Origin of the sequence: Rathayibacter sp. AY1B4, assembly GCF_002932815.1 — a bacterium.
In the GTDB taxonomy this organism is placed as follows: domain Bacteria; phylum Actinomycetota; class Actinomycetes; order Actinomycetales; family Microbacteriaceae; genus Rathayibacter.
Genome location: NZ_PSWN01000003.1, coordinates 170,818 through 228,488, shown reverse-complemented (window position 1 = coordinate 228,488; position 57,671 = coordinate 170,818). Strand labels below are relative to the sequence as shown.

Genomic DNA, 57,671 nt, shown 5'->3' with positions numbered 1-57,671 from the left:
GTTCCTCGCTCTGCCGACCCCCGCCTCCGGCCGGAAGACCATCGTCTTCTCGGCCGATTCGATGCGCCGCACCCGTGCGCACCTGCAGCTCGTCACCAACCGCGAGGAGACCGCGTGACCACCCTCCGCATCGCCGTGCTCGCTCCCGACGTCCTGGACAGCAACGGCGACGCGGCGAACGCCCGGGTCCTCGCGGCTCGGGCGCGCTGGTCGGGCGTCGAGGCGGAGGTGGTGCCGCTGGCGACCGCCTCCGACGCCGAGGTCCGTCCGGACGTCCTGGTCGCCGGGACGGGAGCGGACGAGGACCTCCCGGGCGTCCTGGCCCTCCTCCACGAGATCGCGCCGACGCTGCGGGCCTGGGTCGACCAGGGCACCCAGGTGGTCGCGGTCGGGGCCGGCTGGGAGATGCTGGCCGGTTCGATCAGCACGGCCGCGGGTGGCGCCCGGGGGATCGGACTGTTCCCCGGAGACTCGGTCACGGGCGAGCGCGCGACCGACGACCTCCTCGTCGAGACGCCGGGCGGTGTCCTCGTCGGCTTCGAGAACCACGAGCGCCGGATGACCGGGATCCCGCTCGAGCACGCGGTCGGCCGAGTGCTGCACGGCACCGGCGACGGCGCCGGCCACGAGGGCTACGCGGTAGGAGGCCTTCTGGGTACGCACCTTCACGGCCCCGTCCTCGCGAAGAACCCCTCGCTCGCGGACACGATCCTGCGGCGCGCCCTCGGCGACGCCTACTCCCCGTCGGACGAGCGTCTCCGCCTGGTCGATGAAACGGCACGAGCCGCTCGCGAAGTGATCGCGAAGCGGCTCGGTGTCGGGCGGTAGGGCGCTGACGCGCCGTCCGGGCTGATCGGGGACGCGCTAGGGGCGCTGCTCCTCGAAGAGCCGGGCGGACTCGTCGTGCCAGCTCTGGGCGATGCTGGAGAGCTTCTCCTGGTACTTCTTCCCGTGGTGCGCGCAGAACAGCAGTTCTCCGTTGTTCACGACCACTCGGATGTACGCCTGCGCACCGCAGCTGTCGCAGCGGTCGGCGGCGGAGAGCTGGTGGGCACCGGCGAGCTCGTCCACGCCGTTCTGGGTTGCTGTGGTCGACATGACTTGGCCTCCTGCACTCGGTCTTCGATCTCTGCTTAGTGGAACCCATCCAAGCACGCGATTGTTTCCGCACGGAGTCGATCGGTCGGCATTTCGCTCTGCGCGTAGGGGCCCCGCGCCGAGCGGCCATCGTGCTGCCGCCGGGTGCCGCGCCACCGCGGCCGGAGCGGTTCCCGAAAGTAGACTGGTCGGATGGCCTCCACCGACTACAACGCCCGTCACCTCTCCGTCCTCGAGGGTCTCGAGGCGGTCCGGAAGCGGCCCGGCATGTACATCGGATCGACCGACTCGCGCGGCCTCATGCACTGCCTCTGGGAGGTCATCGACAACTCCGTCGACGAGGCGCTGGCCGGGCACGGGACCGAGATCAGCGTGCTCCTGCACGCCGACGGCAGCGTCGAGGTGCGCGACCGCGCGCGCGGGATCCCGGTCGACATCGAGCCGAAGACGGGGCTCTCCGGAGTCGAGGTCGTGTTCACGAAGCTGCACGCGGGCGGCAAGTTCGGCTCGGGATCCTACGCGGCGTCCGGCGGTCTGCACGGCGTCGGCGCCTCCGTGGTCAACGCGCTCTCGGAGCGCCTGGACGTCGAGGTCGACCGCAACGGCCGCACCTACCGGATGTCGTTCCACCGGGGGGAGCCCGGGCGCTTCGCCGACGCGGGCGAGCCCACCCCCGACGCTCCGTTCACGCCGTTCGAGAACGGGTCGGAGCTGACGGTCGTCGGGAAGGTCGCCAAGGGCGTCACCGGAACGCGCGTGCGCTACTGGGCCGACCGCCAGATCTTCACGAAGGGCGCCTCGTTCCAGACGGACGACCTGGTGACGCGCGCCCGGCAGACCGCGTTCCTCGTCCCCGGCCTGACGATCGACATCGTCGACGACCGGGCGGACGAGCGCCGCGCCGAGATGTTCCGCTACGACGGCGGCATCTCGGAGTTCGTCGAGTTCCTCGCCCCCGACGCCCCCGTGACCGAGGTGCTGCGCCTCACCGGCTCCGGCACCTTCACCGAGACCGTGCCGGTGCTGACCCCCGGCGGCGCCATGGTGCCCACCGAGGTGGAGCGCACCTGCGAGGTCGACATCGCCCTGCGCTGGGGCACCGGCTACGAGACGGTGATGCGCAGCTTCGTGAACATCATCTCGACGCCCAAGGGCGGGACGCACCAGACCGGCTTCGAGCAGGGCCTGCTGAAGCTGCTCCGCTCCCAGGTGGAGGCGAACGCCCGCCGCCTCAAGGTCGGCTCGGACAAGCTCGAGAAGGACGACGTCCTCGCCGGGCTCAGCGCCGTGCTGACCGTGCGGCTCCCTGAGCCGCAGTTCGAAGGCCAGACGAAGGAGGTGCTGGGCACGCCCGCCGTCCGCGCGATCGTCGCCTCCACCATCGCCTCGACGCTGGGCGCGGTGTTCTCCTCGACGCGCCGCGAGGACAAGGCGCAGACCTCCCAGCTCCTCGAGAAGGTCGTCGCCGAGATGAAGTCGCGGATCTCGGCCCGCGCGCACAAGGAGACGCAGCGCCGCAAGAACGCGCTGGAGTCCTCCTCCCTTCCGGCGAAGCTGGTCGACTGCCGCAGCAGCGACGTCGAGAACAGCGAGCTCTTCATCGTCGAGGGCGACTCCGCCCTCGGCACCGCCAAGCTCGCCCGCAACAGCGAGTACCAGGCCCTGCTGCCGATCCGGGGGAAGATCCTCAACACGCAGAAGGCGAGCATCGCCGACATGCTCTCGAACGCCGAGTGCGCCTCGATGATCCAGGTGATCGGAGCCGGCTCCGGCCGCTCCTTCGACCTCTCGGCCGCCCGCTACGGGAAGATCATCCTGATGAGCGACGCCGACGTCGACGGCGCCCACATCCGCACCCTGCTGCTCACGCTCTTCTTCCGCTACATGCGGCCGCTCGTCGAGGCGGGGCGCGTCTTCGCCGCCGTGCCTCCGCTGCATCGGCTCGTGGTGATGAACGCGGGGAAGAAGCCGAACGAGACGATCTACACCTACTCCGAGAAGGAGCTGCAGAGCGTGCTCGCGGCCCTCGGCAAGGCGGGCCGCCGCTACCAGGACCCGATCCAGCGCTACAAGGGGCTCGGCGAGATGGACGCGGACCAGCTGGCCACGACGACCATGGACCGCTCCCGCCGCACCCTCCGCCGGGTGCGGGTCGCCGACGCCGAGAACGCCGGCCGGGTGTTCGAGCTGCTGATGGGCAACGACGTGGCACCCCGCAAGGAGTTCATCGTCCGCGGGTCCGAGTCGCTGTCGCGGGACCGCATCGACGTCTGAGCCGCGGGGCTCAGAACACCTCGGGCGCCGCTCCGATCGTCGCGATCGGCGCCGCGAGCGCCACGCCGGAGCCGTCGCGCTTCATCCCGGAGTCGGGCAGCGCGGCGACCGAGCCGTCGGCCTCGAGCGCGTGCGCGGGACCGGGGCCGACCCACGCCACTCCGAGGGCGGTCTCACCCTTGAGGAAGCGCTGCGCACGGACTCCGCCGGTGGCCCTGCCCTTGGCGGGGAACTCCGAGAACGGCGAGACCTTCGCACTGCCGGTGTCGGTCCCCGAGAGGGCCCAGCTGTCGACGGCGACCGTCGCGACGACGGCCTCGTCCCGGTCCTCGGCGGCGACGACGGCGAAGTGCACGACGTCGTCGGTCTCGGCCAGCTTGACCCCGGCCATCCCCGCGGCGGACCGGCCCTGAGGGCGGACGGCGGACGCGGGGAAGCGCAGCAGCTGGGCCTCGCCGGTGACGAAGACCAGCTCGTCCTCCTCCGCCGACGCGGCCGCGCCCACGACGGCGTCCTTCGGCTTCAGGGCGATGAGCTCGATGTCCGGGCGGTTGGGCAGCTCGCCCGGCGCGACGCGCTTGACGACGCCCTGCTGGGTGCCGAGCGCGATCGGCCGCTCGTCGTCGAGGGCGACGAGCGCGAGCACCCGCTCGTCCTTCGCCAGGTGCGGGAGGTAGTCGCTCATGCGCACGCCCGCGCCCAGCTGCACCGAGGAGGAGGGGACGGCGGGCACGTCGACCGGCGAGAAGCGGAGGAGCCGACCGGCGCTGGTGACCGCGCCGATCTCCGTCCGGCTGGTCGTGTCGAGCGCGCTGAGGACGGCGTCGTGCTTCGAGCGGCGCGTGGCGCGCTCGGAGTGGGGAGCGGCCTCGGGGTCGCGGTCGACCCGCACCATGCGGCCGGTGGTGCTCAGCAGTACCCGGCAGGGCACGTCCGCGATCTCGAGCACCGCGGCGGCCTTCCGCCCGGTGGTGGCGACGGAGGGGCGCGCCTCGGTGAGCAGGGTGCGCCGCGGGGTCCCGAGGCGCTGGGCGACCTCGTCGAGCTCGTCCGAGACCAGCTCGTCGATCCGTGATCGGCTGGCGAGGAGGGCCTCGAGCTCGGCGATCTCGGCGAGGAGGGTGTCGCGCTCGGTCTCGAGCTCGATGCGCGAGAACTTCGTGAGACGGCGGAGCTGGAGCTCGAGGATGTAGTCGGCCTGCAGGGTGCTGAGGTCGAAGACCTCGATCAGCCGGGCCCGCGCCGCCGCGGTGTCGTCGCTCCCGCGGATCAGCTGGATGACCTCGTCGATGTCGAGGATCGCGATGAGCAGGCCCTCGACCAGGTGCAGCCGCTCCTGGCGCTTGCGCAGTCGGTAGCGGGTCCGCCGGGTGACGACCTGCACCCGGTGGCCGATGTAGACCTGCAGCAGCTCCTTCAGGCCGAGGGTGCGCGGGCCGCCGTCGACCAGCGCGACGTTGTTGATCGAGAACGCGTCCTCGAGGGGCGTGTAGCGGTAGAGCTGCTCGAGGACGGCCTCGGGGCTGAAGCCGGTCTTGATCCCGATGACGAGCCGGAGGCCGTTGTCCCGGTCCGTCAGGTCGGTGACGTCCGAGATGCCGCTGAGCTTCTTGTTCTGGACGCCGTCCTTGATCTTGTCGATGACCTTCTCGGCGCCGACGAGGTAGGGCAGCTCGGTGACGACCAGGCCGGACTTGCGCGCGGTGATGCTCTCGACCGAGACGCGGGCGCGGGTCTTGAAGCCGCCCCGGCCGGTCGCATAGGCGTCGCGCACGCCGGCGAGGCCGACGATCGTGCCACCGCTCGGGAAGTCCGGTCCGGGGACGAACGACATCAGGTCGTCCAGGGACGCGTCGGGATGGGCGATCAGGTGCCGGGCCGCCCCGATCACCTCCACGAGGTTGTGGGGCGCCATGTTCGTCGCCATGCCGACGGCGATGCCGCTGGCCCCGTTGACCAGCAGGTTCGGGAACGCGGAGGGGAGGACCTCGGGCTGGTCGTGCGAGTTGTCGTAGTTCGGGACGAAGTCGACGACGTCCTCGCCGAGGTGCTCGGTCATGGCCGTGGCGGCCGGGGCGAGGCGGGCCTCGGTGTAGCGGGCCGCGGCCGGGCCGTCGTCGAGGGAGCCGAAGTTGCCGTGCCCGTCGACGAGGGCGACCCTCATCGTGAACGGCTGGGCGAGGCGGACGAGTGAGTCGTAGATCGAGGCGTCGCCGTGCGGGTGCAGCTTGCCCATCACCTCGCCGACCACGCGCGCCGACTTCACGTGGCCGTGATCGGGCCGCAGCCCCATCTCGCTCATCATGTAGAGGATCCGGCGCTGCACCGGCTTGAGGCCGTCGCGGGCGTCGGGCAGGGCCCGCGAGTAGATGACCGAGTACGCGTACTCGAGGAAGGACCCCTCCATCTCGGCCGAGACGTCGACGTCCTCGATGCGCTCGGTGAGCGAGGATCCGGAGGAGGGGGCTGCAGCGTTCATGACTCGATTCGGTGGCGGGCGCGGGACGGCGGCGGGGGACTGCACCGCCCTGCGACGCTCGACGGGACGGGCGGAGCGGAGACGGCGCCTCGCGGACGGGACCGGCCCTCCCGTTCCCGCGGACTCTCCGCCGCACCGGCCCGGCGGGGACGGCGGCGCTGTGCGAAACTGGGCGCGATGACCCACATGCTACCGCCAGCCCCCGACGGGCGGCGGAGCCTCGCCGACGTCCTGCCGGGCGCCCTCGACGCGCTCCTGGGCCGCCCCGGCCTCTTCGGCTCGCCCCGCGTCGAGCGGATCGTGGTCGTCCTCGTCGACGGCCTGGGTGCCGCGAACCTCCGCCAGCGCGGGGGCCACTCGCGCACGCTCGCTCCGGCCCTCAACCGCGGCACCACGCTCGTCTCGGGCTTCCCGACGACCACCGCGGCGGCCCTGGCGAGCCTGACGACGGGCCTGCGCCCGGGCGGGCACGGGATGGTCGGCTACCGCGTGCTCGACCGCGCCTCCGACCGCCTGGTCAACCAGCTCTCCGGCTGGGACGAGGGCATGGTGCCCGAGACGTGGCAGCCCCACCCCACGGTCTTCGAGCAGGCTTCGGCCGCCGGTGTCCGGGCCGGAGTGATCGGCCCCGCGCGGTACGCCCGCTCCGGTCTCACGCGGGCGATCCTGCGCGGCGCCGAGTACCACTCCGCCGGCGGCGTCGCCGAGCGCTTCTCGGCGGTGCGCGCCCTGCTCGACGAGGGCGGCCGGCAGCTCGTGTACCTCTACGTCCCCGAGCTCGACCAGGCTGCGCACGCGCGCGGCTGGGAGTCGCCGGAGTGGACGGCAGCGCTCGAGCTCCTCGACGGCGAGGTCGGCGGAGCGGTCCGCGGGCTCTCCGCCCGCGAGAGCATGCTGGTCACCGCCGACCACGGCATCGTGGACGTCCCGGCGTCCTCGCACGTGCTCGTCGAGCGGGGACCGCTGCTCGAGGGCGTCCGGCACCTCGGCGGAGAGCCCCGCTGCCTGCAGCTGCACCTCGAGCCGGGTGTGGACCCCGACGAGGTGGCGCGGCGCTGGATCGAGGCGGAGGGCGCACGCGCCTGGATCGCGACGCGCGACGAGGTCGCCGTGAGCGGCTGGTTCGGCGAGGTCTCTCCGGCGGCGGCCGAGCGGATGGGCGACGTGTTCGTCGCGGCGCGGAGGACCATCGCCTACTACGCGGCGGACGACTCCTCCGGCCGCTCCATGATCGGGCAGCACGGGTCGCTCACGCCGGAGGAGACGCAGGTGCCGCTCCTCCGCTTCGGCGCGCTGGCCTGAGCCGGGCCGAGGGGACGGGGGCACCGTCCACCCCGGCGGAGCCGCGCCGGTTGAGGGTCAGTCGTCGCTGCGCGCTCCGAAGACGATCTCGTCCCAGCTCGGCATGGACGCCCGCCCCCGGCGGAGGCTCCCGCGCACGCCCGACGGCTGCTCGGGGACCGGGGGAGCGGTGCGCGGCGGCTCCGGTGCCTTCTCGACGGGAGGAGCGGCCTCGGCCTCGGGCTCCGGCTCCTCGCGGACGCGGAGGCTCGAGGCGTGATCGCGCTCGCCCCGGCGGCGCCGCAGGGCGTCGAGCAGGTCGGCGGTGTCGTTGAGGTTGCGCTCGCGCTGCTCCGTCGTGCTCGTGACGGGGCGGGGGAGCGTCGAGATAGGGCGCGGGGTCTCGGAGAGGGCCGGCTGCGGCTCCGTGTCGGAGGGGCGGACGGCGGCCGGCCGGGCGTGCGGCATCGCGGCGGGGCGGCCGGCGGTGGGGTGGTCGGCCCGGGCGGAGCGGCTCGGCGCCTCCGCGGACTCCGGGTCGAAGCGCGTGGCGAGCTCGTCGACGGCTGCGGGGATGACGGCGCGCAGGCGCGGGATGAGGGTCGGCCGGATCTCGCCCTGCTGCGAGAGCGTGATCGCCTCGGAGGTCAGCGGCGACAGCAGCGCCTTCCGCGGGTCGAAGCGCCAGCGGGCGTCGTGGTCGATCTCGTCCGAGCGGAAGAGGAGCTTGACGACCCAGCCCTCCTCCTCCTTCCAGCTCGACCACTGCTCGCCCTCGGCGCCGAGCGACGCGAGGCGGTCGCGGATGACGTCGCCGAAGGGCGTGCCCTCCTCGAGGGGATCGGGGTCGGTGGTCGTGTAGACGCGCACGGCGAGGGCGGACGCGACGATGTGCTCGCGCTCGGCCGTGACGGGTCCCTCGAAGCGCTGGACGTAGCCCAGGTCGGCGCCCGTGAGCTCGGCGACCTCCTCGGCGGAGAGCCCAGAGCGGATGTGGGCCTGGATCTCGCGGGGGGAGACGCGCTTCTCGCGCGGCGGGAGGGTGTGCACCCGCGGCCGCAGCTGGCTCTGCAGCGTCTCGTCGATGCGGACCGAGAAGCGCTCGCCGCCCTCGGACACGAGGACGAGCGATCCGCCCTCGACGCCGATCACCTTCAGTTCCATCATCGTGGGGACCCTCCTTCTGGACGCGGACCGGGCAAGGATGCCACGCGCCCGGGCGATCGGCCGGGAATACCCCGGGCGGGTCGAAAGTTGGTGCGGAAGGAGGCGGGGCGAGCGGGTGTCAAGAGCCGTTCGAGGTGGTTTGCGAATCGATGCGTCGTGATGCACACTGACCCCGCCGATTTGTTGAACAGCAGAAATAAGAAGTGGATGGGAATGGCTACGGACTACGACGCCCCCCGCAAGACCGATGACGACTCCGAGTCGATCGAGGCCCTGAAGGAGCGAGTCCCCGACAAGATGTCCGGAGTCGTCGACGTCGATGACGCCGACAACCCGGGCGGATTCGAACTGCCCGGTGCCGATCTGTCCGACCTCGATCTGGACGTCGTGGTCCTTCCGCCCCAGGCGGACGAGTTCACGTGCGTGAGCTGCTTCCTCGTGAAGCACCGCTCGCAGATCGACCACGAGGAGAAGCTCGGACCGATCTGCCTGGAGTGCGCCGCTTAAGCGCCTCCCGGCTCCGAAGGACGACCGCTCCGTCGCCGTGATCCCCGGATCGCGGCGACGATGTCGTCCGGGCGGCGGGTGGAGACCAGCCAGTACGGCGTCGGGTCGGCCGGATCCTCGATCGGGACCCGCACCACCTCCTTCACCCAGCCGCGGATGACCAGGTACGCCCGCGCGTCCAGGCGCGTCCCGCGCTCGGCGAACGCCTGGTCCCCCGAGTAGGAGGACGGCTCGCCCACGAGGTCCAGCGGGATGTGCGCGCGGCCGGCGCGCAGCTCCCCCTCCGCCACCTCGATCACGGGGGAGAGGGCCAGCAGCGACAGCACGCAGCCCGCGTACAGAACGACCGCGACGATCACCCCCACCGCGAAGTCGATGGGAGCGAACACCAGGATGCTGGCGGGGATCACGAGGGCGGTGGCGACGAAGAGCCAGGGCGCGGGCCACAGCCTCTCTCGGTAGGACGGCATGACCCTATTGGATCAGACGTTTGGTCTACCCTCGTCACGTGCCTGCAACCGTCGACGTCCCGATCACCGCGGACCGGCTCCCCTCCTACGCCCGTCCGGGCGACGCGGGAGCCGATCTCCACTCGACGGAGGACGTGGTGCTCGCCCCCGGTGAGCGCGCCTCCGTCGGCACCGGGGTGGCCGTCGCTCTCCCGGAGGGCCACGCCGGCTTCGTCGTCCCCCGCAGCGGGCTGGCCTTCAGGCACGGCATCACCGTCGTCAACGCCCCCGGAACGATCGACGCGGGCTACCGCGGCGAGATCCGGGTGGCGCTGCTGAACACCGACAGCCGCGAGACGTACCGCGTCTCGGCGGGGGACCGGATCGCGCAGCTCGTGATCGTCCCCGTCGTCCAGGCGAGGTTCACGGCCGTCGACGAGCTTCCCGAGTCGGTCCGCGGCACGGGCGGCTTCGGATCCACCGGGTACGCCGCCGGCGCCCAGGAGACCAGAATCCACGAGGAGAGCGCATGAGCGACATCCAGCCCACGGCCGGCGAGGCCGCCGAGCCCGTCCAGCAGGACTTCGAGAAGTCGGCGCCGGAGGATCGCGCGGAGGCCGGGCCCCTGGACGAGCGCGAGGCCAACCCGGTCCGCCCCTACATCGACCTCGGCGGGGTGAAGGTGCTTCCCCGCGAGGGCATGCACATCCGCCTCGAGGTCGAGGAGGGGACCAAGCGCGTCATCGCCGTCGGCCTCGACTACGCCGGGTCGACGCTGCAGGTGCAGCCCTTCTCCGCGCCGCGCTCCTCGGGCCTCTGGCACGAGATCCGCGGCCAGATCGCCGAGCAGATCGGCCGTCAGGGCGGATCGACGACGGAGCGCGACGGCGTCTTCGGTCCGGAGCTCGTCGCCGAGCTCCCGATCGCCGGCGGCCAGACCCGCGTCGCCCGGTTCGTCGGTGTCGACGGTCCGCGCTGGTTCCTCCGCGGCGTGATCGCCGGAGCCGGAGCCGTCGACGAGCAGGCGGCCGCCTCGGTCGAGGAGCTCTTCCGCAGCATCGTCGTGGTCCGCGGCAGCGGCCCGATGCCTCCGCGCGACCTGATCCCGCTGAAGGTGCCGACCGGCAGCCAGACCCAGCAGAGCGCGAGCTGACCGGCATGGAGCCGGTGCGGCCCGAGGACCCGGCCCGATCGGAGGAGCCGGTCCGGCCCGAGGTCGGCGACGCGATCGCGCAGGCCGCCCGCCGCTCGGGACTCGGCGCGGTCGCCGACGGCGAGCCGTTCGACGGGAAGGCGCTGCTGCGCACCATGGGCGGCGTCCGGGGGATCCTCGAGGCCGTCGTGCCCGGCATCGCCTTCGTCCTGCTCTACACGGTCACCTCGGAGCTGGTGCTCTCGCTGGTCGCATCCGTCGGGCTCGCCGTGGCGTTCACGGTGGCGCGGGTGCTCGGCCGGACGCCGGTGATCCAGGCCGTCGGCGGGCTGCTCGCCGTGGTGGTCTCGGCCGCACTGGCGCTGTTCACCGGGCGGGGCGTCGACAACTTCGCCCTGGGGCTGCTCACCAACCTCGTCTACGGGCTCGTCTTCCTCCTCTCCGTCGTCGTGCGCTGGCCCCTGATCGGCGTCGCCGCCGGCTTCCTGATGGGGGACGGCACCGCCTGGCGGTCCGATCGGCGCAAGCGCCGCCTCTTCGGCGCCCTGACCCTCGCGTGGGCGGGGCTCTTCCTCCTGCGCCTGGCCGTGCAGTACCCGCTGTTCCTCGCCGAGGACACCACGGCGCTGGGCATCTGGAAGCTGGCGCTGGGCCTGCCCCTGTACGCGCCGCTGCTGGTGCTCACCGTGCTCGCCGTCCGGGCCGAGTACCGCGGAGCCGGCGAGCGCGCCGATGCGGGCGATGCTCCGGATCGTGCATAGAATTGTCTCGACGTCGAGATAAATAGCGCTCGCCTCCCCACGCCGTCGCGGCGAGGTCGACCGGGCGCCTCGGCGTCGAGGAGTTAGGTCCTCCTTGGTGGCAGGCCGCTGTGCGCGGTCGTCAAGATGAGGACGGAGAGCGGCTCCGCCCGTCGGCGGACGCTGCAGTCAGCGAAGGAGAGGGCGACGTGTCCGCGGTAGACAGCTTTGGATCGAAAGACACCCTGAAGGTCGGCTCGACCGACTACGAGGTGTTCCGCATCGACCGGGTCCCCGGTCACGAGAAGCTCCCGTTCAGCCTCAAGGTGCTGCTCGAGAACCTCCTGCGCACGGAGGACGGCGCGAACATCACCGCCGACCACATCCGCGCCATCGGCGAGTGGGTCCCGGAGTCGGAGCCCGACACCGAGATCCAGTTCACGCCGGCCCGCGTGGTCATGCAGGACTTCACCGGCGTGCCCTGCATCGTCGACCTCGCCACCATGCGCGAGGCCGTCGCTGCCCTGGGCGGCGACGCGAACCGGATCAATCCGCTCGCGCCCGCCGAGATGGTCATCGACCACTCCGTCATCGCCGACCTCTTCGGCACCGAGGACGCGCTCGAGCGCAACGTCGAGCTCGAGTACGAGCGCAACGGCGAGCGGTACCAGTTCCTCCGCTGGGGCCAGACCGCCTTCGACGACTTCAAGGTCGTCCCGCCCGGAACCGGCATCGTGCACCAGGTCAACATCGAGTACCTGGCCCGCGTCACCATGACCCGCGAGGTGGGCGGCGCGCTGCGCGCCTACCCCGACACCTGCGTCGGCACCGACTCGCACACGACGATGGTCAACGGCCTCGGCGTGCTCGGCTGGGGCGTCGGCGGCATCGAGGCCGAGGCCGCGATGCTCGGCCAGCCCGTCTCGATGCTCATCCCGAAGGTCGTCGGCTTCAAGCTCACCGGCTCGATCCCGACCGGCGTGACCGCGACGGACGTCGTGCTCACCATCACGCAGATGCTGCGCAAGCACGGCGTGGTCGGCAAGTTCGTCGAGTTCTACGGGGCCGGCGTCGCCGCGGTGCCGCTCGCCAACCGCGCCACCATCGGCAACATGAGCCCCGAGTTCGGCTCCACCGCCGCGATGTTCCCCATCGACGACGTGACCCTCGACTACCTGCGCCTCACCGGCCGCAGCGACGAGCAGATCGCCCTCGTCGAGCAGTACTCCAAGCTGCAGAAGCTCTGGCACGACCCCGCGGTCGAGCCGGTCTTCAGCGAGTACCTCGAGCTCGACCTCGGCACCGTCGTCCCCTCGATCGCCGGCCCGAAGCGCCCGCAGGACCGGATCGAGCTCTCGTCCGCCAAGACGCAGTTCGAGTCGGACCTCACCAACTACGCGGACGTCTCGCACGACATCGTCGACCTGACCATCGCGGAGTCCTTCCCCGCCTCCGACCCCGGAGAGCTGCAGCCGCAGGACGAGCACAGCAGCCACGAGCACACCCACCGCTCGCACGCGCCGGCGACCGCCTCCAAGCCGACCACGGTCGAGCTCGGCGAGGGCGGGACCTTCACGATCGATCACGGCGCCGTCGCGATCGCGGCGATCACCTCGTGCACCAACACGTCGAACCCGTCCGTCATGCTCGCGGCCGGCCTGCTGGCCCGCAACGCGGCGCAGAAGGGCCTGAAGGCCAAGCCGTGGGTGAAGACCACGCTGGCACCCGGGTCGAAGGTCGTCACCGACTACTACGAGAAGGCCGGCCTGACCGAGTCGCTCGAGGCTCTCGGCTTCTACACGGTCGGCTACGGCTGCACGACCTGCATCGGCAACTCCGGCCCGCTGCTCGAGGAGATCTCGACCGCGGTGCAGGACAACGACCTCGCCGTGACCGCCGTGCTCTCAGGCAACCGCAACTTCGAGGGCCGCATCAACCCGGACGTGAAGATGAACTACCTGGCGAGCCCCCCGCTCGTCATCGCCTACGCGCTCGCCGGCTCGATGAACTTCGACTTCGAGGTCGACGCGCTCGGCACCGACTCCGACGGCAACGACGTGTTCCTCAAGGACATCTGGCCCGACGCGGCCGAGGTGCAGGCGACGATCGACTCGTCGATCGACAAGTCGATGTTCGACATGCAGTACGCGGGCGTGTTCGACGGTGACGAGCGCTGGCGCGCGCTGCAGACCCCCGAGGGCTCGATCTTCGAGTGGGACGAGTCGTCGACCTACGTGCGGAAGCCCCCGTACTTCGACGGCATGACGATGGAGACGACCCCGGTCACCGACATCGCCGGTGCCCGCGTGCTCGCCAAGCTCGGCGACTCCGTCACGACCGACCACATCAGCCCCGCCGGCTCGATCAAGGCCGACAGCCCCGCCGGCCGCTACCTCGACGAGCACGGCATCGACCGCAAGGACTACAACTCCTACGGCTCGCGCCGCGGCAACCACGAGGTGATGATCCGCGGCACGTTCGCGAACATCCGCCTGCGCAACCAGCTGCTCGACGGCGTGGAGGGCGGCTACACCCGCGACTTCACTCAGCCGGACGCCCCGCAGTCGTTCATCTACGACGCGTCGCAGAACTACCAGGCCGAGGGAACCCCGCTCGTCATCCTGGGCGGCAAGGAGTACGGCTCCGGCTCGTCGCGCGACTGGGCGGCCAAGGGCACGAGCCTGCTGGGCGTCAAGGCGGTCATCGTCGAGAGCTTCGAGCGGATCCACCGCTCGAACCTCATCGGCATGGGCGTCGTCCCGCTGCAGTTCCCCGCGGGCGAGAGCTGGGAGTCGCTGGGCCTGGACGGCACCGAGTCGATCAGCATCTCGGGCATCGAGGAGCTGAACGAGGGCGTCACCCCCAAGACGGTCCACGTCGTCGCCGAGCCGACCGAGCACTCGGCCGAGGGCAAGCAGACCGTCGAGTTCGACGCGGTCGTCCGCATCGACACCCCCGGTGAGGCGGACTACTACCGCAACGGCGGCATCCTGCAGTACGTGCTGCGCTCGCTCGTCTAGATCAGCCGCAGAGCGTGTGCGCCTTCCCTGCGGGGGAGGCGCACACGCGTTCCCGGGGGCCCCGTGCGTAGACTCGGGAGACGTCCCCACCTCGCTCACGACCCCGGAAGGCGGCGCGCATGGCTGTTCTCGAGACCATCGGCGGTCCTCGCGATCTCGATCGCCTGACCGCGGCCGAGCTCGAGACGCTGGCGCAGGAGATCCGCGACTTCCTCGTGCGCGAGGTCTCGAAGACCGGCGGCCACCTGGGGCCGAACCTCGGCGTCGTCGAGACGACCATCGCGATCCACCGGGTCTTCGACTCGCCGCACGACGCGATCGTGTTCGACACCGGTCACCAGTCCTACGTCCACAAGCTGCTCACCGGTCGCCAGGACTTCTCGAAGCTCCGGCAGCGCGGCGGCCTCGCCGGCTACCCGCAGAGGAGGGAGTCGCCGCACGACATCGTCGAGAGCTCGCACGCCTCCAGCTCGCTGTCCTGGGCGGACGGCATCTCCCGCGCCTTCACGATGACCGGCCAGACCGACCGCCACGTCGTCGCGGTCGTGGGCGACGGCGCCCTCACCGGCGGCATGACCTGGGAGGCGCTGAACAACATCAGCGACGACAACTCCCGCGGGCTGGTCATCGTGGTCAACGACAACGGGCGCTCCTACGCCCCGACCATCGGCGGCATGGCCCGCTTCCTCAACGGCGTCCGCACGCGGCCGACCTACCGCACGATGCACCGCGGCTCCCGGGCCGTCTCGGAGCGGCTGGGCGGCCCCGCCGCCGCCGTCTACCGCGGCGTTCGCGGCGGGCTCCACGGCTTCCTCAGCCGCTTCATCAACAACGAGGCGCTCTACTCCAACCTCGACATCAAGTACCTGGGGCCGATCGACGGACACGACCTGACGGCGATGGAGGAGGCTCTCCAGCAGGCGAAGGACTACGGCCAGCCGGTCATCGTGCACGCGATCACCCAGAAGGGCAAGGGCTTCGGTCCGGCCGTGCACGACCTCGCCGACCAGTTCCACGCCGTCGGGCAGATCGACCCCGAGACGGGCGAGCCGCTGAGCGCGGCCGGGGCCCGATCGTGGACCTCGGTGTTCGCCGAGGAGATCGTCACCCTGGCCGACGAGGACCCGACGATCGTCGGCATCACTGCCGCCATGCTCCGGCCCGTCGGTCTCGACCGCCTCGCGGAGAAGTACCCGGAGCGCGTCTTCGACGTCGGCATCGCGGAGCAGCACGCCGTGACCTCGGCCGCCGGTCTCGCCTTCGGCGGGCTGCATCCGGTCGTCGCGCTGTACGCCACCTTCGTGAACCGCGCCTTCGACCAGGTGCTGATGGACGTCGCACTGCACCGCGCGGGCGTCACCTTCGTGCTGGACCGCGCCGGAGTCACCGGACCCGATGGTCCGAGCCACCACGGCATGTGGGATCTGGCGATCCTGCAGGTCGTCCCGAACATCCGCCTCGCCGCTCCGCGCGACTCCGTGCGCCTGCGCGAGGAGCTGCGCGAGGCCGTGGGCGTCACCGACGCGCCGACCGTGGTGCGCTTCTCGAAGGGGAGCGTCGGCGACGAGATCGACGCCGTCGAGCGCCTCGGCGACGGGGTCGACGTGCTCGCCCGCGCCGAGCGCAAGGACGTGCTGCTGGTCACGGTCGGGCCGATGGCCGCGATGGGTCTCGAGGTCGCCCAGCGGCTCGCGGCCCAGGGCATCGGAGCCACCGTCGTCGACCCCCGCTGGGTCGTGCCCGTGCCCACCAGCATCATCGAGCTCGCCCGCAAGCACCGCATCGTCGTCTCGATCGAGGACGGGGTGCGCGTCGGCGGGATCGGCACGCGCATCCGCCAGGACCTGCGCGAGGCCGGCGTGGACACCGCGGTGACCGAGCTCGGGCTGCCCGACCAGTTCCTCGACCACGCCAAGCGCGAGGAGATCCTCGAGGACGTCGGACTCACTCCCCAGCACATCGCTCGCGACGTCGTCGCGCAGGTGCTGGGCAGCAAGATCCCGGTCGCCCGTCCGCTCCCGGACGAGGTCGAGGCCCGGGACGACGCCCGCAGCGACTGATCGGCCGTCGGGACCCGTCCCTCAGGCGACGCGCGGAAGGGGCGCCGGATCCGATCCGGCGCCCCTTCCGCGTCACTGCACTCCGCGTCAGTCGACGCCGCGGATCGCGGGGTGGTGGAACGTGTCCCCGAACGCCCGCTCGCTCGCGCCGACCCGGTCGAGGTAGGGCGTGAGCCCGCCCATCTGGAACGGGTAGCCCGCGCCGAGGATCAGGCAGAGGTCGATGTCCTCCGCGGCGTGCACAACGTCGTCGTCCAGCATCCGCTTGACCTCGTCCGCGAGACCCGTCTCGACGCGCAGCCGCAGCTGCTCGGCCGTCGTCGGCTCCGTGCCCCCGGCGACGATCGCGACCGCGCGCTTGTCGACGCCCTTCACACGCCCCTTCGCGTCGCGCTCGAAGACGCGGCCGAGCTCGGCGAGGCGGTGCAGGTTGGGGCTGTCGAAGAAGCGGTCGGGGAACGCGGCGTGGTGGGTGTCGAGCACGTGCGCGCCGACCTTGAGGCCCACCAGCTCGAGCAGCTCGAACGGGGTCATCGGCAGGCCGAACGGAGCCAGCGACTGCTCGACGACCTCGAAGGGAGTGCCCGTGTCGACCGCGTGCATCGCCTCGCCCAGGACCTTCGCCAGCACGCGGTTCACCACGAAGCCCGGGGTGTCGCGCGTGATGACGGCGTTCTTCTTGAGCTTCGCGGCGGTGACCATCGCCGTCGAGAGGGTCTCGTCGTCGGTGTGCGGCGTCCGGACCACCTCGATCAGCGGCATGACCGCGACCGGGTTGAAGAAGTGGAAGCCGACGAGGCGCTCGGGGTGCTCCAGCCGCTCGCCGATGCGCTCGACGGAGAGGGACGAGGTGTTGGTCGCGAGCACCGCCGTGGGCGAGACGTAGCGCTCGATGTCGACGAACACGTCCTGCTTCACCGACAGCTCCTCGAAGACCGCCTCGATCACCCAGTCGGCGTCGGCGAAGTCGGAGCGGTCGGTCGTGCCGGTGATCAGCGCGCGGAGGCGGTTCGCGTCGTCGGGGGAGACGCGTCCCTTCGCCAGCAGCGCGTCTATCTCGGCGCGGATGCCCGCGACGCCCTTGTCGACCCGCTCCTGGTCGAGGTCGGTGATGACCACCGGCACCTGGAGGCGGCGGAGGAAGAGCAGCGCGAACTGCGAGGCCATGAGGCCCGCGCCGACCACCCCGACCTTGGTGACGGGCTTGGCCAGCGCCCTGTCGGGCGCTCCCGCGGGACGCTTGGCGCGCTTCTGCACCAGATCGAACGCGTAGATGCTCGCACGGAACTGGTCGCCCGAGATCAGGTCGGCCAGCGCCTCGTCCTCGGCGGCGAAGCCCTCCTCGCGGGTGGTGTTCTTCGCGGCCTTGAGCAGCTCCAGCGCGCGGTACGGAGACGCCGCGACCGTGCCGATCCGCGACTCCAGCTGCTTGCGCGCGATCGAGATCGCGACGTCCCACTTGACCAGCCGCTCCAGCTTGCCGGGCGCGTTCGGCCGCTCCACCTTCACGGAGCCGCCGATCACGCCGTCGGCCCAGCGGAGCGAGTCCTCGAGGAAGGCGGCGGGCGGGAAGATCGCGTCGGCGATGCCGAGGTCGAACACCACCTGGCCCTTGAGCGTGCGGTTGTTCTTCAGCGGGTTCTCGACGACGACCTTGAGGGCGTTCTCGATGCCGATCAGGTTCGGCAGGAGCCACGCGCCGCCCCAGCCGGGGATGATGCCGAGGAAGACCTCGGGGAGCCCGAGCGCGGGGATGGAGGAGTCGACCGTGCGGTAGTCGGCGTTCAGGCCGATCTCGGTGCCGCCGCCCAGGGCGAGGCCGTTGATGAAGGCGAAGGACGGCACGCCCAGCTCGGCCAGCATCCCCAGCGTGCGGTGGCCCAGGCGCGCCAGCTGGCGGCCGAGCTCACGGCTCGGGATGGCCCCGACCTTGCTGAGGTCGGCTCCCGCGGCGAGGATGAACGGCTTGCCGGTGATGCCGACCGCCTGGATCTCGCCGCGCGAGGCGCGCTCCTTCTGCGCCAGGAGGACGTCCGCCAGCTCGAAGAGCGACGCCGGTCCGAAGGTGTTGGGGCGGGTGTGGTCGCGGTCGTTGTCGAGCGTGATCAGGGCGAGCGTGCGGCCGCTGGGCAGCGGCACGTCGCGGACGTAGGAGTGGGTGACGACCTCGCCCTCGGCGAGGTCCACGAGGTTCTCGAATCCGTCGAGCATGGGTCAGCGTCCCTTCCGTCGTCCGCGCTTGCCGTCGTAGTGCGGGTTCTCCCAGATCACCGTGCCGCCCTGGCCGAGGCCGACGCAGAGGGCCGTCACGCCGTAGCGGACCTCGGGGTGCGACTCGAACTGCCGGGCCAGCTGGATCATCAGCCGGACCCCGGAGGAGGCGAGCGGGTGGCCGATCGCGATCGCTCCGCCGTACTCGTTGACGCGCGGGTCGTCGTCGTCGAGGCCGAAGTGGTCGAGGAAGGAGAGCACCTGCACGGCGAACGCCTCGTTGAGCTCGAAGAGCCCGATGTCCTCGATGCCCAGGCCCGCCTTGCGGAGCGCCTTCTCGGTCGAGGGGACCGGGCCGATGCCCATGATCTCGGGCTCGACGCCGGCGTACGCGAAGCTCACCATCCGCATCTTCGCCGACAGGCCCAGCTCCTGCGCGGCCTCGGCGCTGGCCAGGAGCGACACCGTCGCTCCGTCGTTGAGCCCGGAGGAGTTGCCCGCGGTCACCCGGCCGTGGGGGCGGAACGGGGTCCGCAGGCCCGCGAGGCCCTCGAGGGTCGTCTCGGGGCGCGGTGCCTCATCGGCGGTCGCGAGGCCCCAGCCCGCGGCGCTGCGCGTGGCGACGGGGACGAGGTCCGGCTGGATGCTGCCGGCGGCGTACGCGGCGGCGAGCTTCTGCTGGCTCCGCAGGGCGTAGTGGTCGGCGCGCTCCTTCGTCAGGTGCGGGAAGCGGTCGTGGATCCGCTCCGCCGTGCGGCCCATGTTGAGCGCGTCCTCGCCGACGAGGCGCTCGGAGAGGAAGCGCGGGTTGGGGTCGGCGCCGAAGCCCATCGGGTGCCGGCCCATGTGCTCCACGCCGCCGGCGAGGACCACGTCGTAGGCGCCGAACGCGATGCCGCCCGCGGTCGCGGTGACCGAGGTCATCGCTCCGGCGCACATGCGGTCGATGGCGAAGCCGGGCACCGACTTCGGCAGCCCTGCGAGCAGCGCCGCCGTGCGGCCGAGGGTCAGGCCCTGGTCGCCCTGCTGGGTGGTGGCGGCGATCGCCACCTCGTCCACCCGCTCCTTCGGCAGCGCGCTGTTGCGCTCCAGCAGACCGATCATCGCCTTGACGACGAGGTCGTCGGCTCGGGTCTGCCAGTACATGCCCTTCTCGCCGGCACGCCCGAACGGAGTACGGACTCCGTCGACGAACACGACTTCGGATCTCTCGGCCACAATGCCTCCCAGGAACTCACGGTCGCCGTCGATCGTAGGAACCGGCACCGCGCAGCCGGAATCCTTTGCCGCTTCCTACGAAGGGGTTTCGGTGCCCTCGGCCGGCGCTTGGGCCGCTTCGACAAACGCGGTGGCGATCGAGCCCGACGTGGCCTCGACCTGCCAGGCACGGGCGCCTGCGCGGGTGAGCTCCGCGGCGACCGACTCCGCGGTCATCGGCTCGGGCGGGTTCCAGGCCACCCGGCGCAGCAGCTCCGGCGTGAGCAGGTTCTCGACCGGGAGCGAGAGCAGCTCGGCGATCTCGGTGACCACGGCGCGTCCCGCCTTCAGACGGGCGTCGGCGGCCGGGTTGCGATCGCCCCACGCGCGCGGAGGGGGGAGCGTGTCGGCGGCAGGGCGGGTCGGGCTCGGCAGGTCCTCGGTCGTCGTCCCGCGCTCGATCGCGGCCCACCAGCGCTCGACCTCGCCGCGGCTGGCGCGGCCGGTGAAGTCGCGGCGGCCCGAGAGCTGGCCGATGCTGGTCGGGATGTTGCGGGCGACCGCGATGATCGAGGAGTCGGGGATCAGGCGGCCGGGAGCGATGTCGCGCTCGCGGGCGAACGCGTCCCGGGCCAGCCAGAGCTCGCGCGCCACGGCGAGGGGGCGCGGGCCGCGGAGCGAGTGCATGCCGGAGAGGCGGCGCCACGGATCCAGCGGGACCGCCTTCGGGGCGCGCGCGAGCGTCGCCTCGAACTCCTCGCGGGCGATGCGCGTCTTCCGCGCGGCGATGAGCATCTCCTCCATGCGGTCGCGGAGGTCGACGAGGAGCTCCACGTCCTTCGCGGCGTAGACGAGCCAGCTCTGGGGGAGGGGGCGGGTCGACCAGTCGGCGGCCGAGTGCTCCTTGGCCAGGTGGATGCCGAGGAGGTCCTCGACGACGGCGCCGAGGCCCACCTTGGGCAGTCCGAGGAGCCGGGCGGCGAGCTCGGTGTCGAAGATCCGCACCGGGTCCAGGCCCACCTCGCGCAGGCAGGCGAGATCCTGGCTGGCGGCGTGGAGGACCCACTCCTCCTGGCCGATGACCGCCTGCAGGGCGTCCATCCGGCCGATGGCGGGGGGATCGAAGAGGAACGCGCCGGCGCCGCGCCGGTAGACCTGGATCAGGTACGCGCGCTGCGAGTAGGTGAAGCCGGAGGCGCGCTCGGCGTCGACGGCGACGGGGCCCTCGCCGGCGGCGAGGGCGTCGACCGCGGCGAGGAACTCGTCGGGCGTGGAGAGGACACGGTAATCAGTCACGGTTGTTCCGTCGGAAGGCGAGCGGGGTCACACCGTCGCTCGATACGGGCGGGAGACCCGCGAGCATGCACAACAGCTCCCCCCACCCTTCCACGTGAGCGGCGAGCTGCGCATCATCCGGGCTCCAGGAGGCGCGGATCTCGATCTGCGCACCGTCCCCCTGAGCGGCCAGCTCGCCGAAACCGGTGGAGAGCACCTTGGTGGCCGTGCCGGACGCGGCGGAATAGGAGGCGCCCCGCGCCCCGAGGGCGTCGATGAGCCAGGACCAGGCGACCTCGGCGAGGAACGGATCGGTGCCGATCTCGACCTCGAGCGGGGCCTGGGCGAAGCAGACGACACGGAAGGGGCCGCCCCACTGCTCGGGCTCCTCGGGGTCGTAGAGCAGGATGAAGCGCCCCGTGCCCAGCTCGGAGTCGCGTCCGTGCGCGTGCGGCGCGACGTCGCCCGACAGGGCGAGGGCCCAGGGCGCGAGACCCGACGGCGAGGCGATCTCGGACACGGTGAGCTCGGCGCGCGTGGCAGCGGCGCGGATCGACTCCGTCGCGACCCGGAACTCCTCAGGGAGCTGGGACGACGCTGGGAATTCGGGCACGATCGCAGACTAGGGTTCCGACGCGCCCGGGACGCGGAGGCACGCCGGGTGGGCGGCTCTCAGCGCGTGCGGCTCCAGCGGGCGTAGACGGCCCCGGAATCGTCCGCGGCCAGCAGCGTCAGGGCGTAGGCGTCGTCGACGACGGCCGTGCCCGTCGCGACCGGGAGGCCCGGGAGGACCACGCGCGGCGAGGTGGTGAGGCACAGCTCGTCGACCCGGCCCGAGGCGAGGAACTGGCCCGAGAGCGAGGCGCCGCCCTCGCAGACGACGCGGTGCAGGCCGAGCCCGGCGAGAGCCTCCAGGAGCTCGTCGACGCCGATCCGCTCCGAGGAGGACGGGACCGGGACGACCTCGACGCCGGCGGGGAGCCCCTCCACCGCGCCGCGCGACTCCGGCACCAGCAGCAGGACCCGGGAGCCCTCCTGCAGCTCCAGGCGGTGCCCGGCGAGATCGCCCGAGGCGGAGACGACGGCGAGCGGGACCCGCCGGGGGACGCGGTAGCCCTCGGCGCGGACGCTCGCGGCTCCGACGAGGACGACGTCGGCCTGCTCGCGGACGACTCCGAGGATCGTGCGGTCGACGCGGTTGGTCAGCGTCTCGCTGGTGCCGTCGGAGCCGGTGCTGGAGCCGGTGACGCTCGCGATCATGTTCAGGCGCACGCGCACCGCCTCGTCGGGACGCCAGGCGTCAGCGACCGCCGCTCGCGCGCCCTCCTCGCCGATCACGATCGGCGGACCGGCGGGGACGAGCGGCCGGAGGATCATGCGGCCAGGTGCGCGCGGACCTGCCGCTTGGCACGGCCGAGCAGCGCGGTCATGCCGCGCAGGCGCAGCGGCGAGACCGCCTCCGAGAGGCCGATGGTCTGCGGGAAGTCGTCGGGGACGGCGAGCACCTGCTCGGGGGTGAGCCCGGCCAGGCCCTGCGCCAGGATCGACGCGAAGCCGCGCGTCGTGGGCGCCTCGCGGGGAGCAGTGGCGTGCAGGTGCACGATCCCGCCCTCCACATCGACGACGATGAAGACGGGCGCCTGGCACTCCTCCACGCGCTCGAAGAGGTCCGGGTGGTCGCGGTAGCGCTCGGGCAGGTCGGGGAGCTCGTTCGAGAACTCGAGCAGGAGCTGCAGGCGCTCCGGCTTCTCGAGGGCGAGGAACTCCTCGCGGATGTCGCGCAGAGCGTCGGGGAGCGTGGTGTCGGTCATCCGGTCCAGTGTCTCATCGGGGGAGGGGCGGCGGGCGGTCGCAGCGGAGGCCGGGAGCCCGGATCCGGCCCGTCGACGGGCGGATCGGCGCTCCCGGCCTCCGTCGTGACGCGTCAGCGGGCCGCGGGGGCCTCGCCGGGCTCGGCGCCCTGCACGATCGGGACGCGGACGGCGCTGCCCCACTCGGTCCAGGAGCCGTCGTAGTTGCGGACGCCCTCGAAGCCGAGGAGGTGGGTCAGCACGAACCAGGTGTGGGCGGAGCGCTCGCCGATCCGGCAGTAGGCGATGACGGAGTCGCCGTCCTTCAGCCCCGCGCCCTCGCGGTAGATGCCGTTCAGCTCGTCGAGGGGGCGGAAGGTGCCGTCCTCGGCGGCGGCCCTGCCCCAGGGCACGTTCTGCGCGCTCGGGATGTGACCGGCGCGCAGGGCGCCCTCCTCCGGGTAGGCCGGCGCCGTGGTGCGCTGCCCGGTGAACTCCTCCGGGGAGCGGACGTCGATCAGCGGGTTGCCGAAGTGCGCGAGGACGTCGTCCTTGAAGGCGCGGATCTCGGCGTCGCTGCGCTCGACGACGGGGTACTCGGCGGGCTCCGGGGAGGAGGCGTCGGTGGTCGTCGAGCGGCCCTCGGCGAGCCACTTGTCGCGGCCGCCGTCGAGCAGACGGACGTCCTCGTGGCCGAAGAGGGTGAAGACCCAGAGCGCGTAGGCGGCCCACCAGTTGTTCTTGTCGCCGTAGACGACGACGGTGGTGTCGCGGGCGATGCCCTTGCCGCCGACGAGCGCGGCGAACGCGGCACCGTCGATGTAGTCGCGCTGCACCGGGTCGTTGAGGTCGGTGTGCCAGTCGATCTTGACGGAGCCGGGGATGTGGCCGGTCTCGTAGAGCAGGACGTCCTCGTCGGACTCGACGACGACGAGACCGGGAGTGCCGAGGCGCTGCTCGAGCCAGTCGGCGCTGACGAGCCGTTCGGGGTGCGCGTAGGAGGCGAACTTCGGCGACGGATCGGTTTCGACGGACAAGGAGGACCTCCAGGATGGTGCGCGGAGCGCGGGCGTGATTCCACGGCGGGCTACGCTGGAGCCCGCCCTTCAGCGACAGTACGCGTCCGCGGACGACGCCGCACGGAGGGCGCCGTAAGAGTTCGACACAGAACCGCGGCGGCTCCGTGCCCGGTGCGGCCGCCGCCACTGAGCGCACGGACCCGCGCCGTGCGCAGGATGCGAGACGCGAGTGAGCCCCGACGACGTCCGATCGACGAGCAGCCTGACCGCCCGCTCGCCCCAGATCAGCGGGCACGAGATCGCGTCGACGCTGGTGCCCCCGCGCCAGTTCGAGGGCGCCACCTTCGAGAGCTACCGTCCCGACCCGGAGTACCCCTCGCAGGCCGACGCGGTGGAGGCTCTCCGCGCGTTCGCCGCCGGCGGCGGATCCAAGGGCGGCGGAGGCGGCTTCCTGGGCTTCGGCCGGAAGAAGGCCCCCGCGGTCAAGCCGGGCGTGTACCTCGACGGCGGCTTCGGCGTCGGCAAGACCCACCTGCTCGCGGCGATCTGGCACGCGGTGCCGGGCCGCACCTACTTCGGGACGTTCATCGAGTACACCGCGCTCGTCGGCGCGCTCGGCTACGCGGCGACCGTCTCGCTCCTCAAGGGCTCGGCGCTGCTGTGCATCGACGAGTTCGAGCTGGACGACCCGGGCGACACGATGCTGATGACGCGGCTCCTCGGCGAGCTGGTCGCCTCCGGGACCCGCATCGCCGCGACCTCGAACACCCCGCCCAACGCGCTGGGCGAGGGGCGCTTCGCCGCGGCGGACTTCCTCCGCGAGATCCAGTCGATGGCCGCCCACTTCGAGACGATGCGGATCGACGGCACCGACTACCGGCGCCGCGACATCGAGGGCCACGCCGTGGTGCGCACCGACGAGGAGATCGACGCTCTCGTCGCGGCCGCCCCCGCCGGCTCCGTCGTCACCGACGACCCGTTCGTGGACGCCGTGCACCACCTGGGCACCGTGCACCCCTCCCGCTACATCAAGGTGATCGACGGCGTCGACACCATCGTGCTCCGGGGCGTCACCGCTCTGACCGACCAGACCGACGCCCTGCGCCTCGTGGCCTTCATCGACCGGGTCTACGACGCGCAGATCCCGGTCCTCGCCTCCGGGACGCCCCTCGACGAGGTCTTCGGCGGCGACATGCTGAGCGGCGGCTACCGCAAGAAGTACCTGCGCTCCATGTCGCGGCTCATCGCGCTCACCTCGATGGCGCCCCGCTCCTAGGGGCGGATCCGCTCTCCTCCCGGCGTTCCCGGGGTCGTCGTCGTGCCGTCCGCCAGCGCGCCGTAACGCGCTTTTTACACAGGGGCCTCGGCCGTAACCTCCGCGAAACGCGGTGCCTCACGGGACGAAACCTCGCGCCACCAGACTGTCGGCTACCCGAGGTGACCCGACACCCGCGTGTCTCCAGGCCGTGCTCCGACGCAGCGTCCTCGCTCCGGGCTTTTCTCTGCACACTCACGAGAGGTTCAACAATGGATCAAGGCAATACCGCGTTCCTGCTCATCGCAGCCGCGCTGGTCCTGCTCATGACCCCCGGGCTCGCCTTCTTCTACGGCGGCCTGGTGCGTGCGAAGAGCGTCATCAGCATGATGATGCTCAGCTTCGGAGCCATGGGCCTCATCGGGGTCCTCTGGGTCCTGTACGGCTACGCGATCGCGTTCGGCAACGGCCCGTCCGGCCCCGCAGGGACCGACACCTTCGTCGGCATCGACGGCGTCCTCGGCATCGACACCGCCCAGATCGGCCTGCAGGGCATCTACAACGACGCGCTCGGCGAGCAGACGTCGGCCTACCCGACGCTGGCCTTCGCCGCGTTCCAGGCGACGTTCGCGATCATCACCGTCGCGCTCATCTCCGGCGCCATCGCGGACCGCGCGAAGTTCGGCGCCTGGATGGTCTTCGCCGGCGTCTGGGCCACCGTCGTCTACTTCCCGGTCGCCTCGTGGGTCTTCAACTTCACCCTCGGCGACGACGCCACCGTCGTCGACGGCGGCTGGATCGCCTACGGCGTCGGCGCGATCGACTTCGCGGGCGGCACCGCCGTCCACATCAACGCCGGAGCGGCGGCCCTCGCCCTCGCCCTGGTGCTCGGCAAGCGCGTCAACTTCACCAAGGGCGCGCACCAGCCGCACAACCCGCCGTTCGTGCTCCTGGGCGCCGGACTGCTGTGGTTCGGCTGGTTCGGCTTCAACGCCGGCTCCGAGCTCGCCGCCGACGGCATCGCGGCCGTCGCCTTCCTGAACACCATCGCCGCTCCGGCCGCCGCGATCCTCGGCTGGCTCGTCGTCGAGAAGATCAAGGACGGCAAGCCCACCTCGATCGGCGCCGCCTCGGGCGCGGTCGCGGGCCTCGTCGCGATCACCCCGGCGTGCGCCAGCCTGTCGCCGTTCTGGGCGATCGTCCTGGGCGTCATCACCGGCGCCGTCTGCGCCCTGGCGATCGACCTCAAGTACCGCCTCGGCTACGACGACTCGCTCGACGTGGTCGGCGTGCACCTGGTCGGCGGCCTCATCGGAACGCTCTACATCGGCTTCTTCGGCACCGGCGTGGGCCTGTTCCTCACCGGCGACGCGAGCCAGCTCGGCAAGCAGGCCCTCGCGGCCTTCACCGTCCTCGCCTACTCCTTCGTCATGACGCTCCTCATCGGCTGGATCATCCAGAAGACGATGGGCTTCCGTGTGAAGAACGAGGACGAGATCGCCGGCATCGACACGGCCATCCACGGAGAGGCGGGCTACGTCCTGGCGGACTGACCCCCTCCTCCGCAGCACCCGACGGGGTGCCGGCTCTCCGGAGCCGGCACCCCGTCGGCGCGTCCGGGACGGGCGACCGCCGGGCGCGCCCCCGCGGGCGGGCGGCCGCGGATCCGGGCTAGGGTTCCGGGGTGCCCTCCTCGCGCTCGGTCGTGTCCCTGCTCCTCCGACTCCTCGGCCGCGCGGTCGCCCCGCGGCCGGACGCCGGGCCCCGCCCGCAGCGCCCGTACCTGAGCACGACGGCGCCGACCCCGGGCGCGAGCGGAGTGGGCCGCACCGTCGAGGTCGACCCGTCGCGGCTCCGCGGGGTCCGCCTGGGCTACGCGCCCACGCCCGACGGCGACCCGGACCCGGGCGAGGTCGTCTGGACCTGGGTGCCGTACGAGGAGGACGACGGCCGCGGCAAGGACCGCCCGGTGCTCGTGCTCGCTGTCGAGAAGTCGGGGACAGTGCTCGCCGTGCGGCTGAGCTCGAAGGAGCACTCCGACTACCTGGCCGTCGGGACCGGCGGCTGGGACCCGGACGGGCGCCCCAGCTGGGTCGACCCGGAGCGCGTGTTCCGCGTGCACCCCGCCGGGATGCGCCGCGAAGGAGCAGCTCTGGAGCGCGCTCGGTACGACGCCGTCGCCCGGGTGCTCTCGGCGCGGTACGGCTGGCACTGAGCGCTCGACGCCGTCGAGCGGCCGCGAGTGGTCGCCGCTGAGCGCCTCAGGGGAGATCCCTGCCCGTCGAACGAGCGCCGTGCTCCTCGGAGGAGGCGTCAGACCGGGTCGATCGGCACGAAGCCCGCGTACTTCGCGGCGCGGCCGTCCCCGGAGGACGTGCCGGTGAGCCTGCGCCGCACCCACGGCGCGACGTGCTGCCGGTAGTACTGCACGGTTCCGCCGCGCCGGAGTGCGGCCTCGGTAGCGTCGGGCAGCGCGGCGGGCGGCGTGAGCCCGAGCGCCCGCAGGACCCGGTCGGCCACCCGCCGGTGTCCCCGCGGGCCGAGGTGCAGGCGGTCCTCCGACCACAGCGCCGGATCGGCGAAAGCGGGGTCGTGCCAGTTGTCGGCGACGACCACGTCGGTCCGGTGGCTCGTCCGGCGCAGGACGGCGTCGGTCAGCGCGTCCCCGCGGCGGCGGATGAGCGAGCCGAGCGGGAGCCGCGGCGACGGGTCGGCGCCGGCCAGGGCGATCAGCACGACGCCCTGCTCGTCGCAGCGCTCGAGGACGCGGAGGTAGGCGTCGGCGATCCGCTCGATGTCGGCCCGCGGGCGCAGCATGTCGTTGCCGCCTCCGTTGAAGGAGAGGTGGGTCGGGCCCAGGGCGAGCGCGGGCTCGAGCTGCTCGGCGAGGATCGGCGCGATGAGCCGGCCCCGGATCGCGAGATTGGCGTACTCGATCCGCTCGCCCGTGGCCGCCGCCCATCCCGCGGCCGTCAGATCGGCCCAGCCGCGCGGGGTGCCGTCCGGCCGCTCGTCGCCGACGCCCTCGGTGAAGGAATCGCCGATCGCGACGTAGCGGACGGCCGTCATCGGCGGGTTCCGGAGGTGCGCATCGTGGCACTGTACCGCTCCGCGGCCGGGCTCAGGCGCGGCGCCTCAGCGGGGTGACCGGTGCCGAGCGGATGCTGCTGGGGCGGGCCGGAGTCGCGGCACCCGGCGCTGCGGCGAGCAGCTCCTCCTCGGGCCGGATGCCGTGCCGGTGCTCGCGCTCGGGACGCGGGGCGGCCCGGAACCAGGCGGCCAGCGCGGACGACCGGCGGTGCCTCCGGTGGTCGCGGTCCAGCTCGGCGGTGCCCCGGTAGCCGGAGCCCCGGGCGATGCGGTCGAGGCCGCCGAGAGCGACGGGGGTGCTCGCCATCAGGACGGCGGCCAGCTCGAGTCGGCGGAGGGCGAGGTGCTCGTCGAGGCCGAGCCCGTAGCAGCGGCGGAACCGCAGCCGCAGCAGCAGGGCGGGCATCCGCAGCTCGGCGGCGAGGTGGTGGACGGTGAAGCGCCGATCGAGGTAGCGCTCGTTGACGAGGGCGGCCGCCGCGATGGCGACGACGTCGAGCGGCCGGCGGGAGGCGGCGAGGCGAGGGGTGGGGGTTCGGGTGTCCAGGGGAGGCATGCACAGGAGACGCGCGAGGTCCCTGTTCGTGACGCGGAGGCGCGGAATACGTTCGGGGTGGCGCAGTGATCGGTGTCGGACCGGCGCGACCGGCGGGGGCTGTGCCATCGTCGGGAGGGGGCGGAGTCCCCGCCGATCCGGAACCGACACCCAGGAGACGACCGCATGGCGCACGCCGCGCTGATCATCCACAGCGCACGGAAGGTCGACGCGGCCGGGACGGTGGAGGACCACTGGCTCCTCGCGCGGGACGGCGCGATCACGGCGACCGGCACCGGCACCGGCTGGCAGGCGCAGGCGGAGGGGGCGGAGCTGCACGACGCGCGGGGCCTCACCGCTGTCCCAGGCTTCATCGACCTGCACGTGCACGGAGGGGGCGGCTACGGCTTCGACGGAGGAGCGGAGGCGATCCGCGCGGGCCTCGCGCTGCACCGCTCCCGTGGCACCACGCGCTCGCTGGTCAGCCTGGTCTCGGCGCCGCTGGAGCAGCTGGAGTCCTCTCTGGACGCGGTCTCGGCCCTCGCGGCCACCGACCCGCTCGTGCTCGGCGCGCACCTCGAGGGCCCGTTCCTCGCGCCCTCGCGCAGGGGAGCGCACGACCCCGCGGCTCTCGTGCACCCCTCCTCCGGCGCGGTCGGCCGGCTGCTGGACGCCGCCCGCGGACGCCTCGCGCAGATCACGCTCGCGCCCGAGCTGCCGGGAGCCCTCGCGGCGGTGGAGCGGCTCGCCGGCGCCGGCACGGTGGTCGCGGTGGGCCACACCGAGGCGGACGCCGACCAGGCGCGGGCCGCGTTCGACCGCGGAGCCCGGCTGGTCACGCACGCGTTCAACGCCATGCCCGGGATCGGCCACCGCTCCCCGGGCCCGATCCCGGTGGCCCTGGGAGACGAGCGGGTCGCGCTCGAGCTGATCCTCGACGGCCGGCACGTGGACGTCGAGGTGGTGCGGCTCGCGTTCGCGGCGGCTCCCGGGCGCATCGCGCTCGTCACCGACGCGATGGCGGCGGCCGGGCCGGGCGACGGAACGCACCGCCTCGGCCTGCTCGACGTCGAGGTGCTCGGCGGGGTCGCCCGGCTCGCGGGCACCGCTGTGCTCGCCGGATCCACGCTCACGCAGGACGAGGCCCTGCGGCGGGCCGTCGGGCCCGGCCAGCTCGGGCTGCAGGCGTCCGTCGCCGCCCTCACCGCCGTTCCCGCCCGCGTGCTCGGCCGGGGCGACCTCGGCCTGCTGGCCCCCGGGTACCGCGCCGACGTCGTCCTGCTCGACGCGTCGCTCCGCGTGCAGCGCGTCTGGGCCGACGGGCTCCCGTTCCCCGACTCCGCGGACGGCGCGTCACGACCCCGGGTCAGGGCGTCGGCGTCACGGTCCAGGTCCCCTCGGTCTGGACGGCCATGACGCCGGGCAGGTCGGCCTCGAACACCTCGGAGAAGGCGACGGAGTCGCCGAACAGCTGCGGCTGATCGGAGGTCGTGAACACGCGGCCGGAGAACGAGTCGTCCGGACCCGCGGGCGTGTAGTCGACCGTCACGCGCGGGACGTCGTCGGAGAAGAACAGGACGGCCGGGCCGGTGCCGGACTGCGCACCGCTCACCGTCGCGAGGTCGTTCCAGCTCTGCAGGCCGAGCGTCCACGGCCCGTCGGCTCGGACGATCACCTGCTGCTCGACGGGGTCGTCGCGGAAGATCCCGGTCAGGAACGACCCCGTCATCGGGGCGGCGGCCTCGCCGAAGGGCGTCATCCGGCCCGCGGCGGTGACGATCGCCGTGCCGGTGCAGGCCGAGCAGTCCAGGCTCAGGACGACCGCGAACTCGCCCTGCCGCTGGAACGACACGTCGGCCGGGCCGGTGCCCGAGACGGTGGCGGGGACTCCCTCGCCGACCGGCCCGGCGTCGACGACGGTTCCGACCGGCTCGGCGGTCGCCGGAGCGGAGGGGGTCGGGCTCGGAGTGATCAGGTCGGTGATGGCGGGTCTCGGCGTCCGCGAGGCGGGCGCGGACGCCGTGGCGCCCGCCTCGGCCCCGCCGCCGGCGGTGCACCCGCCCAGCAGCAGGAGCCCCGCCGCTGCCGTCGTCGCCACTGCTGCTGTCGTCCCCCGAGCCCTCATGCGTCCAGACTGCCAGGGCTGGTCCGGATCGTCGTCCCCGGAGGGAGTCAGAGGAGCAGGGTGCCGAGGCCCGCGGCGGCGAGGACGACGATCCACGGGGGCACGGTCCAGCGCGTCAGCGCCACGAAGGCGCCGATCGCGAGCGCCAGGGCGCCGGTCGAGCCGATGCCCTCCGTCAGTACCGGGTCGTAGAGGGCGGCGCCGAGCAGTCCCACCACGCCGGCGTTCACGCCGGCCAGCGCCCTCTGCGCGACCGGCAGGTGCCGCAGCCGCTGCCAGAACGGGAGCACGCCGACCACGAGCAGAGCGCCCGGCAGGAAGATCGCGACCAGCGCGATCGCCGCCCCCGCGACGCCATCCGGCGTCCCCGCGCCCACCGCGCCGAGGAACGCGGAGAAGGTGAAGAGCGGGCCCGGCACCGCCTGCGCCGCGCCGTAGCCGGCCAGGAACTCGCTCTGCCCGACCGTGCCGGCGCCGACCGTCTGCGCCTCCAGCAGAGGCAGCACGACGTGGCCGCCCCCGAACACCAGAGCGCCCGCGCGGTAGAAGACGGAGGCGAGACCCGCCGCTCCCTCGCCGGTGAGCGCGGCGAGCAGGGGGAGGCCGGCCAGGAGGAGCCCCCAGAGGGCGAGGGCCGAGACCGCGAGCGCCGTCGGGATCCGGACCGCGAAGCCCGGGCCCTCGTCCGGAGCCGCCTCCTCGCCGCGCAGCCACAGGACGCCGGCCAGGCCCGCCGCCGCGATCACCGCCACCTGCAGCGCGGGCTCCGGGGCGAGGAGGACGGCGACAGCCGCTGCGCCGGCGATCGTCGCGCGGCGGCGGTCCGGTGCGAGCGAGCGCGCCATCCCGAGCACGGCCTGCGCGACGACCGCGGCCGCCGCCGCCTGGAGGCCCAGGAGCCAGCCGGCGGAGGCGACATCGCCCGCACCGGCGACGAGACCGGCGACGAGGACCAGGGCGATCGCCGAGGGGAGCGTGAATCCGCACCACGCGGCGACCAGTCCGGCGAGCCCCGCGCGCTGCAGGCCGACCGCCATCCCGACCTGGCTGGACGCGGGTCCGGGGAGGAACTGGCACAGCGCGACGAGGTCGGCGTACGCGCGATCGGTCAGCCAGCCGCGGCGCACCACGAACTCCTCGCGGAAGTAGCCGAGGTGCGCGATCGGCCCGCCGAACGAGGTCAGCCCGAGGCGGAGGAACACGAGGAGCACGGGGAGGGCGCCGCCCCGCTGCAGCCGACCCGTCTCCGACACGGGGGCATCCTGCCAGACGGCGGTGTCCGGCGCGCGTCGTGTCACCGGAAAAGGGACGATAAGCGGCCGGATAAGCGATTCCTGGTGCGTTCTCTTCCGGTTGATAAAGCGGTGGGTAGAAATACTGAACCCTTTCTCATCCCCTCTGTTAGCCTGATCCGGCTTCCCTTTCCTTCTCGAGGAGAAGGTGATCCGCATCAGTAGCGCGAGCACTGCCGCTCGTTCACTGAACGCCTTCTCCTCCTCTTTCGATCGGTGTACCCGGAACGGTGACGATCGGAAAGGCTCTCTCTTCCGTGACTCCTCAGGACACTGCCGTAGGCGACTCCGCCGACTCCTCCCGCACCGGCTCCCGATCGGGCGGCAAGGCCCTCTCCGCTCTCTCCCGCCGCACGATCCTCGCCGGATCCGTCGCCGGCGCGGGCGCGATCGCGTTCGCGACGCCGGCCCTCGCGGCCGGCGACCTCACCGCGGTGCCCCGACTGCCCGGCGAGGTCTCGCGCCTGTCCACCGCCACGTCGAAGACGGGCGGGAAGCGCTACGAGATCATCGACGTCGTCGTCGCGGGGGACCGGGCGCGCCTGTTCGTGCCGCACGCGACACCTCCGTCGCAGACCAGGGGCGCATCGATGCTCTGGTACTACCACGCCCGCAACGGCACCCACACGGCGCTCTCGAGCGCCTTCGCCTACTCCGCCGACCTCGCCGTGGACCGCGGCATCGTCAGCATCTGCCCGACCTACGGCGGCAGCATCTGGTCGAGCCCGCGGGCGATCGAGATCCAGGCCGCGGTCGCCGCCTGGGCCTCGTCGGTGTGGCGGATCGACGCGAGCCTCCTGCGGTCCGATTCCGGGGGCGGGCCGCTCCTGGCCTGGGCCTACGGGAAGCGGATGGTGCCGAACATCCGGGGCGCGTACCTCTGCAGCAGCTCCTACGACATGGAGGAGCGCGCGGCGAGCGAGCCGGACAAGATCGGCCCCGAGTACGCGGATGCGGCGGCGATCGCCGCCACCAACCCGGCGCGGCTGCCCGCGTCGGTGTGGCGCGGCGCCCGGCTGAGGATCACCGGATCTCCCGACGACGTCATGGTGCCGCTCGCCCTGCACGGCGCCGCCCTGCACGCCGCGGCCCTGCCCCTGGCGAAGGAGGCGACGCTGCGCACCCACCCGGGGGAGGGCACCGACGGCCACAAGGTCCCGAGCTTCACCAACAAGGAGATGATCGACACCTTCCAGCGCTGGATCGCCGAGGGCCCCGTGCCGCAGACGGAGCCCGTGCCCGAGACGCCGCCCGTGTCCACGCTGCCCGGCGCGGGCACCTACGAGAACGGCGCCGCGCAGATCGTCACCACCGGCACGTGGACGACGCTGAAGGCCACCGCGGACAGCGGCGGGAGCATCGCCTACTCGACCAGCTCCGGCGCCTCCGCGACGCTCGCCTTCACCGGCACGAGCATCGCCTGGATCAGCCGACTCACGTCGTCCTCCGGGATCAACGACGTCGAGCTCGACGGCGTGAAGGTCGCCTCCGTCGACCGCTACAGCGCGTCCGCCCGCTCGAAGCAGACGGTGTGGAGCAGCGGACAGCTCGCGGCCGGGCCGCACACGCTGACGATCCGCCGGGGGAGCGGCCGCAATCCGGCCTCGACCGGCAGCAATCTGCTGCTCGACTCCTTCGTGGTCGGCGACGCGACGCCTCCGCCGGCGACGACCCTGCCCGGAGCGGGCACCTACGAGAACGGCGCCGCCCCGATCGTCACGACCGGCACGTGGTCGACGCTGAAGGCGAGCACGGACAGCGGCGGCAGCATCGCCTACTCGACCACCGCGGGCGCCTCCGCCACCCTCGCCTTCACGGGTACCAGTGTGAGCTGGATCAGCCGCCTCACCGGCTCGTCCGGCATCAACGACGTCGAGCTCGACGGAGTCAAGGTCGCGTCCGTCGACCGCTACAGCGCCGCGACGCGGTCGAAGCAGACGGTCTGGAGCAGCGGACAGCTCGCGGCCGGGCCGCACACGGTGACCATCCGCCGCGGAAGCGGCCGCAATCCCTCCTCGAGCGGCACCAACCTGATCCTCGACGCGTTCGTGGTCGGCGACGCCGCTCCGGTCCCCACGGTCACCGTGCCCACGCCGATCGCGGAGTGGTCCTTCGCCGAGAGCGCCGCCCCCTTCGCCTCGGCCGTCGCGGGCGCTCCGGCGCTCCGGCAGGGTGCGGGCTCCTCCGCCCGCGCCGTCGCCACGCCGTTCGGCACCGGAGTCGCCCTCAACGGGACGACGGACCACCTGGTCGTCCCCAAGGGCGAGGTCGGCCCGCTCAACCTGGGCGCCTCGACCGGCCAGGTGACGATCGCGGTGTGGGTGCTCAACTCCGACGCGGACGGCGCCTGCATCGCGGGCGTCTGGGAGGAGTCGACGGTCGGGCCGCTGCGCTCCTACGCGCTGTTCAACAACCTCCCCGAGTACGGCGGCTGGGAGCGCGTGTGCATGCACGTCTCGAAGCTCGGCGGGCCGACGCCCGGCTACCCGTACTCGCGCGACTACTCGGTGGAGCCCCGCCGGATCACGCGCGGCGTGTGGCAGCTGCACGTCGGGACGTACGACGGCGCAGTCGCGGTCTCGTACCTCGACGGCGCCGCCACCGCGTACCCGGTTTACACCGACAAGCTCGGCGCGACCTACGCCAAGAACCCCTACGTCTACCCCGACGGCCTCAACGCGGCTCCGGGCGACTTCGTGGTCGGAGCGGTCGGCCGGGACGGCACGATGATCAACCGCTTCGCCGGCTCCCTCGCCCGACTGCGGGTGTGGGACCGGGCGCTGACCGCGGAGCAGGTGAAGCAGCTCTACTCGGCCGAGAAGGGCGCTCTCTGGTGACGACCCTAGGGCGGTGACACGAGTCCGAGAAGCGGATGATCCGCTTCTCGGACAAGGCCGTGTGAGCAATAGCCGGTGTCCCTCTTTCGAGGATGATTTTATCGGCTGAATTCGGATCTGCGGGCGGCCGCTCCACTGCTGCTCCGCCGTTCTCCGCCGCCTGTGTCCGCTGCGCGCGATTCCGCACTCACGCGGACGTGCGCTTCCGGAGGGGCGGATCGGGAATTCATCGCCCGGCGGCCGCGCAGCCCTGTCCCGGATCTCGGAGTGCGGCCCCGCGCCAGATGCGCACCGGCGCGACCACCTCCCAGCCGAGCGTGAGGTAGAGGGCGCGGCCGTCCGTGCTGGCGACGAGGAGACCGCTCCGTGCACCCTCGGACCGGGCCCAGGCGGTGAGGGCGTCGACGACCCGCCGTCCCAGCCCGCGTCGGCGGAACCGCGCATCGGTCTCGATCCGGTCCAGGACCGCGACCGTCCCGTGCACGGCGGCGGTGCCCTGAGCGGCGACGACTCCGTCGACCAGCAGCCGGACGCTCGCCACTCCGTCGGCGGCCTCGAGCACGGCTCCCGCGAGCAGGGCACCCTCGGCGGTGCGGCCCGGGCCGAGGAGCGCCGCCATCAGGCTCTCGTCGCCCGCGACGAGCTCCAGCCCGGCGGCGGGCGCTAGGCGGGCGTCGTCGCCCAGGCCCATGACCGTCAGCCACTCCCGGGGCCCGGCCGTCCGCTCGGCACCCGCCTGCAGCGCGGAGGGCGACGGATCGACCAGGATCCGCTCCCGCATGCGCGACTCCGCTCCGACATCGACCAGCCAGGCCCCGTCCTCGCGGACGCGCTGCACGCCGCGTGCCCGGCACCAGCCCTCGACCCAGTCGTCCACCCGCTCCGTCGTCGTGATCACGCCCCGAGAGTAGCCGCGACCGGACGGGCGCGATCGTGGGAAGCGGGTTCTCCCGGCGGTGGCCGTCGATCCCCAGCAGGACCGCCCTCGCCCGGATCGCACCCCGCGCACCGCGATCCGCCGGGTCCTCCCGTTGTCAACCTCAGTGCCACGGCGCCGTCCCCGGCCCTACCGTCGGCGCGAGACATCCGCTGCACCGCCGGGACCCTGACGGCCGTGCCGAGAGTGAGGGGCCGATCCGATGCCCAGGCAGGACGGCGACCCGCGGAGCACCACCCGAGTGCTGCGCGAGCTGGTCGCCGCGTTCGAGGATCCGAGGGCCGTGCACCCGGCGCTGGCCCGGCAGGTGCGGAGCGCCGCCCGCGAGCTGCTCGGCGCGTCGGAGCGGGAACCGCTGCGCCTGCGCGTGCGGATGCCGACCCTGATGGTCCCGCGCTCGGTCGTGGACGAGGTGCCCGATCCGCCCCCGGTGCCGCCCGCCGCGCTCTGACCCGCCGGCGCTCGTACACTCGGACGATGCGACACGGCATCGTCATCCTCCCGCAGGACCCGTGGGCCGAGGCCCGCCGGAAGTGGCAGTCGGCCGAGGGCCTGGGCTTCGACCACGCGTGGACCTACGACCACCTCTCCTGGCGCTCCCTCGCCGACGAGCCGTGGCACGCGACCGTCCCCACCCTCACCGCTGCCGCGACGGTGACCGAGACGCTCCGCCTGGGCACGTTCGTGACCTCCCCGAACTTCCGCCACCCGGTGCCGTTCGCGAAGGAGATCGCGACCCTGGACGAGATCTCGGGCGGTCGGACGATCCTCGGGGTCGGCTCGGGCGGCACGGGCTTCGACGCCCGCGTGCTCGGGCAGCCCGAGTACTCGCCCCGGCAGCGGCACGAGCGCTTCACCGAGTTCGTCACCGCACTCGACGCGCTGCTGCGCTTCGAGGAGCCCGGCTCGGGCGGCGTGGACCTCGAGGGGGAGTGGTTCACCGCCCGCTCCGCGCGCATGGTGGGCGAGCCCGTGCAGCGCCCCCGCGTCCCGTTCGTCCTCGCCGCGAACGGGCCGAAGGGCCTCGCGCTCGTCGCCGAGCGCGGGCAGGGCTGGGTCACCACCGGCCCGGAGGGAGTGTCGAGCCAGGAGTGGTGGCGGGCGGTCGCGTCCCTCTCCCGGCGGCTCGATGCGGCGCTCGAGCTGGCCGGGCGCGACCCGCGCACCGTCGAGCGCCACCTCTCGCTCGACTCCGGGGGCGACTACTCCCTCGAGAGCGTCGCCCGGTTCGAGGACATGGCCGGCCGGGCGGAGGAGCTCGGCTTCACGGACGTGATCGCGCACTGGCCGCGGCGCGACGGCGTCTACGCGGGCGACGACGAGGTCCTCTACGAGGTCGCCTCGCGCTTCTGACCGGGCCTCGGGGGCTCCGGAGCGGCCCTCAGACCGCGCGGGCGCTCCCGCGGTCGACGAGACGCGCGGGCAGGAGTCGGATCGACGGCTCCTCGCCGAGGGACGGCTGCTCGATCCGCTCGACGAGCGTGTCGACCAGGTGCGCGCCGAGCTCGGCGGCACCCGTCTCGACGTAGCTGTAGGGGAGCGAGAAGTCGCGGGCGAACTCGGCCGAGTACAGGCTCACGACGGACAGCTGCCCGGGCACGGCGACAGCGCGTCGGCCCAGGATCGCGGGAAGCATCGCGATGGTCCGGTCGCTGTGGACGACCAGCGCCGTGAGACCGGGGTTGTCGTCGAGGAACGCCGTGATCATCGGCTCGACGGCGTCGGCGGCGGTGGCGGCCGGGCGCAGCACCAGCTCGATCCCGAGCCGACCGGCGGTCTCGAGAGCCGACTCGCGGAACCGGAGCCCGTAGGTCCCTCCGCGGTCGAAGACGCGCTCAGGAGGGGTGACGAGACCGATGCTCCGATGCCCGAGGGCGCCCAGGTGCTCGATCAGCAGGCGGGCCGCGTCGCCGAAGTCGAGGTCGAAGACGTCCACCCCGGAGGCGTCCGCGGGCACGCCGAGGGCGGCACCGGGCCGCCGCGAGGCGCGCAGGACGGGCAGCCGGTCGTCGTCGTCCGCGACGCTCAGGAGGATCAGTCCGTCGACCTGACCGGAGCGCGTGAGCCGGCGGACGGCAGCCGCCCCGTCGGCCTCGGTGGCCAGCAGCACGTCGTAGCCGAGCTCGCGGGCGCGGGCCGTGATGGGGAGCACGTACTCGACCATCGCGGGCGCGAACTCGTCCGGGTCGAAGTGGACGAGCAGGCCGAGCGCCATGGTGCGGCGCGTCGCGAGCGCCCGTGCTCCGGCGTTGACCGTGAAGTCGAGCTCGGCGATCGCGTCCTCGATGCGCTTGCGCGTCTCGGGGGAGATGCTGCGCTTGCCGGAGAGGACGTACGACACCGTGCTGCGCGAGACCCCTGCCGCTTTCGCGACGTCTCCGATCGTGGCCATCTCCACCCCCGCTCGAACCGTGTCGAGAGTGGCAGTGCGGCGCGGCGCACGCAACTCGGGCGCCGCGTCCCCGGAGCGAGGACCGGACGCTGCGGCTCCGGCGCTCTGCTCGTCCACGGCGCGCTCGTCCCCGTCGGGGAACGTCCGGTCCCGACGACACGTCGACGCGGCCGGGCGCACGAGGTGCCCGGCCGCGTCAGGGCGTTCTGGACGGATCAGCCGCAGCGCGCCGCACCGTAGGCCGGTGCCGTGGATCCGCTCGCCGCAGCGCCGTCGACCGTCCCCGCGATCCGCACGTCGAGAGCGCCGGCTCCGACGCTCGCAGCGCGGGTGCTGAAGGCGGCCGAGACCGTCTTGCCGGGAGCGACCCCGGTGAAGGTCTTCGTGCCCCAGGCCGAGCCGATCGTGACGTCAGCGGCGACCGCGCTGGTGTTGGTCGCCGTCCCCGTGATCGTGACCTTCCCCGCGGTGCAGCGCGAGGCCGAGGTGCCGGTCACCGTCAGGCCCGTGGTCCGCCCGACGAAGGGCGTGACCGAGATCCTGTCGATGTTGGGCGCGTACTGCGAGGTGAGCAGGACGCCCGGGAAGGTGTCGGAGAGGTAGGTCGTCCCGTCGAAGCCCGGGAGCTCCTTCGAGGTGATCGCGATGGTGTTCGAGCCCTTCCTGAGCGTGACCGGCACGCTCAGGTCCCACAGCTGGTTCTGGTGGAACGTGTGCGGGAAGAGCACGCGCTGCGTCACTCCGTTGACCGTGATGTCCGCGTGGCGGGCGAGCGGGTCGGGGTTGTAGTGCGTCGCGGGGGACTGCTCCTCGTTGGAGTAGCGCAGCGTGAGCGCGTACGTCCCGTCCTGCTCGGCCTTCACGTCGCCGAAGGTCAGGGTCGAGTCGCCGTCGCGTCCGCCCCCGATGTTCCCGACGGCCTTGCCGCCCGACGCGAAGGACAGGTCGCGGACCGTGGCGGGGCCGGTGATCGTGGCCGCCTCCGCCTCATAGCTCGTCGTCGCGGGCGGGTTCGCGCTCGCTCCGATGACGATCCGATCGACGAGGAGCGTGCCGCTCGTGCCGACGACCTCGATCTTGTTCACGCCGCCCGAGAGGAAGACCTGACGGGTCGAGCTCGCGCCCACCGGCCCGACCTTCACGTCGTTGACGTAGAGGTCGCCGGTGCCGCCGCCCAGGGTGTCCACCGTCACGGAGGACGGCGCGTCCTTCGCGGAGTAGCCCCAGACGGTGGTGGAGGCGCCGCTGGTGAGCGTCGCCGTGCCCGAGCCGGAGACGCCGGCGCGGGAGTAGTCGGCCGTCGCTCCGTTCTCGAGCGTACCGGTCTCGGCCTCGTGGATCGAGGTCGCGGCGGCCGCGCTGGGGAGGGAGAGCTCGATCTTGTCGATGATCGCGTCGCCCACGGTCGACTTCGTGCCGGCGAGGTTCTTCGCGGCGAGCGAGATCGTGTGGGTGCCGGCGGTCAGCGTCACCTTCGTGTCCGCGTGGTCCCAGACCACGAACTTGTAGGCCAGCGGAAGGAGGATCTCCTGCTCCGCAGCGCCGTCGACGCTCAGGAACGCGTTGATCGGACCCTGCTGGGCGTTGGCGGCGTAGGTGTTGAGGGAGTTGGCGAAGACGCTGAGGTCGTACTCGCCGTCCTTCGGGACGGTGACCGCGAAGTCGAGCTTCAGGTCGCCGCCGGTGCGGATCCCGCCGACGTTGCGTCCGCCCGAGGTGTAGAAGCCGCCGACGTTGGTCGGCGAGCCCTCGGGTCCGTTGAGGTTCCGCGATCCGGTGTAGCGGGCGTCCTCGGCCTCGTACTTCTGGCGGAAGTCGACGGGCGAGGCGGACGGCGACGACGCGTTGGCGCCCGGGGTCAGGACGACCTCGTAGGCGGAGTCGACGTCGAGCGCGGGCAGGGATCCGCCGAAGTCGAGCGAGAGGGCGCCGTCCACGACGGACGCGTCGAACTCCTTCACCGTCTGCGGGGCTCCCGAGTCGCCGACCTGGCCGGTCCAGCGGATCTCGCTGACCTCCACGTGGACCTTCGAGCCGAAGGTGGCGGCCGGGATGCGCTCGAACGCGACCTTCTGCGAGCCGCCGACGCCTCCGAAGAGGGCTCTCGCCTGCTTGGCCGCGGTGTCGAGGGTCGCGACGCCCTGGAGGGTGTAGCTCTGGCCGGGCTTGGGCGGCGTGACCGCGACGGTGTCGCCGGTCATCGAGGCGTAGGCGTTGAGGAGCCACCACTGGCCGTTGGCGCGGTTGGCCTGCACCGCGGAGTCGGAGAGGTTGCCGTCGATGTTCCAGTAGGCGATGTCGCCGTCGACCTTCTTGTCCTCGAGCGCGCTGATCCACTGGACCATCTGGCCGGGCACGGAGGTGTGGTAGTTGAAGGCGTACTCGTTGAGGTTCACCGGCAGGTGCTTCCCGGCGTAGGACGTGCCCGCGTACAGCTCGTCCTCCCAGGCCCGGAAGCGGTCGACGTTGGTGCGGATCTCACCCGGGGCGCTCAGCTCGTGCCAGGTCATCACGTCGGGGACGGTGTCCTGCTCGAGCGTGTGGGTCATGAACCCGCGGACCTGGTCGTAGAGGACGCTGGTGTTCGGTCCGGCGATGCGGGCGTCGGGCATCCTGTCGCGGATCAGCGCGTAGGTGCTGTCCCAGGCCGCGAAGAACGCGGTCGGGTCCTCCAGCCAGCTCTTCCCGTCGTAGCTCCACTTCCCGTTGCCGAACATGTTGCCCTCGGGCTCGTTGAACGGCACGAACACGATGTTGTCCTGGTACTCCTCGGGGAGCGCGAGCACCTGGTCGACCTGCGTGGCGATCTTCGCCTGGTAGTCGGCCAGCTTCTCCTGGGGAGTGCTGCCCGGCCACTCGTAGGGGAAGCCGCGGTAGATGTCCGTCATGTAGATGTAGGTGTCGCCGTCCGAGGTGTCGGCGACGGCCTTCGCGACGCTCAACGCGTCCGCGCCCGGATGCTGCGGCCCGTCCTGCGCCTTGGTCGAGACCGTGCGCAGGTCGATCCCCTCGAGGAGGTTGTCGGAGGGGAGGCCCTCGCCGTAGACCCCGTAGAGGGTGCCGGACGCGCCGCCCATGAACTCCCCGGTGCTCGTGCCGAGGTCGATGGTCATCTCGTCGAGTGCGCGCACCGTGACGGTCGCCGTGACCGCGGTGCCGAGGCCGGTGACGGTGCCCTTCACGGTGAAGGTGCCGCGCTTCGCGTACGCGGAGGCGGGGACGCTCTCCCAGGTGACCGGGGCGTCGCGGTTCACGCCGTCGGAGTAGGTGGCGGGGACCCCCGGCAGGGCCGGCGCGACGCCGATGCCGGTGGTGACCGCGACGCTCGTCGAGAGAACGCCGGTGACGGCCGGCGCGGCGTCGCCCGCCAGACCCCGGACCTGAGCGGCGGTCAGAGCCCGGTCGTAGACGCGGAAGTCGTCGATCGCTCCGTCGAAGTAGGGGTGCACGTTCCAGAGCGCCCGGCCGATGTTGCCGCTCTTGGAGGCGGAGGCGGAGTAGAGCTGCTTCGCGAGGTCGACGGAGGCGGGAGCCGTCGCGACCTGCAGACCGTTGAGGTACAGGGTCACGGTCGTGCCGTCCATCGTCGCGGTGACGTTGACCCACTGGTCCTTCTGCAGCGGCGAGGAGCTGGAGACTCCGGTCTCGCCGCCGTCCTTCAGCTGCTTGATGATCGCGCGGGCGCTGCCGCCGTCGAACGACGGAGCGAAGGCCGACGCGGCGTCGGGGCTGATGCCCAGGCACCACAGCCACTGGAAGCCTCCGGTGCCGGACCACTTCGTCCAGGCGGAGACGGTGGTCTGCGTCACGCCCTGGAAGAGCCCGTTCGGCACGGTCAGGTACGGCGCGGAGGTCGAGTCCGCCGCGCCCCCGGGAAGGTCGATCGCGGTCGTACCGGCCTTCCGACCCGCGACGTACGTCGCTCTCGCGCTGTTGACGACGGTGCCGTCGAGCTTCTTCGACGAGAGGTCGGCGACCGTGGATCCGGACACCTGCCCCTGCTCGAAGTCGTACTGGAGGATGAGCGCGTCGGCGGGGACGGAGGTGTCGGCCGCGGAGGCGGACTCGGCGCTCGGGAGAGCGACGGCGAGGGCGGCGAGTGTCGCGGCACTCAGCGCGAGGGCGAGGGAGCGGGTGCCGCGCCTCGGGGAGGACATCGTTGTCACGCTGGTCACTTTCTGTGGGGACAGCCGGCCGGACGACGGCGGGCGTCGGTCCGGGGTCGGAGCAACAGTGCTTCGAACCGGTTCGACAAAACTAGGTTCCGCGCCTGCGACACGCAAGAGGACCTGAGAAGTTCCTCGTCCGGCTCGCAGGTGACGGCAGTCGCTCCGGGCTCTCGCCGGGACCCGTCAGCCCGCCGGAGCGGCCGTCGCCGCGACGCTCGACGGTGAGCGGACGGGTCCGAGGGGGGCGCGCATCGCCGGGGGAGTGCTGCTGATCGGGATGCTCGCCGGATGCACGGCGGGTCCCTCCGCTCCCGTCGACGACCAGATCATCGTCGCCGCGGAGACCGGCGACCGGCCCGCAGGAGGACGTCCTGGACGCGGTCGAGGGGAGCCGCCCGGACTGGCTGAGCCCCGACGGCGTCCTCCCGCGGTGACCCGCAGGACCGCGGCGGCCTGTGCCGCGTGCGGGAGGATGAGGGCATGACGCTCCCTCCGCCGACGCTCCTCTCCCCGCCGCTCCAGGACCGGCTGGCCCGGTGGTTCGACGGGGAGGCGCCGCCGGCCCCCTCGGTGAGCTGGGCCCTGTTCGACCGCACCGGGCTGCTCGTCCACCACGGCCGCGGCGAGCACCGCCTCGACGGCGCCGCTCCCGGGCCCGGGACCGTGCACCGCATCGCCTCCATGTCGAAGAGCTTCGAGGCGGCGGCGGTGCTGATCCTGCGCGACCGCGGGCTGCTCCGCCTCGACGACCGCGTCGCCGACCACGTGCCGGAGTTCACCGACCCGCTCGACTCCGCGGGCCTGCCGCTGCCCGTGACGATCAGGATGCTCCTCAGCAACTGCTCGGGGCTCCCGGAGGACAACGGCTGGGCCGACGACGTCATGGCTCTGACGCGGGAGGAGTTCCTCGAGGTCGTCGGCCGCGGGCTGACCTTCACGGAGCGGCCGGGTGAGGTCTACCAGTACTCCAACATCGGCTTCTGGCTGCTCGGCGTGCTCGTCGAGAACGTGACCGGGGAGGACTTCCCGACCTTCGCGACGCGGACGATCCTCGAGCCGCTCGGCCTCCACGACACCCGCTACGACAGCGGCGACTACCCTGACGGCACCGACCTGGCGGCCGGCTTCAGCACCTTCGACGACGGAGGGACCTGGGTGCCCCGCCCCGTGACCGGCACCGGAGCGGGCGCCTGCGCCGCGAGCATGTTCAGCACGGTCGGCGACATCGCCCGCTGGAGCGGCTGGCTCTCCTCCGCGTTCGAGGGCGAGGACGGCGCGGACGACGACCCGGTGCTGAGCCGTGCCTCCCGCCGCGAGATGCAGCGCGGCTGGACGCCGGTCCCCGCGCTGAGCCCTCGCGCCGTCGAGAGCACGCTCGACGGCTCCGCGTACGGGTTCGGCCTCGTCGTCGAGCACGACGTCCGCTTCGGCGGGATCGCCCACCACTCCGGCGGCCTGCCGGGCTGGTCGTCGAACATGCGGTGGCATCTGGAGTCGGGCCTGGGGGCCGTGGTCTTCGCGACCGCGAACGGGGCGAAGCTCGCCGCCGCCGCGACGGGACTGCTCCGCGCCGCCCTCGAGGACACCGCTCCTCCGGCGCGGACCATCACCCTCCTCCCGTCGACGCTCGCCGCGGCCGCCGCCGTCGAGGCCGCGATCGTCGCGGGAGACCTCACCCGGGCGGGGGAGCCGGGCAGCGGCGCCCTGTTCAGCCCCAACCTGCTGAGCGATGTGCCGGCCGACGTGCGCGCCCGCCGCCTCGCCACGGCGATCGCGGGAATCGGCGGGCTCGCCGAGGACCCGACCGCGAGGCCGCTGGTGGAGCGGCTGCTCTGGAGCGCCTCCGCGGCGCAGGCGGCCTTCCTCCTGCCGGGCCGCGACGGAGAGCTCGAGTGCCGGCTCGAGACCACGCCGACCGTCCCGGCCCTGATCCAGCGCCTCGAGATCGTCGTGCGCGAGGCTCCGACGGCTGCCCTCCCGGTCGTGCGCTTCTACCGCCCTCGGGCCGGCTAGCGGTCGAAGACGAGGCGCGGACGCGGCGGACCTCGACGCTCCCGCACCGAGAACGGCGGGCGGCCCTCGAGGGACCGCCCGCCGTCACGCTCCCGCGGTCAGCGGATCGTCGTGCTCGCCGTGTCCGCGTTGCTGCGGATGGACGGGTCGGGCGTCTTCGTCGAGAACGCCGCCGCCAGCGCGGTCGCCGTGCCCGAGACGGCCGCCCTCACCGTGATCTTCTCCGACACGGTCCGCCCGTCCGCCAGGCCGGCCCGCTGGAACACCACCACGTTCCCGACCCTGGTGTACGAGCCGGTCGCAGAGACGAACTGCACACCCGCGGGCAGGACGACCTGCGAGACGACCGACGCCGACGCAGCCGGACCGGCGTTCGTCGTGATGAGGGTGTAGGTGAGCGTCCTCCCCTTCACCGCCGAGGCCGGCCCGGAGAGGTCGACGCGCAGATCGGCCTTCGTCGCGACCTGCTTCGGCGAGACCGTCAGCGTGCTCGTCGCCCGAGCCGTGCCCGCCGAGTTCGCGGCCTGGATGCTGAAGGTGGTGGTCCCGGCCGTGGTCGGCGTCCCGGAGAGGCGCCCGGTCGCGTCGAGGGTGAGCCCGGCGGGCAGTGCGCCGGAGACCAGGGAGACCGACGGAGCGGGCGTGCCGCTCACCGCGTAGCGGAAGTCGTAGGCCGAGCCGACGACGCCGGCCGCGACCGTCCCGGAGAGGGTCGGCGCGACCGTCGGCGACGAGACGGTGACGGTGCTGGTGGTCTCCGCGGAGGCGGTGCCGGCGCGGGCCGCCAGCGTGAACGTGAAGGTGCCCGGCGCGGACGGAGTCCCGGTCAGGCGCCCGGCCGGAGTCAGGGTGAGGCCGGACGGGAGCGCACCGGAGGAGACGGCCACCGACGGCGCGGGGAAGCCCGAGACGGTGTAGCCGAAGTCGTAGGGGGTGCCGACGACGCCCGGCCCGGGGGTACCGGAGATCCCCGGTGCAGCGGCGGCGGGGGAGACGACGACGGTGCTGGTGGTCTCCGCGCTCCCCGCAGCGCTCGAGGCCCGCAGGGTGAAGGTGGAGCGTCCGGCGGTCGTCGGCGTCCCGGTCAGGCCGCCACGAGCATCGAGGCTCAGGCCGGCGGGGAGCGTTCCGGAGACGAGCGAGACGGTCGGCGCCGGTATGCCCGTCACGCTGTAGTCGAAGTCGTACGGGGTGCCCACCGTCGCGGCGGGCGGGTCGCCGGCCAGGGTCGGCGCGACCGTCGTCTCCGCCACGGCGAACGTGTGCGGGGCCCCGACGGTGGCGCCGAAGGGGTTCCGCGCGGAGACGGCGAAGGTGGACGTGCCCGCGGTCGTCGGCGTGCCGGAGAGGACCCCGGACGCGCTGAGGGACAGGCCGTCGGGGAGGGAGCCGGAGGCGATCGCGAACGAGGCGGGGCGGTCGGCCGCGAAGGTGTACGAGGCCGCCGCTCCGAGCGACCCGGACGCGGGAGGAGCATCCGCCGTCAGGACGGGACGCGGGCCCCGGGCGAGCACGTGATCGGGTCCGGCGGCGAGAGCCGTCGTGCCGGCGAGGCCGGCGGGGAACTGCAGCTGCCCGGCCGAGCTCCGGCCCCAGCCGACGATCGTGCCGTCGCCCTTCAGCGCGAGGCTGTAGTCGGACGCGGCGGCGATCGCCACGACCCCGGACAGGCCTTCCGGCACCGTGGTCTGGCCGTAGTCGACGACGACCGAGTCGGAGCTCGCGCCCCAGGCGACGACGGTGCCGTCCTCCTTCAGCGCGAGGCTGTGGGTCTCTCCCGCCGCGACGGCCACCACGCCCTCGAGCCCCGCGGGGACGTCGGTCTGCCCGTAGAGGTCCCAGCCCCAGGCGACCACCCTCCCGCCGGACACGGCGAGGCTGTGGCGCCGGCCCGCGGCGATGGCCGTGACGCCTCCGAGGCCGGCCGGGACCAGGCCCTCGCCCAGCCCGTTGCTGCCCCACGACGTGACGGTGCCGTCGCTGCCGAGTGCGAGGCTGTTGTCGCGGGAGGACGAGATCGCGACGATCCCGGTCAGCGCGGCACTCCTCGAGACCTGCCCGTCGCCGTCGTAGCCCCAGGAGACGACGGTCCCGTCGCTCTTCAGCGCATGGCTGCTGTAGTCGCCGGCGGAGACCGCGACGACCCCCGTGAGACCGTCGGGGACGCTGGTCTGCCCGTACGACCCGCGGCCCCAGGCGACGACCCCGCCGTCGCCGTTCGCGGCGAGGCTGTGGGTCCGGCCCGCGGCGAGGGAGAGCACGCCCTCGACCCCGGCCGGGACCGTGGTCTTCCCATCGGTGCCGCTTCCCCAGGCCGCCACCCCGAGGACAGGGGCGGACGGAGCGGCGACCGCCGCGAGAGGAACGGCGGTGCCGACGAGGAGCGCGACGGCCGCGGTCAGCCCGAGCAGGCCCCGCCGGAGCCGCCGCGCCGCTCCTGGATCCCGCGGCTGCGACGTGCCGTCCTCGACGGCGGGCGGACGAGGGACGGTGCTGGAGCGCATGTGCTGCCTTCGATCGGGACGGCCCTCATCGGCCGTCCTCGAACCGTGGCACGGCCGTCCCGCCGCTGACAATGTCCTCTAGCGGCCCTGTCCGGAAGAGGGCGCCGCGGAGCTCCGCGGAGGGGACGTAGGCCCGGTCTCACTGCGGCCGAGCGCTCCCGCCGCGGGCCCGTGACGGTCAGCGCATCCCGAGGGACGCCGTCGCGTCCTGACCGCTCAGCGGGGTCGGAACGGGGACCCCGACCCTCCCGCGTACGGGGCGTCCGCCTGGTCGAAGTCCCAGCGGCCCGCGGTGGACGGGCGGACGACGGGGGTCTTCGTCGGGGTCGGCGTCGCCGACGGCGCCGGCGCGGCGGCCAGCCCGGCGTGCCAGCGGAAGATCGCGTCGATGCCGTCCTGGTTCACCCACGACGGTGCGTTGTGGCCGAGCGCGTGCGTCCGGACGGTCGCCTCCCTGGCCGTGGCCGTCGCCTTCTTCACGAGGGCGAGCCCGTGCAGTGCCGACGGCACGCTCGGGTCCGGGTGGGCCGTGTCGGACACCACCGCGCGGATGTTCGCGCCGGCCCAGGCGGAGGCGGGCAGCCGCTTCGGGTTGTGGGAGTCGATCTGAGCGGTGCTGCCGCCGAAGGCACCGCCGATCGAGAAGCGGCCCCGCGTCGTGCGGTCGTGGGTGTCGCGGAGGTCGTAGACGCCGTTGACCAGGTAGACGCCGTTGATGCCGGGGAAGACCCGCGCGCCGTAGTCCTCGCAGGCGAGCGCACCACCGGCCGACATCGCCCAGAGGTAGCTCGCGGCGATCGGGAACTGGCCGGAGAGGTAGGCGTAGCCGTTCCGCTGGTGCTTCTGCGCGGTGTCGTTGGTCCAGATCGTGCCGCCGAGCGTCTGGCAGATCGCGACGGCGCCCCGCTCGACGGCGAGCTCGGCCGGGTACGCGAAGACGCTGGACAGCGAGGTGTGGTCGGCCTGCGCGGAGTGGATGAACCAGATCACCGGTACCGCCGCGGCCTGCCGCGGCTTCACCGTCTGCGGCACGAAGATCCGCGCGAGGTCACCCGCGATCGAGACCGTGAGGACGTCGTAGAGCACGCCGCGGTTCTTCGTCCTCACGTTGATCGTGCGGGTCCTCTCCCCGGGCAGGCCTGGCACGGGGGAGGCGGAGGCGGAGGCGGCCGGGAGCGTCGCCGCGCCCAGAGCGAGAGCACCCGTGAGGGCGACGCCGACGACGGTGCGCCGCCGGAGGCCGGGAGTTCGAGAGGGGGGTCCTGCGGAATCGTCGGGGGACACGGAAGCTCCTCGTGCAGGGACCGCGGGCCGACGAGGTCGGCGGAGCGGTCCGGGTCGGCGGGGGGTGTGCCCACAACGGTAGCCGGAGGACCGGCCGGACGACCCGTCGATGCGCGCCACTCGCGGGACGGCGGAGGGACGACGCCGCAGGGGCGGAACGATCCACGGCTCGGCGACCGCATCGCCGGCGGATCGAGGCGCTCCGGAAGCGAAGGAGAGGCCCGTTCCTGATCGCCCGCCCCGCCGGTTCCGACCCTTTCGCTCCGTTCGGGAGCACTTCCCCGCACCGGTCCGGCCCCCCGGTGTGAAGGCTCCCAGGTTCCTCGCGCTCGTCGGCGGTCCGGAACGACCACGCCGTCCGACCTGTCCTCCCGTCGACCCGCCCGAGCATCACTCCAGCACAGGCCCCAGCTCCGCCAGGACCTCCGCGACCCGGGCCCGCGCCCGTGCATCCAGCCCGCGGACCGGACGCGGGAGGCAGCGCGCCTCGGCGAGACCGAGCTGCTCCGCCATCGCCGCGACCACTCGGTAGCTGCCGCCGTGCTCCGCGAAGAGGTCCCAGACGGGCTGCAGGCGCGCCGATCCCGCGATCGCCGCCGCCTCGTCGCCCGACTGCGCCGCCCGGGCGATCGACAGCGCCGTCCGCGGGAAGAGGCCGCCGATCACCGAGTACCAGGCGTCGCAGCCGCCGAGCAGCCCGCGCGCACCCGCGGCGTCCCCCGAGACCCCGACAGTGACCCCCTCCGGCACCCGCGCCCGGATCTCGCTGACGCGCGCCGCCGCGGCGCCCGGTCCCTCCGGCACGCCGGGGATCTTGAGGGAGGCGACCTGCGGCAGCCGGGCGACGGCCCCGTAGAGGTCGTCGGAGAAGGAGAAGCGCGTCGTCCCGGGGTTGTCGTACACGACGAGCGGCACCGAGAGCTGAGCCGTCACGTCCTCGTAGAGCCCCAGCACGTCCTCGTCCGTCAGCGGCTGGTAGCCGAGCGGCGCCAGGAGCACCGCGCTCGCTCCGGCGCTCTGCGCGTCCTCGGCGAGCGCCAGCACCTGCGAGGTGCGCAGCGCCCCGATCCCGACCACGACCGGCACCGGGCCGGCGCTGCGGACGGCGATCTCGGCGGCGCGCCGGCGCTCGCCGCGGTCCAGGTACGGAGCCGAGCCGGTCGAGCCCAGTGCGCCGATCGAGTCGACTCCCGCCCGCGCGAGCCGCTCGACGAGAGCGGCGAACGACCGCTCGTCGATGCTGTCGTCGCGGAGCGGAGTGAGGGGGAAGGCGCTGAGTCCGGTGAGCACGTCGGTCCGTTCGCTGGGGGCGGGAGGGGCCCGGCCAGTCTCTCCGGCGGCAGGGGCCCGGTCGAGGCCAGAACCGCCGGGGGCCGGGGGACCAGCCGTCACTCCGCGTCGAGCACCACTCGGGAGTGGAGTCCGAGCCGGTCGAGGAACGCCTCGTCGTGGCTGACGACGACCAGGCCGCCCCGCCAGGCGGCGAGAACGTCGACGAGGTGGTCGGTCGTGGCGAGATCGAGATCGTTCGTCGGCTCGTCGAGCACGAGCAGCTGCGGAGCGGGCTGCGCCAGCACGAGCCCGGCGAGCGCGACGCGGAACCGCTCGCCGCCCGAGAGCGACGCGATCCTCCGATCGACCACGTCGCCGCGCACCAGGAGCCGCGCGAGGGCGTTCCGCAGCTCGACCGCAGGACGATCCGGCGCGGCCCGGGAGACGTGCTCCCGCACGGTGGCCTCCTCGTCGAGGAGTCCCTCGCGGCGCTGGGGGAGCCAGCCGACCCGCTCCGTCAGCGGTCGGGCCGTGGTGCCGGCGAGCGGATGCTCCCGCGCACCCGGCGCATCGACGAGGTGCTCGAGCAGGGTGGTCTTCCCCGTCCCGTTCGCGCCGACCACGGCGATCCGCTCCGGCCCCTGGAGCACCGTCGTCCGACCGCGCACCGTCACCTCCGCCAGACGGCGCCCGGCCGCGACCCCGGGGTCCGGCAGGTCGAGGCGGACCCGGTCGTCGTCGCGCACTGCCCGCGACGCGGCGTCGACCTGCTCGCGCGCCCGCGCCTCCGCGGCCCCGTGCCCGGAGCGCAGCCGTCCCGCGGTCGCCTCGGCGCGTCCTCTCCGCGCGTTCGCGAGGATCGCGGGCATCGACTCCGCCGATCGCGCCCCCGCCCGCGCCCGACGGGCGATGGTCGTCTCCGCCTCGATGCGCTGCCGCCGCTCGGCGCGGTGAAGCCGGTCGGCGTCGCGCAGATCGCGCTCCGCGGCGGCCTGCTCGAGGGCGAGCCGCTCCTCGAACGCCGAGAACGTCCCGCCGGAGGTGCGGACCGCCCCGTCGCGCAGCTCCGCGATCTCGTCGACGTGCTCGAGCAGCTCCCGGTCGTGGCTGACGAGCACGAGCGTCCCGCGCCACCGGTCGACCAGGTCGAGCAGAAGCCCTCGGGAGCGCCGGTCGAGGTCGTTCGTCGGCTCGTCGAGCACGGCGATCGGCCGGCCGCGCAGCCGGACGCCGGTCACGGCCGTGAGGACGGCCTGCCCTCCGGAGAGGGTCGCGACCGGCCGCAGCAGGTCCGCCTCCTCCAGGTCGAGCCCGGCGTCGCCGAGTGCGGCGAGCGCCCGGGCCTCGAGGTCCCAGTCGTCCGCGAGCACCTCGAAGTGCCGCGGATCCGCGTCGCCGCGGAGGATCGCCTGCAGAGCGTCCAGGCGATGCCGGATCCCGAGGAGATCGGCGACGGTGTCGTCGGGCCCTCGCCGGAGGCGCTGGGGCAGCAGGTCGACGGGTCCCGTCGTCGAGACGCTCCCGGCGGTGGGGGAGAGGCCGCCGGTGACGAGGCGGACGAGGGTGGATTTGCCGGCGCCGTTCGCGCCGACGAGACCGGTGCGCCCGCGGCCGAACGCAGTGGTCACGCGGTCGAGGACGACGGAGCCGTCGGGCCAGGCGAACGTGCAGTCGTGGAGGACGACGGCGGGCGGGGTGGTGCGGGAAGTGGAGGGCACGGTGCTCCAGGGGTCGGTGTCGGCGCACGACGACCACCGGGCTCCGAAGGAGCAACGGCTCGCCCCTGAGGGGCGGGCACGGGGGACGTCAGTGCGAGAGCAGCTGCTGCGTCGTGGACGCAGTACCGGTGCTGGGGCGCAAGAGTCCGTCTTCCGTGCGGGGGGCCCCCGTGACCGCGAGCCGCTGGATCGGCCGGTGTGGCGGCCGCACCGACGTCGCGGCTCGCGACGAGGTACGGGTCGACCGTACGTGCCCGTCGGACCCGCGCGCAACCGTGACCGACTGCTCGTCCGCGGCCTGCGTCCGTCGGTGCCGTCGCGCGGCTCGCGGCGGACGGCTCTCCACCCACGGCGGGACGGCCGGACCGCCCTGGTATGCACGCTGCTGCCCACCGGTCGAGGGAGTCGCCGGCGGGCCCTCCCGTCGCCGGGCCCTCACTACGCTGAGCCCATGGTGACCATTCGCGACGTCGCGGCCGATGCGGGGGTGGCCCGCAGCACGGTGTCCTACGTGCTCTCCGGCAACAAGAAGCTCCCGGAGGCGACCCGCCTGCGCGTGCTCGCGAGCGTGGAGCGGCTCGGCTACCGGCCCGACCCGATGGCGCGGGCCCTGGCGCTGCGGCGCACGAACATCCTCGGCTTCTTCGCCTCCGTCGATCCGGAGTCGCGGCAGACCGATGTCGACGTCTTCATGCGCTTCGTGCGGGCGGCGATGTACGCGGCCCGCGCCCGCGGCTTCGACCTGCTGATGATGGGCACGGGCGAGGGGGAGCTCGCGCGCGACGTCCTCGCCGATGCGCTCGTCGTGATGGACATCCGCCGGGACGACCCCCGGCTGCCGGTCCTCGCGAGCATCGGCCTGCCGACCGCGCTGGTCGGCTACCCGGGCGAGGGCAGCCCGTTCAGCGCGATCGACCTCGACTTCGACGGCGCGGCGCGGGTCGCCGTCGACCACCTCGCCGACCTCGGGCACGTCGAGATCGCGGTCCTCGGGATGGGCCCCGACGCCTACGAGAGCGGCTACGCCTTCGCCCTGCGGTTCCGCGAGGGCTTCCTCGACCAGTGCCGCCTGCGCGGCGTGCGGGGAGCCGTCATCCCCAGCACCGACGACGTCGACGACTGGTTCGAGCAGGCGCAGGAGCAGCTCCCCGGCCTGAGCGCCGTGGTCACGCACGGGCCGGGCGTGCTCGAGCCGTTCCTGCAGCGCCTCAGCGGCCTGGGCCTGCGCGTCCCGGAGGACTGCTCGATCATGACCATCGCCCCGGAGGCGGTGATGCGGCACGCCGACCAGCCGGTCACCGTGGTGGACCTGCCCGGCGACGAGATGGTCTCGCGGGCGGTCGACCTGGTGCTCGACGAGCTCGCCGGCACCGCGACTCCGGGAGTGACGGAGCTGCTGCCCGCGGTCGTCGTGGACCTGGGCACCACCGCGCCCTTCTCGCCGGGCACCAGCCGGGGCGTCGTCCCCTCGTGGCGGCGGGCGCGCGGCTGACGTCGCCGGGTCGTCCGGAGCGTTCCCCGGGCGATCGGTGAACCGGTTCTCCGAAATCTATTGAACCGGTTCTCCGACTCGGTTAGGCTCGCCACGACTTCCGGACGGACCGCCTCAGCGGGCGCCCCCGGAGGGTCTTCCCGGCGCGAGCGCTCCGCTCGTCCCGACCGTATTCAGAGAGGAATACCGTGAAGAACAGCATCCGACGGGCCGCAGGCGCCGCCTCCCTCGTCCTCATCGCCGGAGTCGCCCTCAGCGCGTGCAGCGCACAGGGAGCGGGCGACGACTCGTCGAAGTCGCTCACCCTCTGGGACAGCTTCACCCAGTACGACGCGTCCTCCCCCTACGGCCAGCTCCTGGCCGGCTGCGAGGCCTCGACCGGGATCACCCTCGAGCGCACCTCCGACCCCGACCTCACCACCAAGCTCCTGCAGTCGGCCGCGTCGAAGACGACGCCGAACCTGGTCGTCCTCGACAACCCCAACGTCGCGAAGTTCGCCGACACCGGCCTGCTCGTCGACAACGCCGCCTCCGGGCTCGACACCAGCGACGTCCTCCCGAACGTGCTCGCCGCCGGCCAGCTGGACGGGAAGACCTACGGCTCGTCGATCGGCTCGAACACCCTCGCGCTCTTCTACAACAAGGCGCTCTTCGAGGCCGCCGGCGTCACTCCGCCGACGACCTGGGACGAGCTGACCACCGCCGCGAAGGCCCTCACCGCGGGCGACGTCACCGGGCTCGGCTTCTCCGCGATCGGCACCGAGGAGGGCACCTTCCAGTTCCTGCCCTTCTTCTGGGGCTCCGGTGCGACCCTCGAGGACATCTCCTCCGACGACGCCGTCTCGGCGCTCGCGCTCTGGACCGACCTGGTGAAGAGCGGCTCGGCCTCGCAGGCGAACGTCAACGCCAACCAGCAGGACGTCCGCGACCAGTTCCTCGCGGGCAAGCTCGGGATGATGGTCAACGGCACCTGGCAGCTCTCCGCCCTCGACGAGGCGGGCATCGACTACGGCGTCGTGCCGATCCCGGCGAAGGACGGGGGAGCGGCACCGAGCCCGCTCGGCGGCGAGTTCGTCGAGGTGGTCGCCTCCGACGCCGCGAAGCAGACCCTCGCCACGGAGTTCGCGCAGTGCGTCATCCAGCCCGACAGCCTGAAGGCCTGGGCGGCCGGCCAGTCGTACATCATGCCGTACGCCGACGCGGCCGCCGAGCAGGCGACCGAGGACCCCGCGCTCCAGCCGTGGGTCGAGGCCATCTCGGTCGCGCAGGGACGCACCAGCGACCTCGGCGTCGCCTACCCGGACACCTCGAAGGCGCTCTGGACCGCGATCCAGGAGTCGCTGACCGGCTCGAAGACGCCGCAGGCGGCCCTCGACGACGCCGCGGCGAGCCTGAAGTAGCGGCCGCATGACCGACCCCGCCGTGCTCACGGCGCCGGTCGCGGGCGGGGCGGCCACCAGGCCGCCCGCCCGCCGCCGACCCCGCTCCCACCTCCGCCTCGCCGCCGCCGCCTTCATGGCGCCCGTGGTGATCTTCCTCGCCGTCTTCTTCGTCTACCCGATCATCCGCGGCGTCGTCCTCAGCCTCCAGGACTTCGGACCGTCGTCCTTCGTGACCGGGATCGCCCCCTTCGTCGGCTTCGACAACTACGTCACGGTCGTCACCGATCCGATCTTCGCGAGCATCGCCTGGCACACCGTGGTCTTCACCGTGGTCTCGCTGGTGGGCCAGTTCACGATCGGCATGGCCCTGGCGCTGTTCTTCAGCCGCCGGTTCCCGCTCTCGGCGACGTTCCGCTCCCTCATCCTGCTGCCGTGGCTCCTGCCGCTGATCGTCTCGGCGACGGCCTGGCGCTGGATCTTCGACCAGCAGTTCGGCATCCTGAACGCCGCGATCGGCACGCCGGTCGGCTGGCTGACCGATCCGTCCGTCTCGCTGTGGGCGGTCATCATCGCCAACATCTGGCTGGGCATCCCGTTCAACATGGTGCTGCTGCACGGAGGCCTGCAGGGCATCCCCGAGAGCCTCTACGAGGCCGCGGCACTGGACGGCGCCTCGCGCTGGCGGTCCTTCTGGAGCATCACCTGGCCACTGCTGCGACCGGTGACCTCCGTCACACTCCTCCTCGGCCTCGTCTACACGATCAAGGTGTTCGACGTCATCTGGATCCTCACCAAGGGAGGCCCGGCAAACAGCTCGCACACCCTCGCGACGTGGGCCTACGAGCAGTCCTTCACCGACCTGCAGTTCGGAGTCGGAGCGGCGGCCGGCCAGATCCTCGTGATCGTCGCCCTCGTCTTCGGCGTGATCTACATCCGCGCCCAGCGCAAGGAGGACCTCGGATGAACCGGCACACCACAGGGCTGCGCCGCGGGATCGACGTGGTCATCGCGATCGTGCTCTGCGGCTTCCTCCTCTTCCCGCTCTACTGGATGGTCAACGTCTCGCTGACCAAGCCGCAGAACCTGATCCAGACCCCGCCGAGCCTGTTCCCCGGCGACCCGACGCTCGACGGGTACGTGCAGGCGTTCTCGACGCAGCTGCCGAACCTCATCACGAGCCTCGTGATCTCGATCGGCTGCGTGATCCTGACGCTGGCGATCGCCCTGCCCGCCGCCTTCGCGATGGCGAAGTTCCGGGTGCGGGGGACCGGCGTCGTGATGTTCGTGTTCCTCCTCGCCCAGATGATCCCCGGGATCGTCCTGGTCACCGCGCTGTTCGCGATCTACAACGCGCTGGGGCTGCTCAACACCTATCCGGGCCTCATCCTCGCCGACGCGACCGCCTCCGTGCCGTTCGCGGTGATCATCCTCCGGGCCTTCATGCTCGGCATCCCCGACGAGCTGATCGAGGCCGCGCGGATCGACGGTGCGAGCAACTGGCGCTCCTTCGTCTCGATCGTCATCCCGCTGAGCCGGAACTCGATCGTGACCGCGGGCCTGTTCTCGTTCCTGTTCGCCTGGGCCGACTTCCTCAACGCGAACTCGCTCACCTCGGGCAACAGCATCGTGCCGTTCACCCTCGGCCTCTACCGCTACATCGGATCGACCACCACCAACTGGAACGGGATCATGGCGACCGCCGTGATCGCCTCCATCCCGGCCGCCGTGCTGCTGATCGTGGCCCAGCGCTACGTCGCCGCCGGGGTCACCGCCGGCGCGGTCAAGGACTGAGCGCCGTGCCCGACTCGAGGAAGCAGGAGCACATGGACACCGACCAGTTCGCGCTCGAGGGGGACCGCCTCGTCTGGCGCGGCGACGGCGAGACCGTCGTCGTCGAGCCGTGGGGGAGGGACAGCGTCCGGGTCCGCGCCCGCCGGTCCGGGGAGGTCCTCGACACCGACTGGGCGCTGATCGCCCCCGAGCGCCACGCGCCGGAGGTCTCGATCGAGGGACCGCGGGCGACGCTGCGTGCCGGCGGCATCACCGTCGTCCTCGAGCAGCAGGAGGGCTACGGGTACCAGACCGGCTACCACGAGCTCTCCTGTTCCCTCTCCTTCTACGACCGTCGAGGGGAGCTGCTCTTCCGGGAGCTCGGGAGCGGGGGAGCGCTCAAGCTGCGCGCCCGCGAGCAGCGTCCGCACCTGGGCGGCGACTACCGGCTGACCGCGCTGTTCGAGACGCCCCCCGACGAGAAGCTGTACGGGATGGGGCAGTACCAGCAGGACATCCTCGACCTGAAGGGCTGCACGCTCGAGCTCGCGCACCGCAACTCCCAGTCGAGCGTCCCGTTCGTGCTCTCGAGCCGCGGCTACGGCTTCCTCTGGCACAACCCCGCGATCGGCCGCGCGACCTTCGCGGCCAACCGCACGGAGTGGTCCGCCGAGTCCTCCCAGCAGCTCGACTACTGGGTGACCGCGGGGGAGACCCCGGCCGACATCACCCGGGCCTACGCCGACGCCACCGGGCACGTCCCGATGATGCCCGAGCACGGCCTCGGCTTCTGGCAGTGCAAGCTGCGCTACTGGAACCAGGAGCAGCTGCTCGAGGTCGCCCGCGAGCACCGGCGCCGCGGCCTGCCGATGGACGTGATCGTGGCCGACTTCTTCCACTGGCCGCACATGGGCGACTTCCGCTTCGAGGAGGAGTTCTGGCCGGATCCGTCGGCCATGGTCGCCGAGCTGCGCGAGCTCGGGATCGAGCTGATGGTGTCGGTCTGGCCGCAGGTGTCGGTCGAGTCCGAGAACTACATCGCGATGAAGAAGGGGAACCTCCTCGTCAAGGCCGAGCGGGGCCTGGACCTGCACATGCAGTTCGAGGGTCCGAGCGCGTTCTACGACGCGACGAGCCCCGCCGCCCGGAGGTTCGTCTGGGAGGCGTGCCGGCGCAACTACGGCGAGCACGGGATCCGGCTCTTCTGGCTCGACGAGGCCGAGCCCGAGTACGGCGTCTACGACTTCGACAACTACCGCTACGCCGCCGGCCCCGCCGTCCAGGTCGGCAACCTCTACCCGCAGGCGTTCTCCCGCGGCTTCTTCGAGGGGCAGACCGAGGGCGGAGAGACCAAGATCGTCAACCTCGTCCGCACCGCGTGGGCGGGCAGTCAGCGCTACGGCGCGCTCGTGTGGTCGGGCGACATCCACTCGACCTTCGCGGACCTGCGCCACCAGATCACGGCCGGCATCCACATGGGCGTCGCGGGGATCCCGTGGTTCACGACCGACATCGGAGGATTCGCCGGGGGAGACCCGTCGGATCCGGAGTTCCGAGAGCTCCTCGTGCGCTGGTTCCAGTTCGGCGCGTTCAGCCCGGTGATGCGCCTCCACGGCGACCGCGCGCCGTCGGCCCCGGTCACGGCCGCCGACGGGAGCCGCCGCGCCGCGACCGGAGCCGCGAACGAGGTGTGGAGCTTCGGCGAGGAGGCCACGCCGATCCTCACCCGCCTGCTGCATCTTCGCGAGACCCTGCGCCCGTACACGCGCGAGGCGATGCGGGAGGCGCACGAGCTGGGCCAGCCGGTGCTGCGAGCGGTGTTCCACGAGTTCCCGGGGGACCCGGAGGCCTGGGATCTGGCCGACCAGTACCTCTTCGGCTCGG

At 72.7% G+C, this 57,671-nt stretch carries 45 protein-coding genes (2 of these 45 only partly in view); 23 read left to right on the top strand and 22 right to left on the bottom strand.

Going from position 1 to position 57,671, the window contains the following annotated elements:
- Window positions 1-118 carry the 3' end of a Mur ligase family protein gene (locus C5D66_RS03290; protein WP_104255035.1) on the top strand. It extends 1,148 nt beyond the left edge of the window, so the window shows 118 of its 1,266 coding nt (coding positions 1,149-1,266); its start codon lies off the left edge, out of view; it ends in the stop codon at window positions 116-118.
- A complete protein-coding gene (locus tag C5D66_RS03285; RefSeq protein WP_146083139.1) occupies window positions 115-828 on the top strand; it encodes a type 1 glutamine amidotransferase in 714 nt (237 codons plus the stop codon). Before C5D66_RS03290 ends, C5D66_RS03285 begins: the two co-directional genes overlap by 4 nt.
- A gap of 36 nt (window positions 829-864) precedes the next feature.
- On the opposite strand, the gene C5D66_RS03280 is transcribed toward C5D66_RS03285, so the two are convergent.
- Window positions 865-1,098: a hypothetical protein gene (locus C5D66_RS03280; RefSeq protein WP_068212876.1), complete on the bottom strand. Its 234-nt coding sequence runs from the start codon at window positions 1,096-1,098 to the stop codon at window positions 865-867.
- A 192-nt stretch (window positions 1,099-1,290) separates the two neighbouring features.
- Here C5D66_RS03280 and C5D66_RS03275 point away from each other — a divergent pair, with 192 nt between their 5' ends.
- Window positions 1,291-3,372, top strand: a complete 2,082-nt coding sequence (locus C5D66_RS03275) for a type IIA DNA topoisomerase subunit B (RefSeq protein ID WP_104225230.1) — start codon at window positions 1,291-1,293, stop codon at window positions 3,370-3,372.
- 10 nt (window positions 3,373-3,382) lie between these two features.
- Here C5D66_RS03275 and C5D66_RS03270 read toward each other — a convergent pair whose 3' ends face one another.
- Entirely contained in the window at window positions 3,383-5,851 is a 2,469-nt protein-coding gene (locus tag C5D66_RS03270; RefSeq protein WP_104255033.1) for a DNA topoisomerase (ATP-hydrolyzing) subunit A, read from the bottom strand.
- A gap of 177 nt (window positions 5,852-6,028) precedes the next feature.
- Between C5D66_RS03270 and C5D66_RS03265 the strand changes: the two genes are divergently transcribed.
- Window positions 6,029-7,153, top strand: a complete 1,125-nt coding sequence (locus tag C5D66_RS03265) for an alkaline phosphatase family protein (protein WP_258063880.1) — start codon at window positions 6,029-6,031, stop codon at window positions 7,151-7,153.
- A gap of 57 nt (window positions 7,154-7,210) precedes the next feature.
- Here C5D66_RS03265 and sepH read toward each other — a convergent pair whose 3' ends face one another.
- Entirely contained in the window at window positions 7,211-8,299 is a 1,089-nt protein-coding gene (gene sepH / locus C5D66_RS03260; protein WP_104238755.1) for a septation protein SepH, read from the bottom strand.
- 213 nt (window positions 8,300-8,512) lie between these two features.
- Between sepH and C5D66_RS03255 the strand changes: the two genes are divergently transcribed.
- Window positions 8,513-8,806, top strand: a complete 294-nt coding sequence (locus C5D66_RS03255) for a DUF4193 domain-containing protein (protein ID WP_055792269.1) — start codon at window positions 8,513-8,515, stop codon at window positions 8,804-8,806.
- Here C5D66_RS03255 and C5D66_RS03250 read toward each other — a convergent pair.
- On the bottom strand, window positions 8,803-9,276 hold the full coding sequence (locus C5D66_RS03250) for a DUF3093 domain-containing protein (protein WP_104222107.1): 474 nt from the start codon (window positions 9,274-9,276) through the stop codon (window positions 8,803-8,805). The two genes, C5D66_RS03255 and C5D66_RS03250, sit on opposite strands and share 4 nt — an antisense overlap.
- A 38-nt stretch (window positions 9,277-9,314) precedes the next feature.
- On the opposite strand from C5D66_RS03250, the gene dut reads away from it, so the two are divergent.
- From dut to dxs, 5 genes are all read left to right on the top strand, one after another.
- On the top strand, window positions 9,315-9,788 hold the full coding sequence (gene dut, locus C5D66_RS03245) for a dUTP diphosphatase (protein WP_104222105.1): 474 nt from the start codon (window positions 9,315-9,317) through the stop codon (window positions 9,786-9,788).
- Window positions 9,785-10,408, top strand: coding sequence for a DUF3710 domain-containing protein (locus C5D66_RS03240; protein WP_104248032.1), 624 nt, complete (start codon window positions 9,785-9,787; stop codon window positions 10,406-10,408). Before dut ends, C5D66_RS03240 begins: the two co-directional genes overlap by 4 nt.
- Before the next feature lie 5 nt (window positions 10,409-10,413).
- The gene (locus C5D66_RS03235) at window positions 10,414-11,169 is read left to right on the top strand and encodes a DUF3159 domain-containing protein (protein WP_104255031.1); all 756 of its coding nucleotides are present in this window, start codon (window positions 10,414-10,416) and stop codon (window positions 11,167-11,169) included.
- Between the two features lie 188 nt (window positions 11,170-11,357).
- Window positions 11,358-14,168 carry an aconitate hydratase AcnA gene (acnA, locus tag C5D66_RS03230; RefSeq protein WP_104326783.1) on the top strand — a complete coding sequence of 937 codons (2,811 nt, stop codon included), beginning with the start codon at window positions 11,358-11,360 and terminating at the stop codon, window positions 14,166-14,168.
- Window positions 14,169-14,287: 119 nt separating this feature from the next.
- Entirely contained in the window at window positions 14,288-16,228 is a 1,941-nt protein-coding gene (dxs, locus tag C5D66_RS03225) for a 1-deoxy-D-xylulose-5-phosphate synthase (RefSeq protein ID WP_104255029.1), read from the top strand.
- Between the two features lie 87 nt (window positions 16,229-16,315).
- Here the strand turns inward: dxs and C5D66_RS03220 are convergent, their stop codons facing one another.
- The 7 genes from C5D66_RS03220 to C5D66_RS03190 all read right to left on the bottom strand — a co-directional run bounded on the left by C5D66_RS03220 (window position 16,316) and on the right by C5D66_RS03190 (window position 23,738).
- Window positions 16,316-18,439 (bottom strand): 3-hydroxyacyl-CoA dehydrogenase NAD-binding domain-containing protein, encoded by a 2,124-nt coding sequence (locus C5D66_RS03220; protein ID WP_104255028.1) that lies wholly within the window; start codon window positions 18,437-18,439, stop codon window positions 16,316-16,318.
- Window positions 18,440-18,442: 3 nt separating this feature from the next.
- Window positions 18,443-19,657, bottom strand: a complete 1,215-nt coding sequence (locus C5D66_RS03215) for a thiolase family protein (RefSeq protein WP_104255027.1) — start codon at window positions 19,655-19,657, stop codon at window positions 18,443-18,445.
- 75 nt (window positions 19,658-19,732) lie between these two features.
- Entirely contained in the window at window positions 19,733-20,932 is a 1,200-nt protein-coding gene (locus tag C5D66_RS03210) for a ribonuclease D (RefSeq protein ID WP_104255026.1), read from the bottom strand.
- A complete protein-coding gene (locus tag C5D66_RS03205; RefSeq protein WP_104222090.1) occupies window positions 20,925-21,524 on the bottom strand; it encodes a DUF3000 domain-containing protein in 600 nt (199 codons plus the stop codon). The genes C5D66_RS03210 and C5D66_RS03205 overlap by 8 nt, the downstream gene beginning before the upstream one ends.
- Window positions 21,525-21,583: 59 nt before the next feature.
- Window positions 21,584-22,288 carry a dihydrofolate reductase family protein gene (locus C5D66_RS03200; RefSeq protein ID WP_104222088.1) on the bottom strand — a complete coding sequence of 235 codons (705 nt, stop codon included), beginning with the start codon at window positions 22,286-22,288 and terminating at the stop codon, window positions 21,584-21,586.
- Window positions 22,285-22,722 carry a SufE family protein gene (locus C5D66_RS03195; RefSeq protein WP_104255025.1) on the bottom strand — a complete coding sequence of 146 codons (438 nt, stop codon included), beginning with the start codon at window positions 22,720-22,722 and terminating at the stop codon, window positions 22,285-22,287. The genes C5D66_RS03200 and C5D66_RS03195 overlap by 4 nt, the downstream gene beginning before the upstream one ends.
- A 113-nt stretch (window positions 22,723-22,835) precedes the next feature.
- Window positions 22,836-23,738 (bottom strand): sulfurtransferase, encoded by a 903-nt coding sequence (locus tag C5D66_RS03190; RefSeq protein WP_104255024.1) that lies wholly within the window; start codon window positions 23,736-23,738, stop codon window positions 22,836-22,838.
- Window positions 23,739-23,949: 211 nt separating this feature from the next.
- Here C5D66_RS03190 and zapE point away from each other — a divergent pair, with 211 nt between their 5' ends.
- From zapE to C5D66_RS03175, 3 genes are all read left to right on the top strand, one after another.
- Window positions 23,950-24,996, top strand: a complete 1,047-nt coding sequence (gene zapE, locus C5D66_RS03185; RefSeq protein WP_104255023.1) for a cell division protein ZapE — start codon at window positions 23,950-23,952, stop codon at window positions 24,994-24,996.
- Between the two features lie 251 nt (window positions 24,997-25,247).
- Entirely contained in the window at window positions 25,248-26,528 is a 1,281-nt protein-coding gene (locus tag C5D66_RS03180; protein WP_104222080.1) for an ammonium transporter, read from the top strand.
- A gap of 131 nt (window positions 26,529-26,659) precedes the next feature.
- Window positions 26,660-27,190, top strand: coding sequence for a type II toxin-antitoxin system PemK/MazF family toxin (locus C5D66_RS03175; protein WP_167299028.1), 531 nt, complete (start codon window positions 26,660-26,662; stop codon window positions 27,188-27,190).
- A 98-nt stretch (window positions 27,191-27,288) separates the two neighbouring features.
- Here the strand turns inward: C5D66_RS03175 and C5D66_RS03170 are convergent, their stop codons facing one another.
- Both C5D66_RS03170 and C5D66_RS03165 read right to left on the bottom strand, forming a co-directional pair.
- Window positions 27,289-28,044 carry an SGNH/GDSL hydrolase family protein gene (locus tag C5D66_RS03170; RefSeq protein WP_104255022.1) on the bottom strand — a complete coding sequence of 252 codons (756 nt, stop codon included), beginning with the start codon at window positions 28,042-28,044 and terminating at the stop codon, window positions 27,289-27,291.
- Between the two features lie 52 nt (window positions 28,045-28,096).
- Window positions 28,097-28,621 (bottom strand): hypothetical protein, encoded by a 525-nt coding sequence (locus C5D66_RS03165; protein WP_104255021.1) that lies wholly within the window; start codon window positions 28,619-28,621, stop codon window positions 28,097-28,099.
- 165 nt (window positions 28,622-28,786) lie between these two features.
- On the opposite strand from C5D66_RS03165, the gene C5D66_RS03160 reads away from it, so the two are divergent.
- A complete protein-coding gene (locus C5D66_RS03160; protein WP_104255020.1) occupies window positions 28,787-30,016 on the top strand; it encodes an N-acetylglucosamine-6-phosphate deacetylase in 1,230 nt (409 codons plus the stop codon).
- Here the strand turns inward: C5D66_RS03160 and C5D66_RS03155 are convergent.
- Window positions 29,967-30,725: a hypothetical protein gene (locus C5D66_RS03155; RefSeq protein ID WP_146076890.1), complete on the bottom strand. Its 759-nt coding sequence runs from the start codon at window positions 30,723-30,725 to the stop codon at window positions 29,967-29,969. The genes C5D66_RS03160 and C5D66_RS03155 overlap by 50 nt on opposite strands.
- A 47-nt stretch (window positions 30,726-30,772) precedes the next feature.
- Window positions 30,773-31,978: a chromate efflux transporter gene (chrA, locus tag C5D66_RS03150; RefSeq protein WP_258061244.1), complete on the bottom strand. Its 1,206-nt coding sequence runs from the start codon at window positions 31,976-31,978 to the stop codon at window positions 30,773-30,775.
- Between the two features lie 296 nt (window positions 31,979-32,274).
- On the opposite strand from chrA, the gene C5D66_RS03145 reads away from it, so the two are divergent.
- Window positions 32,275-34,854 carry a LamG-like jellyroll fold domain-containing protein gene (locus C5D66_RS03145; protein ID WP_104255018.1) on the top strand — a complete coding sequence of 860 codons (2,580 nt, stop codon included), beginning with the start codon at window positions 32,275-32,277 and terminating at the stop codon, window positions 34,852-34,854.
- A gap of 226 nt (window positions 34,855-35,080) precedes the next feature.
- Here C5D66_RS03145 and C5D66_RS03140 read toward each other — a convergent pair whose 3' ends face one another.
- Window positions 35,081-35,752 (bottom strand): GNAT family N-acetyltransferase, encoded by a 672-nt coding sequence (locus C5D66_RS03140; protein WP_219814272.1) that lies wholly within the window; start codon window positions 35,750-35,752, stop codon window positions 35,081-35,083.
- A gap of 241 nt (window positions 35,753-35,993) precedes the next feature.
- Between C5D66_RS03140 and C5D66_RS03135 the strand changes: the two genes are divergently transcribed.
- Together C5D66_RS03135 and C5D66_RS03130 are read left to right on the top strand one after the other, a co-directional pair.
- On the top strand, window positions 35,994-36,242 hold the full coding sequence (locus C5D66_RS03135) for a hypothetical protein (protein WP_146079249.1): 249 nt from the start codon (window positions 35,994-35,996) through the stop codon (window positions 36,240-36,242).
- Window positions 36,243-36,268: 26 nt separating this feature from the next.
- Window positions 36,269-37,144: an LLM class flavin-dependent oxidoreductase gene (locus C5D66_RS03130; RefSeq protein ID WP_104255016.1), complete on the top strand. Its 876-nt coding sequence runs from the start codon at window positions 36,269-36,271 to the stop codon at window positions 37,142-37,144.
- A 28-nt stretch (window positions 37,145-37,172) separates the two neighbouring features.
- On the opposite strand, the gene C5D66_RS03125 is transcribed toward C5D66_RS03130, so the two are convergent.
- Window positions 37,173-38,183 carry a LacI family DNA-binding transcriptional regulator gene (locus C5D66_RS03125; protein WP_104255044.1) on the bottom strand — a complete coding sequence of 337 codons (1,011 nt, stop codon included), beginning with the start codon at window positions 38,181-38,183 and terminating at the stop codon, window positions 37,173-37,175.
- 215 nt (window positions 38,184-38,398) lie between these two features.
- Complete coding sequence (locus C5D66_RS03120) at window positions 38,399-42,340, bottom strand: LamG-like jellyroll fold domain-containing protein (protein WP_104255015.1); 3,942 nt, start codon at window positions 42,338-42,340, stop codon at window positions 38,399-38,401.
- Between the two features lie 492 nt (window positions 42,341-42,832).
- On the opposite strand from C5D66_RS03120, the gene C5D66_RS03115 reads away from it, so the two are divergent.
- The gene (locus C5D66_RS03115; RefSeq protein ID WP_104255014.1) at window positions 42,833-44,365 is read left to right on the top strand and encodes a serine hydrolase; all 1,533 of its coding nucleotides are present in this window, start codon (window positions 42,833-42,835) and stop codon (window positions 44,363-44,365) included.
- A gap of 98 nt (window positions 44,366-44,463) precedes the next feature.
- Here the strand turns inward: C5D66_RS03115 and C5D66_RS03110 are convergent, their stop codons facing one another.
- From C5D66_RS03110 to C5D66_RS03095, 4 genes are all read right to left on the bottom strand, one after another.
- A complete protein-coding gene (locus C5D66_RS03110) occupies window positions 44,464-46,869 on the bottom strand; it encodes a putative Ig domain-containing protein (RefSeq protein WP_104255013.1) in 2,406 nt (801 codons plus the stop codon).
- Window positions 46,870-47,085: 216 nt separating this feature from the next.
- Window positions 47,086-48,153 carry a hypothetical protein gene (locus C5D66_RS03105; protein ID WP_104255012.1) on the bottom strand — a complete coding sequence of 356 codons (1,068 nt, stop codon included), beginning with the start codon at window positions 48,151-48,153 and terminating at the stop codon, window positions 47,086-47,088.
- 390 nt (window positions 48,154-48,543) lie between these two features.
- Complete coding sequence (locus tag C5D66_RS03100; RefSeq protein WP_104255011.1) at window positions 48,544-49,443, bottom strand: dihydrodipicolinate synthase family protein; 900 nt, start codon at window positions 49,441-49,443, stop codon at window positions 48,544-48,546.
- A 98-nt stretch (window positions 49,444-49,541) separates the two neighbouring features.
- Window positions 49,542-51,143: an ATP-binding cassette domain-containing protein gene (locus C5D66_RS03095; RefSeq protein WP_104255010.1), complete on the bottom strand. Its 1,602-nt coding sequence runs from the start codon at window positions 51,141-51,143 to the stop codon at window positions 49,542-49,544.
- A 451-nt stretch (window positions 51,144-51,594) separates the two neighbouring features.
- On the opposite strand from C5D66_RS03095, the gene C5D66_RS03090 reads away from it, so the two are divergent.
- From C5D66_RS03090 to C5D66_RS03070, 5 genes are all read left to right on the top strand, one after another.
- Window positions 51,595-52,635 (top strand): LacI family DNA-binding transcriptional regulator, encoded by a 1,041-nt coding sequence (locus C5D66_RS03090; protein WP_104222050.1) that lies wholly within the window; start codon window positions 51,595-51,597, stop codon window positions 52,633-52,635.
- 188 nt (window positions 52,636-52,823) lie between these two features.
- On the top strand, window positions 52,824-54,035 hold the full coding sequence (locus tag C5D66_RS03085) for an extracellular solute-binding protein (protein ID WP_104222048.1): 1,212 nt from the start codon (window positions 52,824-52,826) through the stop codon (window positions 54,033-54,035).
- A 7-nt stretch (window positions 54,036-54,042) separates the two neighbouring features.
- Window positions 54,043-54,981: a carbohydrate ABC transporter permease gene (locus tag C5D66_RS03080; protein WP_104225253.1), complete on the top strand. Its 939-nt coding sequence runs from the start codon at window positions 54,043-54,045 to the stop codon at window positions 54,979-54,981.
- Window positions 54,978-55,808 carry a carbohydrate ABC transporter permease gene (locus C5D66_RS03075; protein WP_104222044.1) on the top strand — a complete coding sequence of 277 codons (831 nt, stop codon included), beginning with the start codon at window positions 54,978-54,980 and terminating at the stop codon, window positions 55,806-55,808. Before C5D66_RS03080 ends, C5D66_RS03075 begins: the two co-directional genes overlap by 4 nt.
- A 32-nt stretch (window positions 55,809-55,840) precedes the next feature.
- Window positions 55,841-57,671: the 5' portion of a TIM-barrel domain-containing protein gene (locus C5D66_RS03070; protein ID WP_104255043.1), read on the top strand. It continues 197 nt past the right edge of the window; the window shows 1,831 of its 2,028 coding nt (coding positions 1-1,831); it begins with the start codon at window positions 55,841-55,843; its stop codon lies off the right edge, out of view.

What these genes read in the sequence shown, in the direction of transcription:
- C5D66_RS03115 (WP_104255014.1), top strand. Translation starts at nt 42,833, where the DNA reads ATGACGCTCCCTCCGCCGACGCTCCTCTCCCCGCCGCTCCAGGACCGG.
- C5D66_RS03250 (WP_104222107.1), bottom strand. Translation starts at nt 9,276, where the DNA reads ATGCCGTCCTACCGAGAGAGGCTGTGGCCCGCGCCCTGGCTCTTCGTC.
- C5D66_RS03130 (WP_104255016.1), top strand. Translation starts at nt 36,269, where the DNA reads ATGCGACACGGCATCGTCATCCTCCCGCAGGACCCGTGGGCCGAGGCC.
- C5D66_RS03090 (WP_104222050.1), top strand. Translation starts at nt 51,595, where the DNA reads ATGGTGACCATTCGCGACGTCGCGGCCGATGCGGGGGTGGCCCGCAGC.
- C5D66_RS03255 (WP_055792269.1), top strand. Translation starts at nt 8,513, where the DNA reads ATGGCTACGGACTACGACGCCCCCCGCAAGACCGATGACGACTCCGAG.
- C5D66_RS03155 (WP_146076890.1), bottom strand. Translation starts at nt 30,725, where the DNA reads ATGAGGGCTCGGGGGACGACAGCAGCAGTGGCGACGACGGCAGCGGCG.
- sepH (WP_104238755.1), bottom strand. Translation starts at nt 8,299, where the DNA reads ATGATGGAACTGAAGGTGATCGGCGTCGAGGGCGGATCGCTCGTCCTC.
- C5D66_RS03195 (WP_104255025.1), bottom strand. Translation starts at nt 22,722, where the DNA reads ATGACCGACACCACGCTCCCCGACGCTCTGCGCGACATCCGCGAGGAG.
- C5D66_RS03080 (WP_104225253.1), top strand. Translation starts at nt 54,043, where the DNA reads ATGACCGACCCCGCCGTGCTCACGGCGCCGGTCGCGGGCGGGGCGGCC.
- C5D66_RS03180 (WP_104222080.1), top strand. Translation starts at nt 25,248, where the DNA reads ATGGATCAAGGCAATACCGCGTTCCTGCTCATCGCAGCCGCGCTGGTC.
- C5D66_RS03265 (WP_258063880.1), top strand. Translation starts at nt 6,029, where the DNA reads ATGACCCACATGCTACCGCCAGCCCCCGACGGGCGGCGGAGCCTCGCC.
- C5D66_RS03240 (WP_104248032.1), top strand. Translation starts at nt 9,785, where the DNA reads ATGAGCGACATCCAGCCCACGGCCGGCGAGGCCGCCGAGCCCGTCCAG.
- C5D66_RS03275 (WP_104225230.1), top strand. Translation starts at nt 1,291, where the DNA reads ATGGCCTCCACCGACTACAACGCCCGTCACCTCTCCGTCCTCGAGGGT.
- C5D66_RS03170 (WP_104255022.1), bottom strand. Translation starts at nt 28,044, where the DNA reads ATGACGGCCGTCCGCTACGTCGCGATCGGCGATTCCTTCACCGAGGGC.
- C5D66_RS03235 (WP_104255031.1), top strand. Translation starts at nt 10,414, where the DNA reads ATGGAGCCGGTGCGGCCCGAGGACCCGGCCCGATCGGAGGAGCCGGTC.
- dxs (WP_104255029.1), top strand. Translation starts at nt 14,288, where the DNA reads ATGGCTGTTCTCGAGACCATCGGCGGTCCTCGCGATCTCGATCGCCTG.
- C5D66_RS03280 (WP_068212876.1), bottom strand. Translation starts at nt 1,098, where the DNA reads ATGTCGACCACAGCAACCCAGAACGGCGTGGACGAGCTCGCCGGTGCC.
- C5D66_RS03165 (WP_104255021.1), bottom strand. Translation starts at nt 28,621, where the DNA reads ATGCCTCCCCTGGACACCCGAACCCCCACCCCTCGCCTCGCCGCCTCC.
- C5D66_RS03120 (WP_104255015.1), bottom strand. Translation starts at nt 42,340, where the DNA reads ATGTCCTCCCCGAGGCGCGGCACCCGCTCCCTCGCCCTCGCGCTGAGT.
- C5D66_RS03200 (WP_104222088.1), bottom strand. Translation starts at nt 22,288, where the DNA reads ATGATCCTCCGGCCGCTCGTCCCCGCCGGTCCGCCGATCGTGATCGGC.
- C5D66_RS03110 (WP_104255013.1), bottom strand. Translation starts at nt 46,869, where the DNA reads ATGCGCTCCAGCACCGTCCCTCGTCCGCCCGCCGTCGAGGACGGCACG.
- C5D66_RS03270 (WP_104255033.1), bottom strand. Translation starts at nt 5,851, where the DNA reads ATGAACGCTGCAGCCCCCTCCTCCGGATCCTCGCTCACCGAGCGCATC.
- C5D66_RS03160 (WP_104255020.1), top strand. Translation starts at nt 28,787, where the DNA reads ATGGCGCACGCCGCGCTGATCATCCACAGCGCACGGAAGGTCGACGCG.
- C5D66_RS03075 (WP_104222044.1), top strand. Translation starts at nt 54,978, where the DNA reads ATGAACCGGCACACCACAGGGCTGCGCCGCGGGATCGACGTGGTCATC.
- C5D66_RS03220 (WP_104255028.1), bottom strand. Translation starts at nt 18,439, where the DNA reads ATGCTCGACGGATTCGAGAACCTCGTGGACCTCGCCGAGGGCGAGGTC.
- C5D66_RS03125 (WP_104255044.1), bottom strand. Translation starts at nt 38,183, where the DNA reads ATGGCCACGATCGGAGACGTCGCGAAAGCGGCAGGGGTCTCGCGCAGC.
- C5D66_RS03135 (WP_146079249.1), top strand. Translation starts at nt 35,994, where the DNA reads ATGCCCAGGCAGGACGGCGACCCGCGGAGCACCACCCGAGTGCTGCGC.